General features: G+C 73.9%; 58 protein-coding genes, 2 tRNA genes, 1 other RNA gene and 1 pseudogene (2 of these 62 cut by a window edge). 17 read left to right on the top strand and 45 right to left on the bottom strand.

Annotation, left to right across the window (positions count from 1 at the left end; genetic code table 11):
• Window positions 1–334: the 5' portion of an alpha/beta fold hydrolase gene (locus ACQPYX_RS06370; RefSeq protein ID WP_433802057.1), read on the bottom strand. The gene continues 344 nt to the left of window position 1, outside the view; the window shows 334 of its 678 coding nt (coding positions 1–334); it begins with the start codon at window positions 332–334; its stop codon lies beyond the left edge, outside the window.
• Window positions 335–405: 71 nt separating this feature from the next.
• Between ACQPYX_RS06370 and ACQPYX_RS06365 the strand changes: the two genes are divergently transcribed.
• Window positions 406–1,281, top strand: coding sequence for a LysR family transcriptional regulator (locus ACQPYX_RS06365; RefSeq protein ID WP_433802056.1), 876 nt, complete (start codon window positions 406–408; stop codon window positions 1,279–1,281).
• 20 nt (window positions 1,282–1,301) lie between these two features.
• Here ACQPYX_RS06365 and ACQPYX_RS06360 read toward each other — a convergent pair whose 3' ends face one another.
• Window positions 1,302–2,189, bottom strand: a complete 888-nt coding sequence (locus ACQPYX_RS06360) for an SDR family oxidoreductase (protein WP_433802055.1) — start codon at window positions 2,187–2,189, stop codon at window positions 1,302–1,304.
• A gap of 81 nt (window positions 2,190–2,270) precedes the next feature.
• On the opposite strand from ACQPYX_RS06360, the gene ACQPYX_RS06355 reads away from it, so the two are divergent.
• From ACQPYX_RS06355 to ACQPYX_RS06335, 5 genes are all read left to right on the top strand, one after another.
• On the top strand, window positions 2,271–2,840 hold the full coding sequence (locus tag ACQPYX_RS06355; protein WP_433802054.1) for a TetR/AcrR family transcriptional regulator: 570 nt from the start codon (window positions 2,271–2,273) through the stop codon (window positions 2,838–2,840).
• 326 nt (window positions 2,841–3,166) lie between these two features.
• On the top strand, window positions 3,167–3,382 hold the full coding sequence (locus ACQPYX_RS06350; protein WP_433802053.1) for a hypothetical protein: 216 nt from the start codon (window positions 3,167–3,169) through the stop codon (window positions 3,380–3,382).
• Between the two features lie 54 nt (window positions 3,383–3,436).
• On the top strand, window positions 3,437–3,757 hold the full coding sequence (locus tag ACQPYX_RS06345) for a DUF3817 domain-containing protein (RefSeq protein ID WP_433802052.1): 321 nt from the start codon (window positions 3,437–3,439) through the stop codon (window positions 3,755–3,757).
• Between the two features lie 51 nt (window positions 3,758–3,808).
• Window positions 3,809–6,904 carry an adenylate/guanylate cyclase domain-containing protein gene (locus ACQPYX_RS06340; protein WP_433802051.1) on the top strand — a complete coding sequence of 1,032 codons (3,096 nt, stop codon included), beginning with the start codon at window positions 3,809–3,811 and terminating at the stop codon, window positions 6,902–6,904.
• Entirely contained in the window at window positions 6,898–7,614 is a 717-nt protein-coding gene (locus ACQPYX_RS06335) for a maleylpyruvate isomerase family mycothiol-dependent enzyme (protein WP_433802050.1), read from the top strand. Before ACQPYX_RS06340 ends, ACQPYX_RS06335 begins: the two co-directional genes overlap by 7 nt.
• Window positions 7,615–7,638: 24 nt before the next feature.
• On the opposite strand, the gene ACQPYX_RS06330 is transcribed toward ACQPYX_RS06335, so the two are convergent.
• Both ACQPYX_RS06330 and ACQPYX_RS06325 read right to left on the bottom strand, forming a co-directional pair.
• Window positions 7,639–8,460, bottom strand: coding sequence for a hypothetical protein (locus tag ACQPYX_RS06330; protein ID WP_433802049.1), 822 nt, complete (start codon window positions 8,458–8,460; stop codon window positions 7,639–7,641).
• Window positions 8,461–8,646: 186 nt separating this feature from the next.
• Window positions 8,647–9,294 carry a Crp/Fnr family transcriptional regulator gene (locus tag ACQPYX_RS06325; protein WP_433802048.1) on the bottom strand — a complete coding sequence of 216 codons (648 nt, stop codon included), beginning with the start codon at window positions 9,292–9,294 and terminating at the stop codon, window positions 8,647–8,649.
• 42 nt (window positions 9,295–9,336) lie between these two features.
• On the opposite strand from ACQPYX_RS06325, the gene ACQPYX_RS06320 reads away from it, so the two are divergent.
• Window positions 9,337–10,359: a tryptophan--tRNA ligase gene (locus ACQPYX_RS06320; protein WP_433802047.1), complete on the top strand. Its 1,023-nt coding sequence runs from the start codon at window positions 9,337–9,339 to the stop codon at window positions 10,357–10,359.
• A 107-nt stretch (window positions 10,360–10,466) separates the two neighbouring features.
• Here the strand turns inward: ACQPYX_RS06320 and ACQPYX_RS06315 are convergent, their stop codons facing one another.
• Window positions 10,467–10,745, bottom strand: coding sequence for a hypothetical protein (locus ACQPYX_RS06315; protein ID WP_433802046.1), 279 nt, complete (start codon window positions 10,743–10,745; stop codon window positions 10,467–10,469).
• 230 nt (window positions 10,746–10,975) lie between these two features.
• Entirely contained in the window at window positions 10,976–11,416 is a 441-nt protein-coding gene (locus tag ACQPYX_RS06310) for an HIT family protein (protein ID WP_433802045.1), read from the bottom strand.
• A gap of 42 nt (window positions 11,417–11,458) precedes the next feature.
• Here ACQPYX_RS06310 and ACQPYX_RS06305 point away from each other — a divergent pair, with 42 nt between their 5' ends.
• From ACQPYX_RS06305 to ACQPYX_RS06295, 3 genes are all read left to right on the top strand, one after another.
• A complete protein-coding gene (locus ACQPYX_RS06305; RefSeq protein ID WP_433802044.1) occupies window positions 11,459–12,190 on the top strand; it encodes a glutamine amidotransferase-related protein in 732 nt (243 codons plus the stop codon).
• Window positions 12,187–13,089: a TIGR03854 family LLM class F420-dependent oxidoreductase gene (locus tag ACQPYX_RS06300; RefSeq protein WP_433802043.1), complete on the top strand. Its 903-nt coding sequence runs from the start codon at window positions 12,187–12,189 to the stop codon at window positions 13,087–13,089. The genes ACQPYX_RS06305 and ACQPYX_RS06300 overlap by 4 nt, the downstream gene beginning before the upstream one ends.
• A 65-nt stretch (window positions 13,090–13,154) precedes the next feature.
• Window positions 13,155–15,245 carry a glycosyltransferase family 39 protein gene (locus ACQPYX_RS06295; RefSeq protein ID WP_433802042.1) on the top strand — a complete coding sequence of 697 codons (2,091 nt, stop codon included), beginning with the start codon at window positions 13,155–13,157 and terminating at the stop codon, window positions 15,243–15,245.
• A 74-nt stretch (window positions 15,246–15,319) separates the two neighbouring features.
• Here ACQPYX_RS06295 and ACQPYX_RS06290 read toward each other — a convergent pair whose 3' ends face one another.
• Genes ACQPYX_RS06290 through ACQPYX_RS06280 form a run of 3 tightly spaced genes read right to left on the bottom strand, consistent with a single transcriptional unit; the run spans window position 15,320 to window position 18,362 of the window.
• Window positions 15,320–15,730: a pyridoxamine 5'-phosphate oxidase family protein gene (locus ACQPYX_RS06290; protein WP_433802041.1), complete on the bottom strand. Its 411-nt coding sequence runs from the start codon at window positions 15,728–15,730 to the stop codon at window positions 15,320–15,322.
• Window positions 15,731–15,737: 7 nt separating this feature from the next.
• Window positions 15,738–16,562 (bottom strand): SDR family NAD(P)-dependent oxidoreductase, encoded by an 825-nt coding sequence (locus tag ACQPYX_RS06285; protein ID WP_433802040.1) that lies wholly within the window; start codon window positions 16,560–16,562, stop codon window positions 15,738–15,740.
• A gap of 24 nt (window positions 16,563–16,586) precedes the next feature.
• A complete protein-coding gene (locus ACQPYX_RS06280) occupies window positions 16,587–18,362 on the bottom strand; it encodes a hypothetical protein (RefSeq protein ID WP_433802039.1) in 1,776 nt (591 codons plus the stop codon).
• Between the two features lie 229 nt (window positions 18,363–18,591).
• On the opposite strand from ACQPYX_RS06280, the gene ACQPYX_RS06275 reads away from it, so the two are divergent.
• A complete protein-coding gene (locus tag ACQPYX_RS06275; protein WP_433802038.1) occupies window positions 18,592–19,770 on the top strand; it encodes a type III PLP-dependent enzyme in 1,179 nt (392 codons plus the stop codon).
• A complete protein-coding gene (speD, locus tag ACQPYX_RS06270; RefSeq protein ID WP_433802037.1) occupies window positions 19,771–21,027 on the top strand; it encodes an adenosylmethionine decarboxylase in 1,257 nt (418 codons plus the stop codon).
• 117 nt (window positions 21,028–21,144) lie between these two features.
• Here the strand turns inward: speD and ACQPYX_RS06265 are convergent, their stop codons facing one another.
• From ACQPYX_RS06265 to ACQPYX_RS06255, 3 genes are all read right to left on the bottom strand, one after another.
• Window positions 21,145–21,558, bottom strand: coding sequence for an acyl-CoA thioesterase (locus ACQPYX_RS06265; protein ID WP_433802036.1), 414 nt, complete (start codon window positions 21,556–21,558; stop codon window positions 21,145–21,147).
• A complete protein-coding gene (locus tag ACQPYX_RS06260; protein WP_433802035.1) occupies window positions 21,555–23,282 on the bottom strand; it encodes an AMP-binding protein in 1,728 nt (575 codons plus the stop codon). Before ACQPYX_RS06260 ends, ACQPYX_RS06265 begins: the two co-directional genes overlap by 4 nt.
• 84 nt (window positions 23,283–23,366) lie before the next feature.
• Window positions 23,367–23,588 (bottom strand): DUF3618 domain-containing protein, encoded by a 222-nt coding sequence (locus ACQPYX_RS06255; protein ID WP_179796856.1) that lies wholly within the window; start codon window positions 23,586–23,588, stop codon window positions 23,367–23,369.
• A 146-nt stretch (window positions 23,589–23,734) separates the two neighbouring features.
• Between ACQPYX_RS06255 and bcp the strand changes: the two genes are divergently transcribed.
• Window positions 23,735–24,208 carry a thioredoxin-dependent thiol peroxidase gene (gene bcp, locus ACQPYX_RS06250; protein WP_433802034.1) on the top strand — a complete coding sequence of 158 codons (474 nt, stop codon included), beginning with the start codon at window positions 23,735–23,737 and terminating at the stop codon, window positions 24,206–24,208.
• A gap of 1 nt (window position 24,209) precedes the next feature.
• Here the strand turns inward: bcp and ACQPYX_RS06245 are convergent.
• The 5 genes from ACQPYX_RS06245 to rph all read right to left on the bottom strand — a co-directional run bounded on the left by ACQPYX_RS06245 (window position 24,210) and on the right by rph (window position 27,246).
• A tRNA-Leu gene (locus ACQPYX_RS06245) sits at window positions 24,210–24,283 on the bottom strand.
• A gap of 175 nt (window positions 24,284–24,458) precedes the next feature.
• Entirely contained in the window at window positions 24,459–25,271 is an 813-nt protein-coding gene (locus tag ACQPYX_RS06240; RefSeq protein ID WP_433802033.1) for an alpha/beta fold hydrolase, read from the bottom strand.
• Window positions 25,255–25,866, bottom strand: coding sequence for a class I SAM-dependent methyltransferase (locus ACQPYX_RS06235; protein WP_433802032.1), 612 nt, complete (start codon window positions 25,864–25,866; stop codon window positions 25,255–25,257). Before ACQPYX_RS06235 ends, ACQPYX_RS06240 begins: the two co-directional genes overlap by 17 nt.
• Before the next feature lie 4 nt (window positions 25,867–25,870).
• Window positions 25,871–26,503: an RdgB/HAM1 family non-canonical purine NTP pyrophosphatase gene (rdgB, locus tag ACQPYX_RS06230; RefSeq protein WP_433802031.1), complete on the bottom strand. Its 633-nt coding sequence runs from the start codon at window positions 26,501–26,503 to the stop codon at window positions 25,871–25,873.
• A complete protein-coding gene (gene rph, locus ACQPYX_RS06225) occupies window positions 26,503–27,246 on the bottom strand; it encodes a ribonuclease PH (protein ID WP_230751377.1) in 744 nt (247 codons plus the stop codon). The genes rdgB and rph overlap by 1 nt, the downstream gene beginning before the upstream one ends.
• A 67-nt stretch (window positions 27,247–27,313) precedes the next feature.
• Between rph and ACQPYX_RS06220 the strand changes: the two genes are divergently transcribed.
• Window positions 27,314–28,756 (top strand): DHA2 family efflux MFS transporter permease subunit, encoded by a 1,443-nt coding sequence (locus ACQPYX_RS06220; protein WP_433802030.1) that lies wholly within the window; start codon window positions 27,314–27,316, stop codon window positions 28,754–28,756.
• A gap of 17 nt (window positions 28,757–28,773) precedes the next feature.
• Here the strand turns inward: ACQPYX_RS06220 and ACQPYX_RS06215 are convergent, their stop codons facing one another.
• From ACQPYX_RS06215 to clpS, 7 genes are all read right to left on the bottom strand, one after another.
• Window positions 28,774–29,532 (bottom strand): MBL fold metallo-hydrolase, encoded by a 759-nt coding sequence (locus ACQPYX_RS06215; protein ID WP_433802029.1) that lies wholly within the window; start codon window positions 29,530–29,532, stop codon window positions 28,774–28,776.
• Between the two features lie 9 nt (window positions 29,533–29,541).
• Window positions 29,542–30,174 carry a rhomboid family intramembrane serine protease gene (locus ACQPYX_RS06210; protein WP_433802028.1) on the bottom strand — a complete coding sequence of 211 codons (633 nt, stop codon included), beginning with the start codon at window positions 30,172–30,174 and terminating at the stop codon, window positions 29,542–29,544.
• 31 nt (window positions 30,175–30,205) lie between these two features.
• Window positions 30,206–31,156 (bottom strand): PLP-dependent cysteine synthase family protein, encoded by a 951-nt coding sequence (locus ACQPYX_RS06205; protein ID WP_230751381.1) that lies wholly within the window; start codon window positions 31,154–31,156, stop codon window positions 30,206–30,208.
• A 55-nt stretch (window positions 31,157–31,211) separates the two neighbouring features.
• The gene (locus ACQPYX_RS06200; RefSeq protein WP_433802027.1) at window positions 31,212–31,487 is read right to left on the bottom strand and encodes a MoaD/ThiS family protein; all 276 of its coding nucleotides are present in this window, start codon (window positions 31,485–31,487) and stop codon (window positions 31,212–31,214) included.
• Between the two features lie 71 nt (window positions 31,488–31,558).
• On the bottom strand, window positions 31,559–32,074 hold the full coding sequence (locus tag ACQPYX_RS06195) for a Mov34/MPN/PAD-1 family protein (RefSeq protein WP_433802026.1): 516 nt from the start codon (window positions 32,072–32,074) through the stop codon (window positions 31,559–31,561).
• 12 nt (window positions 32,075–32,086) lie between these two features.
• Complete coding sequence (locus tag ACQPYX_RS06190) at window positions 32,087–32,659, bottom strand: DUF2017 domain-containing protein (protein ID WP_433802025.1); 573 nt, start codon at window positions 32,657–32,659, stop codon at window positions 32,087–32,089.
• Window positions 32,660–32,694: 35 nt separating this feature from the next.
• Complete coding sequence (gene clpS / locus ACQPYX_RS06185) at window positions 32,695–33,003, bottom strand: ATP-dependent Clp protease adapter ClpS (protein ID WP_433802024.1); 309 nt, start codon at window positions 33,001–33,003, stop codon at window positions 32,695–32,697.
• Between the two features lie 49 nt (window positions 33,004–33,052).
• On the opposite strand from clpS, the gene ACQPYX_RS06180 reads away from it, so the two are divergent.
• Window positions 33,053–34,336 (top strand): nicotinate phosphoribosyltransferase, encoded by a 1,284-nt coding sequence (locus ACQPYX_RS06180; RefSeq protein WP_433802023.1) that lies wholly within the window; start codon window positions 33,053–33,055, stop codon window positions 34,334–34,336.
• 5 nt (window positions 34,337–34,341) lie between these two features.
• Here the strand turns inward: ACQPYX_RS06180 and ACQPYX_RS06175 are convergent, their stop codons facing one another.
• The gene (locus ACQPYX_RS06175) at window positions 34,342–35,217 is read right to left on the bottom strand and encodes an LLM class flavin-dependent oxidoreductase (protein ID WP_433802022.1); all 876 of its coding nucleotides are present in this window, start codon (window positions 35,215–35,217) and stop codon (window positions 34,342–34,344) included.
• Window positions 35,218–35,299: 82 nt separating this feature from the next.
• On the opposite strand from ACQPYX_RS06175, the gene ACQPYX_RS06170 reads away from it, so the two are divergent.
• Complete coding sequence (locus tag ACQPYX_RS06170) at window positions 35,300–35,866, top strand: isochorismatase family protein (protein WP_433802021.1); 567 nt, start codon at window positions 35,300–35,302, stop codon at window positions 35,864–35,866.
• A 64-nt stretch (window positions 35,867–35,930) separates the two neighbouring features.
• On the opposite strand, the gene ACQPYX_RS06165 is transcribed toward ACQPYX_RS06170, so the two are convergent.
• From ACQPYX_RS06165 to ACQPYX_RS06150, 4 genes and pseudogenes are all read right to left on the bottom strand, one after another.
• Window positions 35,931–36,482 (bottom strand): hypothetical protein, encoded by a 552-nt coding sequence (locus ACQPYX_RS06165; RefSeq protein WP_433802020.1) that lies wholly within the window; start codon window positions 36,480–36,482, stop codon window positions 35,931–35,933.
• Window positions 36,483–36,528: 46 nt separating this feature from the next.
• A pseudogene (locus ACQPYX_RS06160) lies at window positions 36,529–37,233 on the bottom strand (DUF222 domain-containing protein); the annotation flags it as partial.
• A gap of 29 nt (window positions 37,234–37,262) precedes the next feature.
• The gene (locus ACQPYX_RS06155; protein ID WP_433802019.1) at window positions 37,263–37,913 is read right to left on the bottom strand and encodes a hypothetical protein; all 651 of its coding nucleotides are present in this window, start codon (window positions 37,911–37,913) and stop codon (window positions 37,263–37,265) included.
• Complete coding sequence (locus ACQPYX_RS06150) at window positions 37,900–38,301, bottom strand: hypothetical protein (RefSeq protein ID WP_433802018.1); 402 nt, start codon at window positions 38,299–38,301, stop codon at window positions 37,900–37,902. The genes ACQPYX_RS06155 and ACQPYX_RS06150 overlap by 14 nt, the downstream gene beginning before the upstream one ends.
• A 147-nt stretch (window positions 38,302–38,448) precedes the next feature.
• Between ACQPYX_RS06150 and ACQPYX_RS06145 the strand changes: the two genes are divergently transcribed.
• Window positions 38,449–40,500 carry an ATP-dependent DNA helicase gene (locus ACQPYX_RS06145; protein WP_433802017.1) on the top strand — a complete coding sequence of 684 codons (2,052 nt, stop codon included), beginning with the start codon at window positions 38,449–38,451 and terminating at the stop codon, window positions 40,498–40,500.
• An 88-nt stretch (window positions 40,501–40,588) separates the two neighbouring features.
• Here the strand turns inward: ACQPYX_RS06145 and ACQPYX_RS06140 are convergent, their stop codons facing one another.
• The 16 genes from ACQPYX_RS06140 to ACQPYX_RS06065 form a co-directional block, all read right to left on the bottom strand.
• Entirely contained in the window at window positions 40,589–41,437 is an 849-nt protein-coding gene (locus ACQPYX_RS06140) for an ATP-grasp domain-containing protein (protein WP_433802016.1), read from the bottom strand.
• Window positions 41,438–41,441: 4 nt separating this feature from the next.
• Complete coding sequence (locus ACQPYX_RS06135) at window positions 41,442–42,209, bottom strand: peptidyl-tRNA hydrolase (RefSeq protein WP_433802015.1); 768 nt, start codon at window positions 42,207–42,209, stop codon at window positions 41,442–41,444.
• On the bottom strand, window positions 42,196–43,413 hold the full coding sequence (gene serB, locus ACQPYX_RS06130) for a phosphoserine phosphatase SerB (protein WP_433803685.1): 1,218 nt from the start codon (window positions 43,411–43,413) through the stop codon (window positions 42,196–42,198). The genes ACQPYX_RS06135 and serB overlap by 14 nt, the downstream gene beginning before the upstream one ends.
• A 65-nt stretch (window positions 43,414–43,478) precedes the next feature.
• Window positions 43,479–45,236 (bottom strand): aa3-type cytochrome oxidase subunit I, encoded by a 1,758-nt coding sequence (ctaD, locus tag ACQPYX_RS06125; RefSeq protein ID WP_433802014.1) that lies wholly within the window; start codon window positions 45,234–45,236, stop codon window positions 43,479–43,481.
• A 210-nt stretch (window positions 45,237–45,446) separates the two neighbouring features.
• A tRNA-Ala gene (locus ACQPYX_RS06120) sits at window positions 45,447–45,519 on the bottom strand.
• Window positions 45,520–45,586: 67 nt separating this feature from the next.
• Window positions 45,587–46,327 carry a DsbA family protein gene (locus ACQPYX_RS06115; RefSeq protein ID WP_433802013.1) on the bottom strand — a complete coding sequence of 247 codons (741 nt, stop codon included), beginning with the start codon at window positions 46,325–46,327 and terminating at the stop codon, window positions 45,587–45,589.
• 23 nt (window positions 46,328–46,350) lie between these two features.
• A complete protein-coding gene (locus ACQPYX_RS06110; RefSeq protein WP_433802012.1) occupies window positions 46,351–47,913 on the bottom strand; it encodes a cryptochrome/photolyase family protein in 1,563 nt (520 codons plus the stop codon).
• Entirely contained in the window at window positions 47,910–49,121 is a 1,212-nt protein-coding gene (locus ACQPYX_RS06105; protein ID WP_433802011.1) for an MFS transporter, read from the bottom strand. Before ACQPYX_RS06105 ends, ACQPYX_RS06110 begins: the two co-directional genes overlap by 4 nt.
• 87 nt (window positions 49,122–49,208) lie before the next feature.
• On the bottom strand, window positions 49,209–50,912 hold the full coding sequence (locus ACQPYX_RS06100) for a hypothetical protein (protein ID WP_433802010.1): 1,704 nt from the start codon (window positions 50,910–50,912) through the stop codon (window positions 49,209–49,211).
• Window positions 50,913–51,122: 210 nt separating this feature from the next.
• Window positions 51,123–51,501, bottom strand: a transfer-messenger RNA (tmRNA) gene (ssrA, locus tag ACQPYX_RS06095).
• A gap of 67 nt (window positions 51,502–51,568) precedes the next feature.
• A complete protein-coding gene (locus ACQPYX_RS06090) occupies window positions 51,569–52,492 on the bottom strand; it encodes an amidohydrolase family protein (protein ID WP_433802009.1) in 924 nt (307 codons plus the stop codon).
• Entirely contained in the window at window positions 52,486–52,896 is a 411-nt protein-coding gene (gene smpB / locus ACQPYX_RS06085; RefSeq protein ID WP_433803684.1) for an SsrA-binding protein SmpB, read from the bottom strand. Before smpB ends, ACQPYX_RS06090 begins: the two co-directional genes overlap by 7 nt.
• Before the next feature lie 149 nt (window positions 52,897–53,045).
• Window positions 53,046–53,951 (bottom strand): permease-like cell division protein FtsX, encoded by a 906-nt coding sequence (ftsX, locus tag ACQPYX_RS06080; protein WP_433802008.1) that lies wholly within the window; start codon window positions 53,949–53,951, stop codon window positions 53,046–53,048.
• Window positions 53,948–54,637: a cell division ATP-binding protein FtsE gene (gene ftsE, locus ACQPYX_RS06075; RefSeq protein WP_433802007.1), complete on the bottom strand. Its 690-nt coding sequence runs from the start codon at window positions 54,635–54,637 to the stop codon at window positions 53,948–53,950. Before ftsE ends, ftsX begins: the two co-directional genes overlap by 4 nt.
• A gap of 63 nt (window positions 54,638–54,700) precedes the next feature.
• Complete coding sequence (prfB, locus tag ACQPYX_RS06070) at window positions 54,701–55,816, bottom strand: peptide chain release factor 2 (RefSeq protein ID WP_433802006.1); 1,116 nt, start codon at window positions 55,814–55,816, stop codon at window positions 54,701–54,703.
• Window positions 55,817–55,849: 33 nt separating this feature from the next.
• Window positions 55,850–56,039 carry the 3' portion of a DUF3500 domain-containing protein gene (locus ACQPYX_RS06065; RefSeq protein ID WP_433802005.1) on the bottom strand. The gene runs 941 nt beyond the window's last position, so only the last 190 of its 1,131 coding nucleotides appear in the window; the start codon falls outside the window, past its right edge; its stop codon occupies window positions 55,850–55,852.

The following is a 56,039-nucleotide window of genomic DNA, read 5'->3' as shown; positions in this document are numbered from 1 at the left end:
CGACGCTCGACCAGCACGAGTCGCCGTCCACGGGCGCGAACCCGTCCACCGAGAGCAGCCCGGCGACCTTCCCCGGCAGCGCGTCCGCCACGCCCGCGACCACCATCCCCCCGTAGCTGTGCCCGACGAGGACGACCGGGCCGTCCAGGGCGGCGACCGTCGCGGTCACGTCCACGACGTGGGAGGCCAGGGTGGCGCCCGGTTCCTCCGCGCGGTCGCAGAGGCCGGGGAGGGTCAGGGCGGTCGCGCGGTGCCCGTGGGTGGCCAGGGCGTCGACGACGGGGGCGTACCACCAGGCGCCGTGGCAGGCCCCGGGGATCAGGACGATGTGCATGACGACGAGCGTGGTGCCGGCCCGAGCAGAAGTCCAAGACTTGCTCGTGCCCGTGGCCAGAAGCAACAGTGATGGCCGTGCAGCTCCACCAGCTCGAGTACCTCGTCGCCGTGGCCGACGAGGGCGGCTTCACCCGCGCCGCGGACCGACTGCGGCTCGCGCAGCCGGGCGTCAGCGCCCAGGTCCGGAAGCTGGAGCGGGAACTGGGCCACGAGCTGCTCGACCGCTCCGGGCACCGGGTCCGCCCCACCGCGGTCGGCGTCGAGGTCGTCGCGGCCGCCCGGAGCGCACTGGCCGCCGTCGCCCGGGTCCGGCACGTGGTCGAGGACCTGGACGAGTTGCTGCGCGGCGAGGCCCGGGTCGGGATGGTGACGACCGGCCCGTTCCTCGACGTGCCGGGGGTGCTGGCCGACTTCGCGGCCGCACACCCGCAGGTCGCCTGCTCGCTCGTCGAGGCCGGCTCGGGCCGGCTGGTGTCGTTGCTGCGCGAGGGCCGGCTCGACGTGGCCCTGGTCGGCGCGGCGGGCGGCCTGCCCGAGAACCTCGTGGGCGACACCGTGACCGAGGAGGACCTCGTCGTCGCGGTGCCACCGTCCGACCCGCTGGCGGGCCGACCCGTCGTCGCACCGGCCGACCTCGCCGGCCGGGACGTCGTCGCCCCCTCCGAGGGCAACGCGCTGCGCGAGGCGTTCGACCTCGCGTGCGCGTCGGTCGCGGTCCGGGTGACCTGCTCGGCCAGCGACCCGACCGTGCTCGCCCGGCTCGCCGCCCGCGGACTCGGGGTGGCGGTGCTGCCCGCGTCCCTGTCCGCGCTGCGCACCGAGGAGCTCGTGACGATGCCGTTCGACGCCCCGGACGTCCGCGCCCGCCTCGTGCTCGCCCGGCCCCGCGGGGCGGTGAGCCCCGCGGCGGCCGCAGTGACGCGCGCCCTGCTGGCCGCGCGCTGAGGCGTCGTCTCCGAAGGTTCTCAGGGCTCGAGCAGCTCCAGGTCCTCGAGCAGCGACGGGTGCGTCGGCTCCCAACCGAGTGCCGCGCGGGTGTGGGCGCTGGAGGCGGGCTGGTCCATGGCGAAGACCGGCCCGAGCGGACCGAAGTCGCTCTCCGGCACGGGCGCGACCGGCAGGCCGAGCCGCCGGCCGATCACCGCGGCGATGTCGCGCACGGCGTCGCCCTCGTCCGCCACCGCGTGCCAGGCCGTGCCCGCCGGAGCCTGCTCGAGCGCGAGCCGGAAGAGGACGGCGGCGTCGCGGGCGTGGACGGCGGGCCAGCGCTGGGCGCCGTCGCCCGGGTAGCCGGCGACGCCGGTCCGGCGGGCCTGGTCGGTGAGCAGGCCGGCGAAGCCGCCCTGCCCGTCGGCGTGGGCCGTCCGCGGGATGCGGACCGCCGACGAGCGCACGCCCCGGTCGGCGAGCGCCAGCAGCGCCGTCACCGTCCGGGACCGGCCCGCCACCGGCCCCTCCATCGGGAGCGGGTCGGACTCGACGGAGGCGCGGCCGGGGATCCACGGCGTGCCGGAGACGGTGACGATCGGCCGCCCGCTCCCGACGAGCACCTCGCCGAGGGTCGCGAGGGCCGCTGCCTCCTGGGCCGTCGACCGCTCGAACGCGCCGCCGTCCTCGGTGTTCGCGCCGTGGTCGAAGGCCAGGTTGATCACGCCGTCGGCCTCCGCGGCGGCCTTGCGCAGCACGTCGAGGTCGGCGATCCCGCCACGGACGACCGCGGCCCCGGCGGCGGTGAGCGCCCGCTCGGAGCGCTCGGTGCGGGCGAGCCCGACGACGCCGTGCCCGGCGGCGAGCAGCTCGGCGACGACCGCCGAGCCGATGGTGCCGGTACCGCCGGTGACGAACACCTGCATGGCGAACTCCTCTGTCGATAAGACCGTGTCTCATCACCGTAGCACCGTGACGAGACCCTGTCTCATCGCTACGCTCGCACCGTGGCGCGATGGCAACCGGATGCCCGCCTGCGGCTGGTGCGGGCGGCGATCGACCTGTACGCCGAGCAGGGCTACGAGTCGACGACGGTGGCCCAGGTCGCCGAGCGCGCCGGCCTCACGAAGGCGACCTTCTTCCGCCACTTTCCCGACAAGCGGGAGCCCTTGTTCGCCGGCCAGGAGGAGCACGCCACGCTGCTCACCGACGGGGCCGCACGGGCTCCCGACGACGCCTCGCCGCTGGAGGTGGTGACCGCCGCCCTCGACCACGCGACGGCGGCCTTCACCGCGGAGCAGCGGGACTGGGGCCCACGCCTGCGCGCCGTGGTCGGCGCGCACGACGAGCTCCGGGAACGTGCCGCCTTCAAGCGCACCCACCTCACCCAGGTCCTCGCGGCGGTGCTGCGCGACCGCGGGACCGACGAGGTGACCGCGGCGATCGCCGCCGACCTCGGCGTGCAGGCCTTCCACCGCGGCTTCGACCGCTGGTCGGACGGTGAGGGACCGTCCTACGGCGACCTCGCCCGCGAGGAGCTGAGCGCCCTGCACGCGGCCGCCGCGGCCCTGCGCTGATCGACCGGACCGATCAGATCGGGCGCCACTCCCGCACGACGCACGACCGTTCCTGCCGGCCGCCACGTCGAGACTCCCCGGCCGGGCGGGGTGCCGCTCGTAGAGCCACACCCGCCAGCCGCGCTCGCGGAGGTCGTCGGCGAGCAGCTCGAGCGCCTCCCGGTCGTCCCCCTCGGCGGTCCGCAGCTCGTTGCGCACCGGGGCGTCGAGCGTGCCCCGGAACAGTCGGGCGTGCAGGTGCCAGCGCGGGCTCATGGGTGCACCATACCTGGTGCACAAGCTCTCCAGCGTCATGCACTACCTCAGGTGCACGTCACCGTCGTGTGGTGGACCCGAGGGAAGTGCGTGCGCGTCTCGACGCCGCCCTCCGGGAACGCGAGGCCGCCCGGAAGGCCGCCGAGGCCGCGGAGGCCGAGTTCGTCGAGGCGATGCGCGACGCGCTCGCGGCCGGGGTGACGGTCACCGAGGTCGCCGAACTGACCGGCTACCACCGCAACAGCGTCCGCCGGATCGTCGACAGCGCGGACGAGCAGAACGGCTGACATCGCGGTCGTCCTCACACCGGCACCGACCCCTCGTCGGGAAGGATGATCGTCGTGACCCGCGCGACCACGTCGACCCGACCGACCCTGGCCACGATCTTCCGCACCGTCGCGATCGCCGAGGCGTGCTCGTGGACGGGGCTGCTGATCGGGATGGTGTTCAAGTACCTCGTCGTGTTCGACGACCTCGGAGTGAAGATCTTCGGGCCGATCCACGGCGCGCTGTTCGTCGCCTACGTGGTGATCACGCTGCTCACGGCCCGGACGTTCCGCTGGCGGTGGAGCACGACGATCCTCGGCCTCGCCGCGAGCATCCCGCCGTTGACGACGCTGTGGTTCGAACGCTCCGTGTATCGCCGGGGACTGCTGCAGTAGTCCGACCGAGGGACGATGCGCGGCGGGATCCCGCCGTGTTGAATGTCCAGCGTGACGACCGCGCGCCTCCCGGAACGGCGCCTCGTCCACGTCCTCTTCGTCGACCTCGTGGGGTTCACGAGCCTGGTGGAGGAGCTGGACGCCGAGGACGTCGCGGTGCTGCAGGACCACTACTTCGCCCGGGTGGCGGGTCTGGTGGCCGCCGCGGGCGGGCAGGTCGAGAAGTACATCGGGGACGCGGTGCTGGCCACGTTCGGCCTGCCGGTCCTCGGTCCCGACGACGCCGTCGGCGCGGTCCGCGCCGGGCTGGCGATCATCGACTCCCTGGCCGGCGTCGAGTCCGAGCTCGGCCTGGACCCCGGGACGCTCGCCGCGCGGGTCGGGGTGCACACCGGCGAGGTGGTGGTCACCTGGGGCGCCGACGGGTCCTGGCGCCTCTCCGGGGACGTCGTCAACACCGCCGCACGGCTGCAGGCGGGCGCGGACCCGGGCACCGTCGTCGTCGGGCCGGAGACCGCCCTCGCGGTGGGCACGGTCGTCGCGCTGGTGCCGCTGGGCGAGGTCGCGCTCAAGGGCAAGGCGGAGCGGGTCGCCGCGTACCGGGTTCTCGGCCGGCGGGCCGCGACCGCCCGCGCGCACGAGCGGCTCCGTGGCCGCGGCGCCGACCTCGCCCGCCTGCAGGCCGCCCACCGGGCCGCCCGCGGCGCGGAGCGGCTGACCGTCCTGGCCCCGCCCGGGGTGGGCCGGACGCGGCTCGTCGAGGAGTTCCGCGACCGGACCGACGGCCCGGTCCGGCTCGCGCGCGTCCGGCGCGAGGACCCCGTCTACGCGCCGGTCGCGGCGCTGCTCACCGCGGCAGGCGTGACGCCCGACGACGTCGCCGCCCGCCTCGCGCGCCACGGCCACACCGGGCCGCGGGCCGAGGTCTCGGCCCGCCAGACGGTCGCGCTGCTCGCGGGCGAGCCGCTCTCCGGCAGCCCGCAGGAGCTGTGGACGTCGTGGACCGCGGTGCTCGACGCGGAGGGCGAGCCCGGCGGGCCGACCCCGGTGTGGGTGCTCGACGACGTCCACCTCGCCGGCCCCGACCTGCTCGCCTTCCTCGACCACGCCTGTGCGGCGCCGCACCGCGCGACCCGGCTCGTCGTCACCACCGCCCGTCCCGGCGCCACGGTCCCCACCGGGGACGTGCTCGTCCTGGACCCGCTGCCCGACGAGGAGATCACCGCGCTCGTCGCCGACCGCGCGCCCGACCTGCCCGCAGCCGTCGTCGAGCAGGTCCGCCGGGCCGCGGGCGGGAACCCGCTGTTCGTCGTGGAGCTGCTGCGGGCGTGGGAGCAGGCGGGCGGGGCGAGCGACCCGGTGGTGCCGAGCACCGTCCGCGCGATCTACCTCGGCCAGCTCGACGCGCTGCCGTCGCCGTCCCGGACGCTGCTGGGGCAGGGGTCGGTCGCCGGCCGCACGCTGCCCGCGTCGGCCCTGCCCGACCTCGGCGTGACCGAGCCGGACGTCCCGCTCGCCGAGCTCACCGGCACCGGCCTGCTGACCGGGCCGCACGCGGGCGTCATGGACCCGTCGTCGTACACCTACCGGCACCGGCTGCTCCGGGAGACGGCCTACGCGACGCTGCCCCGCGCGCGTCGTGCGGAGCTGCACGAGCGGTTCGCGGGCTGGTTGGACCGGCGCGGCGGGCGGGCCGAGCTCGTCGGGCGGCACCTCGCCGACGCCTACGCCGAGGCCCCGGCGCTGGGGAGCCGCCTCGACCGCGGCGCGCTGGCCGGGCGCGCCGCGGACGCCCTGACCGCCGCCGGCGAGGCCGCACTCGAGACCGAGCCGCTGCACGCCGCCGACCTGTTCGCCCGTGCGTCCGACCTCGGGGCCGCCGCCGGGGCCCGCCCCGAGGACCAGGCCCGACGACGCCTGCGCCGCGCCGAGGCGCTCCGCCGGGCCGGTCGGCTGCCTGCGGCGATGACCGCGTTCGCGGCCGTGACCGAGGCCGACGCCCCCGGCCGCCACGCCACGCGGGCGGCGGCCGCGCTCGGCTACGAGGACGCCCTGTTCGACAGCCGGCTCCCGCGCGCGGAGTGGGGTGCCCGCGCGTTCGCCCTGCTCGACGAGGCCCTCGCGCTCACCCCCGACGCCGAACCCGGACTGCGGGCCCGGCTGCTCGCGGCCTCGGCCCGCGCCCACGGCTACGGCGGTGACGTCCCGACGGCGGGTGCGCTCGGCGACGAGGCGGTGGCGCTGGCCCGGCGCGCCGAGGACCCGGGTGCACTCGCCTACGCCCTGCTGGCCCGCCGGCCGACCCTCGCCGCGCCGGTCGCACTGCAGGCCCGGCTGGCCTCGGACTCGGAGCTGCTCGCGGCCGCCCGCGCCGGCGGCGACGGCGAGCGGGAGTTCGAGGCGCTGCGGCTGCGGATGGTCGACCTGCTCGAGCTCGGCGCGACGGCGGAGGCGGTCGCGCTCGCCGACGAGGCCTCGGCGCTCGCGGTGCGCCTGCGGAGGCCGCTGCACCTCTGGTACCCGGCCATGTGGCGGGCGACGATGCTGCTGCACCACGGTCCGCTCGAGGCCGCCGCCGAGGCCGTCGAACACTTCCGGGTCGAGGGCGAACGCTGGCACTACGGCGACGCCGGGCAGGTCCACTCCGTCCAGCTGCTCACGCTGCAGACCGCCCTCGGGACGCCCGAGCTGGCACTCCCGACGCTGCGCCGGGTCGCGGAGACCGTGGGCGGCCGCACGTGGGTGCACGTCGCGACGGCCGCGGCCCGCGCCGGCCGGTACGACGAGGCCGCGGCCCTGCTGCGCTGGTGCGCGGCCGACGACTTCGCGGTGCTCGGCGACGACGCGGCCCGCGCCTTCCTCCTCGCGGAGTGCGCGGAGATCGCCGCGGCGGTCGGCGACGCGGGCGCCGCGGCCCGCCTGGGCGAGCTGCTCGCGCCGTGGGGCGGGCTCGTCGTCGTGGTGGGGTCCGGGGCGTTGTGCCTGGGCGCGGTCGACCACTTCCGCGGCCTCGCCGCCCGCGCCGCCGGACGGGATCCCGAGCCGCTGCTGCGCGCCGCCCTGGCCCTCAACGAGACGTCGGGCGCGACCCGCGCCGCGGACGCCACCCGCGCCGAGCTCCGTCAGGAAGGACGCACCGCATGCTGACCGCCGTGCAGGCCCGTGAGGCGGTGGCCCGCTGCTGGGCCGTGCTGGAGGCCCTTCCCGACGATGCCCTGGGTCGCCCGACGCGGTGCACCGGGTGGACGCTGCTCGACCTCGCGCGCCACGGCGCGTGGGGCACGTCGATGGAGGCGGACGCGCTGCGGCGATCCCGGCTCGGCGAGCCCGGCAGCGGCGAGGGGTCGGAACCGGCCGGCGACGGTCCGGAGGTGCTCGCGGCGCTGCGGTCCTCGGTGGCGGCGCTCGTGGGCGAGCTGGACCGGGCGGCGGAGCTCGGCGACACCGTCGAGATCCCGTTCGGCGCGATCCCGGCGCCCTTCGCGCTGCAGGTGTTCACGATGGAGGCGGGCGTGCACGCCGACGACGCGCTCGCCGCGCTCGGGCGGGACGAGCCGCTGGGGGCGGACGTCGTCACGGCGACCTCGGTGGTCCTCGCGGCCGTGCTCCCGGCGCTCGCGGCCGAGGTGCCCGCCCCGGGGACCGTGGTGGGCGTGACCGGGCCGACCGTGGACCTGCGCCTCGGGGTGGTCGACGGGGCGTGGCAGGCCGTGGACGCGACGCCGACGGTGTCGGTGCGGGGCACCTCGGACACCGCGGTGCTCCGGTTCGCGCTGGGCCGCACGGACGCGGACGACCCGGCGCTGACCGTCGACGAGGGCGCGCGGCCGTTCAAGGCGTGGTTCCCGGGTCCGTAGAGGTGCGCTGCGCGCCCGTGAGTACTAATCCGTGTCCTGGCACGGAAAAGTGCTCACGGGGCGAAGCCACCTCCGGGCCCGCCACTCGCTGCGGTGGGCCAGCATGACGGCGCCCGGGCGCATGCGGCCGAACTCGCGCTGGATCGCGGCGATCCGGTCGAGGACGGGGCCGCGGCCGGCCGCGGTCGTCGCGTAGGGCCGCGTCGTGGCGAGGTGCCTGACCCCGGCCCGGACGAGCGCGGCCTCGAGGAACGCGACGGAGGGGCAGGAGGCGCCCGGGACGACGACCTCGACCGTCGCGACCCCGTCGCACCGGGTGGTGAGGTGGGCGGCCACGGCCGCCGAGGCCGGGACGGTCAGCGCGACCGGGCCGTGCGCCAGGCGCTCGTCGAGGGCCGCGAGGAACTCCGCCGGGGACGGGTGCAGCGCCTCGGCGTCGACGAGTTCCATCAGGCGGGCGCGCGTGGTCAGCACTGCCGGCCGCCAGGAGGCCGGGCGACCCAGGCCCCGACGTACCGCGGCGACCACCTCGGCGTCGGGGTGGCAGCTCAGCGCGTAGCCGGCGCCGGAGCCGTGGAAGACGGGCGTGCCGAAGGCGATCGCGGTGGCCGCGAGCGAGCGGTCGGCGGTGTCGGCGAGGGAGAGCCGGTGGGAGGACCAGTCGGTGCGCCAGAACCGGTCGAGCTCTCCGCGCTCGTCGACCGACAGCCGCCGCCCGAACACGGACTCGGCCAGGGCGTGGGCGTCCATCGGCTGCTCCTGCGGGGCGCGGGGGGCGGAGCGCGTCGGACGCGGGGTCGTCATCAGGCCGGTGGCGGAGTAGATCGGGTCCGTGGTGACGGGCATCGCCGGGGCCTCCTGGGGTGGTCGGTCGCGCTGGGGAGAACCCTGCCGGGCGCGCGGTGATCCGTCCGTCCACCCGACGACGATCGTTGTGTCAGGGATCCGACACAGCGCCGGATCGACGATGTGGCGTTCCTGTCACTGGGTGCCAGCAGTGACGCATTGCTGGCACCGGGAGGTGCCGGGTCGTCAGGAACCCGCCCGCTCCAGCCCCGCCGGGTCCAGCACCGCCACCCGCCCGCGGCGCAGCTCCAGCAGCCCCTCGGCGGCGACCGCGCGCAGCACCTTGTTCACCGTCGCGCGGCTCGCACCCGCGAGGGACGCCAGCTCCTCCTGGGTGAGCGGGATCAGCGTCGGCGTCGACTCGCCGCGGTACTGGCGCTCGAGGTCGGTCAGACGGCGTAGCACGCGGGTCTCCACCGGCAGGTGCAGCGCCTCCACGAGCAGGCCGGACAGCCGGCGCACCTGCCCGGCCAACGTCTGCAGCACGAACGCGTCGGCGCCGGCGTTGGTGCGTCGCAGCCGGTGGAAGGTGTCCGCGCCGAACGACCACGCCTCGGTCGCCTCCAGCGCCAGCACCGACGCGGAGCGGCGCGCCCCCGAGTCGATCAGCGCCAGCTCCCCGACCGTCTCCCCCGGCCCGACCACCGCGAACGTCACCGTGTCGCCCATCGGGGTCGCGGCGCGGACGGCGACGCGACCGGAGTCGATCAGCAGGAAGGTGTCGGCCGGGTCGCCCTCGTGGAACACCACCTCGCGCGGGGAGAAGCGCCGGCGACGCCCGCTCGCGAGCACCTGACGACGGTCCTCGGCCGACATGTCCGCGAGCAGCTCCACGCCGCGGAACCCTAGTCCGGCCGAGGGATAGGGTCGGTCATCGTGAGCGCGCGGAAGACCTCCCTGACCGGTATCAAGCCGACCGGCGAGCCCCACCTGGGCAACCTGATCGGCGCGATCGAGCCGGCGATCGAGATGGCCGCGGGCGACTACGAGTCGCTCTACTTCATCGCCGACTACCACGCGCTCACCACCGCCCGGGATCCCGAGCAGCTCGCGCACTGGACGCGCTCGGTCGCCGCCACATGGCTCGCCGCCGGCCTCGACCCGCAGCGGACGGTGTTCTACCGGCAGTCCGACGTGCCGGAGACGTTCGAGCTGACCTGGATCTTCTCCTGCATCACCGGCAAGGGGCTGATGAACCGGGCGCACGCGTACAAGGCCGCGCGGGACGCGAACGTCGCGGCGGGCGACGACCCCGACGCCGGGGTCAACATGGGCCTCTACAACTACCCGATCCTCATGGCCGTCGACATCCTGATCATGGAGGCGCACCTCGTGCCGGTCGGGCGCGACCAGCAGCAGCACGTGGAGATCGCCGCCGACATCGCGGGCAGCTACAACCACCTCTACGGCGACCGCGGCTACCGCTTCCCCGTGCCCGAGGCCGTGATCCCGCCGGAGACGACCGGCCACACGCTGCCGGGACTCGACGGCCGCAAGATGTCGAAGTCCTACGACAACTACATCCCGCTGTTCCTGGCCGCCCCGAAGCTGCGCAAGCTGGTGCGACGGATCCCGACCGACTCCACGCCCGTCGAGGACCCCAAGGACCCCGACTCGTCGGCGGTCTTCCAGATCCTCGCGCAGTTCGCTCCGGACGACGTCGTCGCCGCGACCCGGGCACGGCTCGAGGCCGGCGGGGTGGGGTGGGGCGAGCTGAAGAACCAGCTCGCCGACGTGCTCGAGGAGCGTCTCGCGCCCATGCGCGAGCGCTACGAGGCGCTGATGGAGCCGGGCAGCGAGCTCGACGACGCGCTCGCCAAGGGCGGCGAGATCGCCCGCGAGCGGGCGGTGCGGGTGCTGCGCTCGGTGCGCCACGCGGTAGGCATCGACGTCGGCTGAGCCCGCTCCCGACGCCGGGTCGTCCCGGCCGTCGGTCTCCGCGCGTCAGCGACGGCGCCGTGCTGACACCGGTCGTCAGGACGGCGCCACGCGCACGTCCGACGGACTCAGCGGACCGACGGCACCTCGTTCATGCCGGAGTCGACGTCGCGCGGCCGCCGCGGGGCGGGCACGTCGTCGATCAGGGAGGCCGGCGTATCCGGCACCTGGATCTCGGCGAGCCACATCGCCAGCGGGCCCCGCAGGTCGCGGTCGCGGCCCTGCTCGGCGAGGTCGCCGTCGACCGCGGCCCCGCGGCGCAGCAGCGCCCCCAGTCCGAGGGCGGCCAGGACCGAGACGGCGCACCACACCCCGACGAGAACGGCGACCCAGCTCAGGACCGTCATCTCCCACCTCCGTGCGTCGCGGACCGGACCGTCGCGGAGGGTGACCGACCGGTAGGTCGTCCGTCATCCTCCGCGCACCGTGACTATCGCAGCACAACCGGTGATGAGGGGGCCAAACCACTCGATCGGACGCACAACCTGAGACCGTCGGGCGCGTCGCACCGACCGCTCAGCTCCGTTCAGACCCACATGAGACGCCGATCGGCGCGCCACGACTACCGACGAACAGCTCAGTCCGTCTCATCCTCCGGGAGATCGCGGAGCGTCGCACCGATGCGCTGCGCGACGGCCTCGGCCTCGTCCGTGTCCGGGTAGGGGTGACGGGGACCGAGGAAGAACCGGAGTCCGTCCTTCGGGCGCCGCGGGATGACGTGCAGGTGCAGGTGCGGCACGGACTGACTGACCACGTTGTTGATCAGCACCAGCGAGCCGGGGGCGTCCATCGTCGACTCCACCGCACGCTCGAGGCGTTGCGCGAGCGCGAAGAAGGCCGGCACCCGGGCCGCGGGGAGGTCGGCGAGGGTCGTGACGTGCTGCCGCGGCACGAGCAGCACGTGGCCGGGGAAGACCGGCTTGACGTCGAGGAAGGCGACGGTGTCCTCGTCGCGGTGGACCTCGTGGGCGGGGGCGTCCCCGGCCACGATCGCGCAGAAGGCACACGGTTTCGGCACCCGCCCAGGATGGTCACGGGCACCGGACGCGTTGCACCCGGTATGCCTGCCACCTCCCCGACCCTGCTCGTCATCGGCCACGACGCCTCCCCCGAGACCGTCCTGGTGCAGTCCGGCACCCTCGGGAGCTGGGCCCGCGAGCGTGGTGTCATGGTGCTCCCGGCAGTGGCGGGCACGGAGCTGCCCGACCCGTCCGAGGTCGACGCGGTCGCGGTGCTCGGGTCGGTGCAGGGCGCGTGGGACGACTCGGTCCCGTGGCTGGCGTCCGAGATCGCCTACCTTGAGCGGGTGGTCGCGGCGGACGTGCCGATCCTGGGCATCTGCTTCGGCGGACAGCTCCTCGCGCGCGTGCTCGGCGGCAGCGCGAACCCCGCCGACGGTCGCCACGAGAACGGGTTCCGCACCGTCACGACCTTCTGCGACGCGATCGACGACGGGCCGTGGATGGAGTTCCACTTCGACTCCTTCACCGCCCCGCCGACCGCCGAGGTCCTCGCCCGGTCCGAGCGCTGCGAGCAGGCCTTCCGCCTCGGCCGGCACCTCGGCGTGCAGTTCCACCCGGAGATCACGCCCGAGGAGTTCGAGATCTGGGCCGGTCGCTGGACCGGCACCCCGCTGGAGGACCGCTTCGACGAGCTCGGCATCACGACGGCGGGCCTGCGCGCCGAGGTCGCGGAGCGCGCGGAGTCCTCGCGGGTGCGATCGTGGCGGTTGTTCGACGACTTCGGGGCGCGGGCGGGGCTCCTCCCCGCTGACCAGGGGGTGCACGCATGAGCGTCCGTCTCGGCATCGGTGCGGCCGTCACCGACGACGAACCGGCGGTGGCCACCCGCGACCTCGTGGACGGCTGCGAGCGCCGCGGGATCGACTCGGTGTGGTTCCCCGACCGGATCGCCGCCCCCGCGATCGAGCCCCTGGTCGCGCTGGCCTGGGCGGCGGGCCGGACCGAGCACCTCAAGCTCGGCACCGGCGTCGTCGTGCTGCCGGGACGCAACCCCGCCGTCGTCGCCCACCAGCTCGCCTCGCTGGCCGCCCTCGCCCCGCGGCGCATCCTGCCCGTGTTCGGGCTGCAGCCCGCGACGCCGGCGGAACGGACGATGTACCCGGTCGACGGGCGCCGCGCCGCGGTGTTCGAGGAGGCGTTGACCGTGGTGCGCCGGCTGCTCTCCGAGCCCGTCGTCACCCACCACGGCGCGTTCTTCCATCTCGACGAGGCGGTGGTCGAGCCGCGCCCGGTGAAGCCGCTCGACCTGTGGCTCGGCGGCCTCGTACCGGACGCGCTGCGCCGGGTGGGGCGCCTCGCCGACGGCTGGCTCGCCTCCTTCGTGACGCCCGCCGAGGCCGGCGCCGCCCGCCGCGTGATCGCCGAGGCCGCCGACGCCGCCGGGCGCGCCGTCGAGGACGACCACTACGGCACCAACCTCCTCGTCCTCCCCGAGGGGGCCACGGAGGAGCAGGTGGCCCGGGCGCGCGCTGCCACGGCCCGCCGCCGCCTCGACACCGAGGACCCCGGCAGGCTCGTCGCCGCCGACTGGAGCGAGGCGAAGCACCTGGTCGGCGAGTTCGTCGAGCACGGCATCACCAAGTTCGTGGTGCGTCCGGCCGCGGCGCCGCGGTCGTGGGACGACTTCCTCGACGGGTTCGCCGCGGAGCTGGATCCGCTGCAGACCTGAGCCGCACAGGGCGGGCACAGGGCGGACATACGTCCTGATCACCCCACCGACGCACGCTCGCGGTCATGAGCCTGCTCGCCGCCGACCCGAACGAACGGCACTCTCGCGCACATAGACGGAGCGAGAGTGCCGCTCGCTCGGACGAGGGTCGCGGCGGACGGTGGTATCCGCTGCTCCTCGCGGCCCTGCTGGTCGGCACGGGCGCCCTCTACCTGATCGGGCTGTCGGCGAGCGGGTGGGGCAACGCCTTCTACGCCGCGGCCGCGCAGGCCGGCGGGCAGAGCTGGACGGCGTGGTTCTTCGGCGCCTCGGACGCCCCGGCGTCGATCATGGTGGACAAGCCGCCGGCCTCGCTGTGGGTGCTGGGGCTGTCGGTGCGGCTGTTCGGGCTGTCGTCGTGGTCGGTGCTGGTGCCGCAGGCGATCATGGGCGTCGGCGCGGTGGCGCTCCTGACGGCGGCCGTGCGCCGGTGGTCGGGTCCGGTCGCGGGGCTGCTCGCGGGGCTGGCCTTCGCGCTCACACCGGTCGCGGTGCTGATGTTCCGGTTCGACAACCCCGACGCCCTGCTCTGCCTGCTGCTCGTGGCGGCCGCCTACGCCACCGTGCGGTCGGTGGACGCGGCGACGCTGCGGGCGTCCACCTGGTGGCTGGTGCTCGCGGCCGCCTGCGTCGGCACGGGCTTCCTGACGAAGTCGCTGCAGGCCTTCCTCATCCTGCCCGCCCTGGCCGCGGTGCACCTGGTGGCGGGGCCGGAGACGTGGCGTCGTCGCCTGTTCGCCCTCCTGCCCGCCGGCGCGGCGCTGCTGGTCTCGGCCGGCTGGTGGGTCGCGGTGGTCGAGCTCTGGCCCGCCTCCGCCCGGCCGTACGTGGGCGGGTCGCAGGACGACAGCGTGCTGTCGCTGGCCTTCGGCTACAACGGCGTCGGACGGCTCACCGGGAACGAGACCGGCCAGCTCGGCGGCGGGGGCGGCTTCCCCGGCGGCGGTGGTGGTGGCGGCGCGACCTCGACCGACTCCTGGTCGGCCCTGCTGACCGGGTCGATGGCGAACCAGGTGTCGTGGCTGCTGCCGCTCGCGCTGGTCCTCGGGGTGGCGCTGCTCGTGTGGGTCGGCCGGGCGGGACGCACCGACCGCCGGCGCGCCGCGGTCCTGCTCTGGGGCGGGTCGCTGCTGGTCACCGGGGCCGTCCTCAGCCTGGCGGCCGGGATCATCCACCCCTACTACGCGGTGGCGCTCGCGCCGTGGATCGCGGCGCTGGCGGCGGTCGGCGTCGTCGAGGCGTGGCGGCTGCGGGCGCGGTGGACGCTCGCCGCGGCCCTCGCGGTGACCACGGTGTGGTCCTGGTACCTGCTGCGTCAGACGCCGACGTTCGTGCCGTGGCTGCGCGCGGTGGTGCTCGTGGCGGGCGCTCTCGCGGTCGTCGGGGTGCTCCTCGCCGGTCGCCGCGTGCTGCTCCGCGGGGTCGTCGTCGCCGCGGCGATCGCGGCTCTCGGTGGTCCCGCCGCCTACGCCGGGGTCACGGCCGCGACCGCGCACACCGAGATCATCCCGACGGCGGGTCCCTCCTCCGGTTTCGGCGGCCCGGGCGGCTCCGGTCCGGGCCGGGGCGGTCCGGGCCAGGGCGGTCCGGGCCAGGGCGGTCCGGGCCAGGGCGGTCCGGGCCGGCCGCCCGGCGCCCTCCCCGGCGGCAGCAACGCGTCGTTGCTGTCACCCCGTGACAGCAACGACGCTTCGCTGCCAGGTGGGAGTGGGAGCGGACCCGGGCGCGGTGGACCCGGCGGCGCCATGCAGCTGCTGCGCGCCTCCGAGCCGTCGGCGGAGCTGACCGCGTTCCTGCAGGCCGGCGCGGCGGGCCACACCTGGGTGGCGGCGACGGTCGGGTCGATGCCGGCGGCCGGCTACCAGCTCGCGAGCGGATCGCCCGTGATGCCGCTCGGCGGCTTCAACGGCACCGACCCCTCCCCCACGCTGGCGGCCTTCCAGCAGCTCGTGGCCACCGGGCAGGTGCACTACTTCCTGGGCGAGGGCCTCACGTCGGTCCCCGACACCGGCGGCTCCGACACGACCGTGCAGATCACGGCGTGGGTGAAGGCGCACTACACGCCGACCACCGTGGGCGGCACGGTCGTGTACGACCTGACCCACCCGTCGTCGTGATCAGCAGACCCTCAGCGGGCTCCCCGGCCCCTGTGGCGCCCGCTGAGGGTCCGTTGATCACTCCGGCCGGCGCGTCAGCGCGAGCCCATGACCCGCGTCAGCGTGATCTCGAGGACCACGCGGCGCGGGTTCTCCCGCGGCGTCCGGTAGCGCGCGGCGTAGCGGGCCTCGGCGTCGGCGACCGACGCCGGGTCGTCGCGGACCACCGCGAGGCCCTCCAACGTCGACCATCGGGCGCGGTCGACCTGGCTGACCGCCACGCGCGCGCCGCCGTCGCCCCCGAGCCGGACGTGCGCGGCCTTGCGGCTGGGCCCGGAGGTGATGATGCGGGCGGTCGCGGTGTCGAGGTCGAGCGTGCAGCCGACGGGCACCACGTGCGGGCTGCCGTCGCGGCGCAGCGTGGTGAGGGTGCACAGGTGGTATTCGCGCCAGAACTCGGCGAACTCCTCGCCGCGGGCGTGCAGGTCGGCCGGGGTGACGCTCATGGGGAGATCATCCCCGGCCGCCGAACCAGTCCATCGCCTGGTGCACGACGGGCAGGAGCACGGTGCGCGGCGTCAGCCGCCCCGACAGCGCGCTCAGTTGGTTGACCAGCCCGGGGACGACGCTGCGGTGCCCGGCCGCCATGGCCACGACCCCCGCCTCGGCGACGTCCGCGGCCTCGCCGACGGTGAAGCCGGGCGCCCGGTCGAACGCCTCGGTGCCGGCGGCGTCGGCGAACCCGGTGCGGGTCAGGCCGGGGCTGAGCGTCGTGAGCGTGACGCCGGTGCCCGCCAGTTCGGTGTGCACCGCCTCGGAGAACGACTGCACGAACGCCTTGCTCGCCGCGTAGCTCGCCACGCCCGGCAGCGGCTGGAACGCGGTGATCGACGAGACGTTGAGGATCGCCCCGGACCGGCCGGTCGCCCGCGACCGCCGCGCGAGGGCCTGCACGGCGGCGACGGTGAGATCGTGCAGCGCGAGCACGTTCACGCGGATCAGGCCGTCGAGCTCGTCGGGATCCTGGTCGACGACGCGGCCGGTCGCCCCGAAGCCGGCGGCGTTGACGAGCCCGACGATGCGATCGTCGCGCCGCAGGAGGTCGCGGACGCCGGCGCGGGCGGTGTCGTCGCCGAGGTCGGCGGCGTGGACCTCGCTGGGGAGCCCGCTGCGGTCGCGGAGCTCGGCGGCCAGCTCGGTCAGCGCGTCCTCACGCCGGGCGACCAGCAGCGTGGGATAGCCGCGGGTCGCGAGGGCGCGGGCCGTCTCGGCGCCGATCCCGGAGGAGGCGCCGGTGACGAGGACGTGGGCATCGGGACCGGGAGGCGGCAGCGGCACCCCGGCCCTGTACCCGATCGACGCTCACCACGACCAGAGTCGCGACCACCAGCTCTCGGTCCCCGACGTGTCCGTCGGCTCGGTCCCGGTGACGGCGGCCGACGTCTCGTACTCGAACGACTGCCCGTCCGAGGACTGCGCGGAGTACACCGTCTTCTCCTCGCCGTCGGAGGAGGTGACGCTGCGCTTGGTGACGCTGTTGCCCTCGCCGTCCGAGGTGGTCGTCTCCTTCACCGTGGAGCCGTCGGAGTCCTTGGAGGTGCTCGACCGGACCGACGAGCTCGACGACCGCGAGGTCGGCTTCTGGCTCGAGGACTTCTGGCTCGAGGACCTCTCGCTCGATGGCTTTGACGCCGTGCTGCTCGACGGCTTCGACGCCGTGCTGCTCGACCGCGACGACGAGGGCGCCCGGGTGCTCGTCGCGTCCTCGTCGGTCGACTCGCGGGTGGTGGTGACCTCGACGCTCGAGGAGTCGGCCGAGCGCGTGGTGGTCTGCACCGTGCGGGAGCGGCTGGTCGGGTCGGTCTGCGTCGAGCGGGTGGTGACCGCGCCGCTGCTCGGATCGACGCTGCGGCTGCGGGTGGTGGTCACCCCGGTCGTCGGGTCGGTGGCCGTCGTCTCGGGTTCGTCCGCGGCGGACGGGGCCGCGCTGGTGGTGGCCGTCCCGGGCACCTGCGCGCGGGTGCCCGTCGGGTCCGCACCCGACGTCCCGGTGGTGCCCGTGCGGGCGGCCGGACCCGTCGTCGTCGTGATGGCCTCCGACGAGCCGGGCGGGGCGTCGGTGGCCGCCGACCCCAGGGTCGGGATCGGCCAGCCCTCGGGCAGCGCGCCGGTGGCGGCGCCGCCCGCGGGGGTGCGGGTGGGGGTCAGGGTGGAGCCGGTGCCGGTGGAGGTGGCCTCGCCCGGGAGGTCGGCCGACGTGGTCGCCGACGACGACGGGGCGTCCGAGCTGCTCGGGCCCAGCATCGGGATCGGCCAGCCCGCCGGGGCGACGGCGGGCAGCGCCGCGGTGCGCGGAGCGGTCGCGGTGCCGGCGCCCCTCTCGGCACGCTTCTCCGCACCCTGGCCGCCGTTCCCGGCGGGCTTCTCGGCCGGCTTGTCGGCGGGCTCACGGGCGGGCTCACGGGCGGGCTCGTCGGCCCGGCCGGGTCCGTCGCCGCCCTGCGGCGTCCGGGCGCGGGCCTCGTCGCGTTGCCGGGTCTGCTCCGGCGGACCGCCGAGCACCCGACCGGGGAGGTCGAGCAGCCCGGGCTGGTCGGGCGTCGCCGCGGGAGCGGCCGGAGCTGCGGGAGCGGCCGGGGCCGCCGGAGCCGCCGGAGCCGGGGGCGATGCGGGAGCCGCCGGGGCGGCGGGAGACGCCGGCGCGGGCACGAGCGGCGCCGCCGGAGCGGCCTGGGTGGACCGGGCCGACGACCCGGACGGGGCGGGCGAGGAGGCGCCGCCCGGGACGATGGGCTCGAGCGGCGGATCCCACCCGGCCGGCGTGCTCGTGGCGGGCGGCGGGGCGCTGCCCTGCGACCGCGCGCCCGGCAGCGGGATGGGCGTGAGGGGCGGCGCGAGCGAGTCGTCGGGGTCGGCGGAGCCGGAGCCGTCGGAGGCCCCGGGGACGCCGAGACCCGGAGCCGGGTCTCGGGCGACCTCCGAGCGGGAGCCCGTCCCGCCGCCGTACCCGTCGTCGGCCGAGGTGGTCTCGGGCACGAGCGTGCGCGACGTGCCCGCCGTGCCCGCGGCCTGCTCGCTCGGCCCGGGCGGTGCGACGACCGTGCGGCCGACCCCGAGGGCCGCCGCGGCGACCGCCACCGCGAAGAGTCCCGTGACGGCCGTGCTGCGGGCCGACCACCGCGGCCACCTCTGCTGCCGCCGCCGACCCGTCTCCCATCCTCCCCGGGAGCCCGAAGGCATACGTCTCCTGCTTTCTCCCCGACCCGCCTCTCCCGATCCCGCCAGATCGGAAGATCTCGGACAGTACGCGTCCGATAGGTCTCACGTCAGCCGTTTCGTGCATCGCACGCCCCCGGTTACGGGCACGATGGAGGGTGTGGGTGCACAGCGAACGGTGCAGGCGCACGGACGTGCGTCGAGCCCGGCGCACCCCTCACCCGAACAGGTGAAGGTCAGCCCCCGGTTGGAGCTGGACCTCGCGGTGGTCGCGGATGCGTTCGCAACCTTCCGTGACGCGTTCCCGGGCGTCGAGCCTGCTTACGCCATCAAGGCGAACCCGCATCCCGAGGTGCTCGCACTGCTCGCGGGCCTCGGGGTGAGCGCCGACCTCGCGAGCGTCGGCGAACTCGACGCCTGCCTGCTCGCCGGGATCGAGCCCCGGCGGATGACGTGGGGCAACCCCGTCAAGAAGGCCTCCGACGTCCGGGCGGCCGTCGCGGCCGGCGTCGCGCGGTTCACCACCGACTCCGCCGCCGACGTCGACCTGCTCGCCCGGGAGGCCCCCGGCGCGGCGGTCACGGTGCGGCTGGCCGTCGACGACGACGGCTCCGCCACGCCCTTCGCCGGCAAGTTCGGCGTGCCCCCCGACGAGGCCGCGGCCCTGCTGCGGCGCGCCGACGCCGCCGGCCTGCGCGCCCACGGCCTCGGTTTCCACCCCGGCTCGCAGCAGACCGACCCGTCGTCGTGGCGGCGCGGGATCGCCTCCGCCCGCCGCGCGGCCGGGCTCGCCGGCCTCCCCGTCGGTGAGCTCAACCTGGGCGGGGGCTTCCCGACGACGCACGCCGCGGGTCCCGTGCCCGCGCTGCCGGACATCGCGGCCGCGATCGACGCCGAGCTCGGACACTGGCGGCCGCACCTGGTCGCGGAGCCGGGCCGGGCGCTGGTGGCGGACGCGGGCGTGCTGGTCGCCGAGGTCGTCCTCGTGACCGAGCGCGCCGGCCGCCGGTGGATCTACCTCGACGTCGGCCGCTACCAGGGGCTCGCCGAGACCGAGGGCGAGATGATCGTCTACCGGCTCCGCTGCCCCGGGCACCCCGCGAACGCACCGCGCGGCCCCGTGGTGCTGGCCGGGCCGACCTGCGACGGCGACGACGTGCTGTACCGGCGCGCGGACGTCCGGCTGCCGCTCGATCTCGCGCCCGGCGACGTCGTCGAGTTCCTCGGCGCCGGCGCCTACACCTCCAGTTACGCGTCGGTCGGTTTCAACGGGCTACCCCCGCTGCCGACCGTGATCGTGCCGACCTCCGACCCCCGAGAGGACCCCTGATTGACGACCTCCGCCGTGACCCCGGCCGTCCCCGCACCCTCCTTCGCGGGACGCCACGTGCTCGCCGAGCTGCGCGGGGTGTCCGCCGCGCTGCTCGGTGACGACGCCGCTGTCACCCGAGCCCTGCGGACCGCCCTCGACGCCGGCGGGGCCACCGTCCTCGACGTCGTGGCCCACCGCTTCGAACCCCAGGGCACGACGGTCCTCGCGCTGCTCGCCGAGTCCCATGCCTCGGTCCACGCCTATCCCGAGGCGGGCGCCGCGTTCGTCGACGTCTTCACCTGCGGCGAGCACGCCGATCCGGAACGGATCGTCGAGGTGCTCGGCCGGGAGGTCGGCGCCGTCGAGGTGCGCGCGCAGATCGTCGCGCGCGGGGCCGGGCTGGCACCGGACGTCGTCGGGCAGCGCGAGGTCGACGAGCCGCTCGCGGAGGGCATGCGCCGGCGCTGGCGGATCGACGAGGTCCTCTTCCGCGGTCGGACCGAGTGGCAGGACATGATCGTCGCGCGGACCGCGCAGGGGATCTCGCTGTTCTGCGACGGCGAGCGGCAGTCCACCGAGCAGACGCAGCTCGTCTACCACGAGGCCCTCGCGGTGCCGCCGCTGCTGCTCGCGGACCGGCTCGACCGGGTGCTGGTCGTGGGCTCGTCGGAGGGTGTCGTCTCGCAGCTGGCCGTGGCCGCCGGGGCGTCGCTGGTCGACCACGTCGACATCGACACCGAGTGCGTCCGCCGGTGCGCGGAGCTGCTGCCCTACGGCTACTCGACGACGGAGCTCACCGCGGCCGAGGCGCACGAGGGTCCGGTCCGGGTGCACTACGGCGACGGGTGGGAGTTCCTCGCCGCGGCCGCCGAGCGCGGCGACCGGTACGACGTGGTCATCGTCGATCTGCCCGACGAGCCGGTCGAGGTCGACGACCCCGCCCAGCACGCCCGGCTCTACGGGACGCCGTTCCTGGAGCGGTGCGCGGCCGTCCTGGCCCCGGGCGGTGTGGTCAACACGCAGGCCGGCTGTCCGACGGTGTGGCGCAACGACACGTTGAAGCGCATGTCGGCCCGGTTCTCGTCGGTGTTCCCGACGGTGCTGCCCTACTGCTCGGACGAGCACGAGTGGGCGTACCTCACCGGGCGTCTCGACGTGGTGGAGGACCCGGTGGCGCTCGCCGCGTCGCGAATGTCGCGGTTCCCGACGCTGACGTCGATCGACGCCGAGGCGCTCCTGCGCGGGTCGATCCTGCCGTTCGCGGTCCGGCACTGAGGCTCCGACCTCGTCGTGATCGACGAGCACCTGCGGTGCCCGGACCGGCCCCGGGACCACCGCAGGTGCTCGCTCGCGCCACCGACCCACCGCACCCACCATGGGGAACGGCAGCCGTCAGCCCCGCGCGCCCGCGAGCCCCTCGGCCAGACGCGGCGGCACCGGCACCTTGGTGAAGGCCGTCGAGTCGACGCACACGTGCACCAGCCGCACGGTCACGGCGTCCTCCCAGCCGTCGTCGCCCCGTCGCCGGACGACCACCCGGGACGCCAGCGACGTCGTCCCGACCTTCTCGTTCGTGACGACGAGCGAGACCTCGTCGCCCCAGCGCACGGACGTGGCGTAGTCCAGCGACGCGTGCACGACCTGGATGTCCACGCCGTCGGCGATCATCTCCGGGTACGCGTAGCCGACCGAGGCCAGGAAACCGGTCATCGCCTCGTCGCACCAGGTCAGGTAGTGGCCGAAGAAGACCACGTTCTGCTGGTCGATCTCGGCGTACCGGGGGACGACCGGGAACGCGAAGCTCACGACCGCAGCCCGAGCGACTCGTCCGAGAACTCGCCGTCGGGGGTGCCCTCGCCGGTCGGGCGCAGCTCGTTCTCCCGCCCGCGCAGCTCGACCCGCCGGATCTTGCCGGAGATCGTCTTGGGCAGCTCCGCGAACTCCAGGCGCCGCACGCGCTTGTAGGCGGGCAGGTGCTCGCGGCAGTACTCGAGGATCGAGCGGGCCGTCGACTCGTCGGGCGAGAACCCGCGCGCGAGCACCACGTAGGCCTTCGGGACAGCGAGCCGGAGCGGGTCCGGCGAGGGGACGACGGCCGCCTCGGCGACCGCGTCGTGCTCGATGAGCACGCTCTCAAGCTCGAACGGGGAGATGCGGTAGTCGGAGGCCTTGAACACGTCGTCGGAGCGGCCGACGTAGGTGATGTAGCCGTCCGCGTCGCGGGCCCCGACGTCACCGGTGTGGTAGTAGCCGCCGCGCATGACCTCGGCGTTGCGCTCGTCGTCGTCTGCGTACCCGACCATCAGCCCGACCGGGCGCTTCGAGAGGTCGACGCAGATCTCGCCCTCCTCGCCGACCGCGCCGGACACCGGGTCGACCAGGGCGATCTCGAAGCCCGGCAGCGGGCGGCCCATGGAACCGTCCTTGACCGGCTGTCCGGGCGTGTTCGCGATCTGCAGCGACGACTCGGTCTGACCGAACCCGTCGCGGATCGTCAGCCCCCAGGCCTCGCGCACCTGCTCGATGACCTCGGCGTTCAGCGGCTCGCCGGCGCCGACGAGCTCGCGCATCGGCACCGTCCACGCCTTCAGGTCGGCCTGGATGAGCATCCGCCACACCGTCGGGGGCGCGCAGAACGTGGTGACCCCGTGGTCGACCAGCACGCGCAGCATCGCGTCCGCGTCGAAGCGCGAGTAGTTGTAGATGAAGATCGTCGCCTCGGCGCACCACGGCGCGAAGACGTTCGACCAGGCGTGCTTGGCCCAGCCCGGGGAGGCCACGTTGCAGTGCACGTCGCCGGGCTGCAGGCCGATCCAGTACATCGTCGAGAGGTGCCCGACGGGGTAGGAGACGTGCGTGTGCTGCACCAGCTTGGGCTTCGAGGTGGTGCCCGAGGTGAAGTACAGGAGCAGGGTGTCGTCGGCGCGCGTCGGACCGTCCGGCTCGAACTCCGCCGACTCCGAGGACGCCGACGCGAAGTCCTGCCAACCCTCCGGAACGGACGCGCCGACGGCGATCCGCGTGTAGTCGCCGGGCACGTCGGCGAACTTGTCGACGTCGGCGTCGCGGACCACGACGTGCGCGGCGGCGCCCCGGTCGATGCGGTCGCGCAGGTCCGCCGCGCCCAGCATCGGCGTCGAGGGGATGAGCACGGCGCCGAGCTTCATCGCGGCGAGAATCGTGTCCCACAGCTCGACCTGGTTGGCCAGCATGAGGATCATCCGGTCGCCGCGGCGGACGCCGAGGGAGCGCAGCCAGTTCGCGGTGCGGTTGGACCGGGCGGTCATGTCAGCGAAGGAGTACTTCGCCTCGGAGCCGTCCTGCTCGACGATCCAGAGCGCGGCCCGGTCCTTCGACGAGGGGTCGCGGCCGATCGCGTCGAAGTGCTCCAGCGCCCAGTTGAACTCGTCGAGCTGCGGCCACGCGAAGTCGCGGCGGGCGGAGTCGTAGTCGGTCTGTCGCTCGACGAGCAGGTCACGCGCGGCACGGAAGGCCTGCGCGGCGGGAGTCAGTGGCGACGACGACGGCACGACGAGGACCTCCGGGAACGACGACGGGCGGGTGCTGCGAGGTTCCTATCACCTCGCGGCACCCGCCCACAGCCGTACGAGTGGCTACTTGAACAGCTTGCGCAGCACCAGCAGCCCGATCAACGTGCCCGCCGCGATGACGGCGTACTTGATCTTCGGGTCCGCCCACTTCTCGGCGGCCATCTCCTTGCCCTGGTCGGCGAGACGCTGCGGGTTGGCCCGCTCGGAGAGCTCGTCCAGCGCCCCGGCGAGCGCCTCGCGAGCCTGCTCGATCTCTCGCTCGATGGTGTCCGGGTCGCGTGCCACGGAGCCTCCCTCGTCCTTCTCGGTACGTGCTCTTCGGCACCTCGGGTGCCGCCATCGTGGCGGCATCGTGTCGCCCTCGCGCGCCGACCCCGGGGACGACGCGCCGCACGGTGGCCGACGACATGTGAGCGGTATCGTGCCCGCCCGTGGCTGCCGATAACCGCCTGACCCCGGGTGACGTCGCCCCGGACTTCTCGCTGCCCTCCGACACGGGCGAGACGGTCTCCCTGGCCGACTACCGCGGCCGCCGCGTCGTCGTCTACTTCTACCCGGCCGCGAACACGCCCGGCTGCACCAAGGAGGCGTGCGACTTCACCGACAACCTGGCGACCCTCGACGACGCCGGGATCGACGTCGTGGGCATCTCCCCGGACAAGCCGGAGAAGCTCGCGAAGTTCCGCGCCGACCAGGGGCTGACGTTCCCGCTGCTGGCGGACGTCGAAAAGACGGTCATGCCCGCCTGGGGCGCCTGGGGCGAGAAGACGATGTACGGCCGCACCTCGGTGGGCGTCATCCGCTCGACCTTCGTGGTCGACGCGGAGGGCAAGGTCGAGATCGCCCAGTACGGGGTGAAGGCGACCGGCCACGTGGGTCGGCTGCTGCGCGATCTGAAGCTGTGAGTGCCGGCGATGGGATTCGAACCCACACTGTGCGACCCCTAAAATCGCCCTCTCTGCCACTTGGAGTACGCCGGCCTGCCGTTCGGACTAACACTCCCCGACGGCGGATGCGGTCACTGTAGGCGCTCGCGCTCCTGTCGCGGGCTACCACCTCGGCCGCCCCACCTCGTCGTTGTGATTCACGACGACAAGGCACCCCGGGTCGGTGAGGAAACCGCGACAAGGTGCCCCACGGGTCGTCGGGAAGCCCTCAGAGATACGACCGGATCGCCTCCGCCATCTCCGGCGCCGCCTCGATCGGCGTGAAGTGCCCGACGTCGTCGAGCACCCGGACGTCCGCCCGCGGCAGCAGGTCCGGCACGGCCGAGGCGAACCTGGACGGGAAGATCGGGTCCTGCGCGCCCCAGATCACCGTGGCCGGCACGTCGAGCGGCGGCGGGAACTCCGTGACACCGCGCAGCCCCAGCGCCGTGTACAGCGACGACGACCCCGACCGGTACCAGTTCACCGACGCCGTGAACGCGCCCGGCCGCGAGTAGTCCTCGACGAGCTGCTCGTCGACGACCGCCTCCGGCCGCGCACCCCAGTGCGACCAGAAGTGCTCCAGATAGGTGCGGACGGCGGCCGGGTTCGAGTCGATCAGCCGACGGGCCAGTTCGAGCTGGTGGAAGTCCTGGTACCAGAACTCCGGCCGGTACTCGTCGGACAGCACCGCCTCCACCGTCACCGACGGCGCCAGCGTGTTACCCAGGACGAGAGCCCGGACGCGGTCGGGGAACTCCCGCGCGTACGCGACCGCCGTCGTGATGCCGACGTCGTAGCCCACGACGACGGCCGGGGCCAGGTCCAGCTCCCCGAGCGCCGCCACCAGGTGCGCGCGATCGAAGTCCGACGGCGGCCGCAGCTCGTCGCCCGGGGTGAAGGACCGCCCGAACCCCGGGAGGTGCGGGACGACGACCTCGGCCACGTCCACCAGCAGCGGCGTCAGCAGCCGGTAGTCCGACACCCCGCCCGGCCATCCGTGCAGGCAGAGCACCGGGGCACCGCTACCGCTCCGTTCCACCGCCAGCATCGAGAACGACCTCCAGCACGCGGAACCCCGCGTTCGACGACAGTCTCGACACCCTGTACCCCTGATCGCCCAGCCAGCGCGCCAGCGAGTCGGAGCCGAGGTTCTTCGCGACGACGAGGCGGCTGGGTCCGTCGACCCGCGGCAGCCACTGCAGGAGCAGGTCGTGCAGCGCGGTCTTCCCGCCCCGGATCGGCGGGTTGGACCACATCCCGGCGAAGCGGACGTCGTCGGGGACCTCGTCGGGACGGCAGGCCCGGATGTTCCCGAGGCCCGCGGCCCGAGCGTTCTGCTCGACGAGCCCGAGCGCGCGGGTGTTCACGTCCACCGCCCACACGGTCGACCGACGCCGGATCGTCGCGAGCCACAGCGCGATGGGCCCCCACCCGCAGCCGAGGTCGAGCAGGTCGCCGCCGCGCTCCGGCTCCGGGGCGTGCTCGAGCAGCACCCGCGTGCCCTTGTCGAGGCGCCCGCGCGCGAACACCCCGGAGTCGGTCGTGACCGACAACGACAGGCCCCGCACGTCCAACCGCGCCGGTTCGGGCGCCGACGGGGTGGCCGGCTCCTCGGCGAAGTACTGCTGGTTCACGACGTCACGAGGTCGAGCCCCGCTGCGCTGCGTCTCCCACGAGCTTCCGCAGCTCGGGCGCCAGCGCCCGGAACGCCCGCGCGCGGTGGGACACCGCGTTCTTCTCCTCGGGCGACATCTCCGCGGAGGTGCGAGACCCGCCCTCGGGGACGAAGGCCGGGTCGTAGCCGAAGCCGTTGACGCCGCGCGAGGTGCGGATGAGCCGCCCGGGCCAGCGTTCGGTCACGACGACCTCGCGGCCGTCCGGGTGCACCGCCGCCGCCGCGCAGACGAAGGCGGCGCCGCGGCGCTCCTCGGGGACGTCGGCCATCTGGTCGAGCACGAGCGCGAGGTTCTTCGCGTCCTTCTCCCGGCGGTCGCCGGTCGAGCCCGACCAGCGCGCCGAGAGCACACCCGGCATGCCGTTCAGGGCGTCGACGGCGAGCCCGGAGTCGTCGGCGACGGCGAGCATGCCCGTCGCCGCGCACGCGTCGCGGGCCTTGGCCAGCGAGTTCTCCGCGAACGTCGCGCCGGTCTCGGGTGCCTCCGGGAACTCGGGGACCTCGTTCAGCCCGATCACCTCGAGGCCGAAGCCGGACACGATCTCGCGGAGCTCGACGAGCTTGGCGTCGTTGCGGGTGGCGAGCAGGACCTGCATCAGGGCAGCTCCCCCGGGTAGGGCTCGGCGAGCGCGGCGGCCTGGGCCTCGGTGAGCTTCGCGATGCCGGCGAGCGCCGAGTCGAGCATCGCGTCGAGGGTGGCGCGGGTGTAGGTCGCGCCCTCGCCGGTGCCCTGGACCTCGACGAGCGTGCCGGCGTCGGTGGCGACGACGTTCATGTCGACCTCCGCGCGCGAGTCCTCCTCGTAGGGCAGGTCGAGCCGCACCCGTCCGTCGACCACGCCGACCGAGACCGCGGCGATGGAGCACGACAGCGGGTTCGGGTCGGCCAGCTTCTTCTTCGCGCCGAGCCAGGTCACGGCGTCGGCGAGCGCCACGTAGGCGCCCGTGATCGCCGCGGTGCGGGTGCCGCCGTCGGCCTGGAGCACGTCGCAGTCGAGCTGGATGGTGTTCTCGCCGAGCGCCTTCAGGTCGATCGCCGCCCGCAGCGAGCGCCCGACGAGCCGGCTGATCTCGTGCGTGCGCCCGCCGACCCGGCCCTTGACCGACTCGCGGTCGGAGCGGGTGTGGGTCGCCGAGGGCAGCATCGCGTACTCGGCGGTGAGCCAACCGAGCCCGGAGTCGCGCCGCCAGCGCGGGACGCCCTCGGTGACGCTCGCCGCGCAGAGCACGCGGGTGTTGCCGAAGGACACCAGCACCGACCCGGCCGGGTGCTGCTGGAACCCCCGGCGGATCTCGATGGGGCGGAGTTCGTCGTCGGACCTGCCGTCACTGCGTGCCACGGTCGCCCACCCTAGGAGGCGCCGTTCCGGGGCGACGTCGTCGGACCCCCCGGTTAGCGTGCAGGACGTGCCCCGGGATCGCCTCGTCCTGCTCGTCGCGTGCCTCGCGCAGTTCATGGTCGTGCTCGACGTGTCGATCGTGAATGTCGCGCTGCCCGCGATGCGCGAGGCGCTGGGCTTCTCCGCGGTGGGCCTGCAGTGGGTGGTCAGCGCCTACACGCTGGCGTTCGCCGGGTTCCTGCTGCTCGGCGGCCGCGCGGCGGACCTCTTCGGGCGGCGGCGGATGTTCCTCGCCGGGCTCGTGCTGTTCGGGACCGCGTCGCTGGTCGGCGGGCTGGCCGACTCGCAGGGGCTCGTCCTCGCCGCCCGGGCTGCGCAGGGCCTCGGCGGTGCGGTGCTCTCCCCCGCCACCCTGACGATCCTCACGACGACGTTCACCGAGGGCGCCGCCCGCTCGAAGGCGCTCGGGGCGTGGGCCGCCATCGGTGGGGTCGGCGGCGCGGTGGGTGGCATCGCGGGCGGCGTGCTCGTGCACTTCCTCAGCTGGCGCTGGATCTTCCTGGTCAACGTGCCGGTGGTCGTCCTGACGGCGGTGCTGGCGCGGATCGCGGTGTCCGAGACCCGCGCGGACGACCGGCCACGCCTCGACGTCGGGGGCGCCGTGCTCGTCACGGGCGGTCTGGTCGCGTTCGTGCACGGGGTGGTCACCAGCGAGACCGCCGGGTGGTCGGCGCCCCTGACCTGGGGCAGCTTCGTCGTCGCCGGGGTCCTGCTCGCGGGCTTCATGTTCCTCGAGACCCGGATCGCCTCCCCGCTCGTCCCGCTGGGCATCTTCCGGATCCGGTCGGTCAGCGTCGCCAACGGCACGATGGCGCTGATCGCCTCGGCCATGTTCGCGATGTGGTATTTCGTCTCGATCCACATGCAGGGCGTCCTCGGCTTCGACGCCCTCACCGCCGGGCTCGCGTTCCTCCCGCAGTCCGGCTCCATCGTGCTCGGGTCCCAGCTCTCGTCCCGGTTGCTCGGCCGCGTCGGCACCCGCCCCCTGCTCGCGGGCGGGGCCTTCCTGACGGCGGCCGGCTTCGCGTGGTTCGCGCTGCTCACACCGGGGTCGACGTGGGTGGGTGGCGTCCTCGGGCCGGGGGTCGCGGTGGGGCTCGGCATGGGCATCGCGCTGACCCCGCTCGCGGGTGCGGCCACGTCCGGGGTCGACCGCTCCCAGGCCGGGCTGGCGTCGGGCCTGCTCAACACGTCGCGTCAGGTGGGGGGTGCGATCGGGCTCGCCGTGCTGTCCACGCTGGCCACCTCCCGCGCCGACGGCCTCCTCGCGGTGGGCGCCTCCCCGGCCGCGGCGTCGACGGCGGGCACCACGCGCGCCTTCGCGGTGGCGGCGGTGGTCGTCGCGGTCGCCGGGCTCGTCGCGCTGCTGCTCCCCCGGGCACCTCGCACCACGGACGACTCCCCCGCCGGGCTCGTCGACGAGCCGGTCGACGGGGCCCCGGCGCGCTGAGTCCCGGGTGCCGCCCCTCAGATCGTGTAGTGCCCGTCGGGCCGCACGAGCTCGGCCGGGCCGGAGAACTCCGTGCGCGCCTCGGCGAGCAGCTCCGCCCCGTCGTACCAGGCCGGCACGTGGGTGATCAGCAGCCGCTTCACGCCGGCCTCGCGGGCGACCGCCCCGGCCTGCTTCCCGGAGAGGTGCACGCCCGGCGGACGGTCGGGCGAGTCGGTCCAGGTCGCCTCGCAGAGCAGGACGTCGGCGTCGCGGGCGAGCTCGACGAGCGTGTCGCACGGGCCGGTGTCGCCGCTGTAGACCAGCACCCGCCCGTCGTGCTCGAGCCGCACGCCGTAGGCCTCGCAGGGATGGTCGACCGGGGCGCTCGACAGCGCGATGTCCCCGACGCCGGCGGGGCCGTCGGCGAACACGTGGTAGTCGAAGACGTCGGTGAGATCAGTGGCCACCCGTTCGTCCGAGGACGGGGCGTAGGCCACGGCGAGCCGCACCTCGGACTCGCTCGGCCCGTGCAGCGGGAGCACCTTGCCGGGGCCGTCGGGGTGGTAGCGGCGGTGGACGATCAGTCCCGACACGTCCGCGCAGTGGTCGGGGTGCAGGTGCGAGAGGACCACCGCGTCGAGGTCGAACGGGTCCATGTGGCGCTGCATCGTGCCGAAGGTGCCGTTGCCCAGGTCGAGCGCGAGGGTCGTGGAGCGGGTGCGCACGAGGTACCCGGACGCGGGTGAGGTGGGTCCGGCCCCGCTGCCGGAACACCCCAGGACGATCAGTTCCACGCGGGCACCCTACGGCCCGATCGGAGAGGGCGACACTCCTGCGGACGGACGGCCCCGACGATCCGCCGAGGCGACGAGACGCGCGGCCAGGATCCCGGCGAGGGCGCCGAAGAGGTGGGCCTGCCAGGAGACGCCGGGCGTGCCGGGCAGCACGCCCCACAGCACCCCGCCGTAGACGAGGAAGAGCACGACGGCCAGGACGATCTGCCGGCCGGAGCGGGCGAAGAAGCCGCGGAACAGCAGGAACGCCAGCCATCCGAAGATCACGCCGGAGGCCCCGACGGTGACCCCGAACCCGGTCAGCCAGGTGAGGAACCCACCGAGCAACCAGACCAACGCGGTGACGGCGATGAACTGACCGAGCCCGCCCGCCAGCACGAGGAAGCCGAGGACCAGGAACGGCAGGGAGTTCGCGATCAGGTGCGCCCAGCCGGCGTGCAGCAGCGGCGCCCAGAGGATCCCGGAGAGGCCGTCGACCTGACGTGGCGCGATGCCGTCGTAGTCCAGGGAGCCGCGGAAGACGAACTGGTCGACCGCCTCGATGACCCACAGCAGGGCGAGGAAGAGGAGCATCCCGATCGCGGCCCGGGCCGGGCGCGCCGGGATGATGCGGGGCTTCGCGGGGACCGTCGGCGTGCTCACCACTCCGACAGTAGCGACGGAACCTGAGAAATCAGGCCCAGAGCTGGCCCTCGAGCCCCTCCGCGGCCTCCTCCAGCGTGCCGGAGTAGGCGCCGGTCGACAGGTACTTCCACCCGCCGTCGCACACGATCATGACGATGTCGGCCTCGTCGTCGCTGCCCGCGGCCTTCTCGGCCTGGGCGAGCGCGGCGTGCAGGATCCCGCCGGTCGAGATGCCGGCGAAGATGCCCTCCTGCTCGACGAGCTGGCGGGTGCGCCGCAGCGCGTCCTGGGCGCCGACCGAGTACCGACCGGTGAGGATGTCCGGGTCGTAGAGCTCGGGGACGAAGCCCTCGTCCATGTTCCGCAGCCCGTACACGAGCTCTCCGTAGCGGGGCTCGGCTGCGATGATCTGGCAGTCGGGCTTGTGCTCGCGCAGGTAGCGGCCGGTACCGACCAGCGTGCCGGTGGTGCCCAGACCGGCCACGAAGTGCGTGATCGTCGGGACGTCGCGGAGGATCTCCGGGCCCGTGCCCTCGTAGTGCGAGAGCGGGTTCGCCGGGTTCCCGTACTGGTAGAGCATGACCCAGTCCGGGTTCTGCGCCGCGATCTCCTTCGCGGTGGCCACGGCCTGGTTCGAGCCGCCCGCCGCGGGCGAGAAGATGATCCGCGCGCCGTACATCTCGAGCAGCTGGCGCCGCTCGGCCGAGGTGTTCTCCGGCATGACGCAGACCAGCGAGTAGCCCTTGAGCTTGGCGGCCATCGCGAGCGAGATCCCGGTGTTGCCCGAGGTCGGTTCGAGGATCGTGCACCCGGGCGTCAGCAGCCCGTCCTCCTCGGCCTTGGTGATCATCCGCAGGGCCGGGCGGTCCTTGATCGAGCCGGTCGGGTTGCGGTCCTCGAGCTTGGCCCAGAGCCGGACGTGGGGTGCCGGCGAGAACGACGGCAGCCCCACGACGGGGGTGTCGCCCAGGGCGTGGATCAGCGAGTCGTACCGCGCCATCGGGTGCTCCAGAGAAGAGACGACCCCCGGGCCGTGCGGGCCCGGGGAACGGGACTCAGCGTCCGCCGGCCACGGCGGGCAGGATCGTCACGGTGCCGTTGTCCGGGACCTGCGCGTCCAGACCGCCCGCGAAGCGGACGTCCTCGTCGTTGACGTAGACGTTGACGAAGCGGTGCAGCGCGCCGTCGGTCACCAGACGGTCCTTGATGCCGGGGTGGTTGGCATCGAGGTCGGCGATGACCTCCTGCAGCGTCGATCCCTCGGCCTTGACCTGCTTCTCCCCACCGGTGTGGGTGCGCAGGATCGTCGGGATCGAGACGGTGGCGGACACGGCTTTCCTCCAGGAGACGGGTTCGATTGCAGGGAACAGCGTCGCACGACGCCGAGATGTTCCGGGGTCGCTCAGGAACGGTCCGGCACGTCACCCGCGCCGGTGTGGGAGAACATGTAGTTCTCCACGACCTGGACGTCGTCCTCGGCGACCTCGCCGGCCTCGTCGAGCAGGTAGGACCGCAGCTCGTAGGGCGAGTCCGGTCCGGTGATGGCGACGATCACGAAGTGCACGCCGGGCTGCAGGCCCATGTACTCGATGTCCTTGACCGAGGGGTACGCCTCGGGCAGGCCGGAGTCGGTCAGCGGGCGGCGCGGGACGCGGGTGTGCGAGTGGAAGACCACGACGGTCTCCTCGTCGCGCTGCGTCGCCTCCTTGTACACCCGGAACTGCTCGCCGGAGTCGAACCGGTAGTCGCTGCCCTGCGCGTCGGCGTCGTCGGCGTTCGTCATCGGCACGTAGCGCTCGGGCCGGTCGCTCTCCTCCGGGCCCAGCAGCTGACCGCACGCCTCGCGCGGGTGGTCACGGCGGGCGTGCGCGACCATCTCCTCGACGAGGTCCCGACGGATCACGAGCACGGCGACCACCTTACGGGGCCCTCAGGGCAGCAGCACCGTGAGCAAGGAGTCCTGCAACCAGGTCAGCCAGTGGTAGACGGGCAGGTGGTCGGTGCGCGGGTCGTCCGGCGGGAGCTGGTCGGGCATGTCCTCGGTCACCTCGAGCGCCGTACCGAGCGCGAGCCGGACGTCGTTCACCGCCGACAGCCACGCCTCGGCCTGCGGCACGGTCAGCTCCACGCGGCCGCCACCCCCGGGGCAGGAGGCGAGCACGGTGGCGATGGCGTCGCGCTTGGCGGCGATCAGCTCGGGCTCGTGCACCGAGCGCATGGCCGCGGACAGCGCCGCTCCGTCGGCCCCCGCCCCGCCCTCGGCGTCCGGGCGGTGGAACTCCGGCAGCAGCCGGGAGAGCACCGGGTCGTCCGGGGCGGTCGAGGGACCGGTGCGGATGCCGGTGAGCGCCGCGAGCTCGTCCTGCGGCACGTCGTCGGCGCGGCCGGAGAGCATGTCGTCGACCTGCCCGACGAGGCCGCGCAGCACCGAGGCCTCGGCCGGGTCGAGGACCGCGACGTAGCGGGCGCGCTCGCCCCGCCCGTGCCGTTTCCAGGCGCGCACGACCTACCCACGCCCCGTCGCTGCGTCCGCCCCCGTCACGACGACCGCTGCATCGTCGCCCACAGGCCCGCCGCGTGGAGCTTCGCGACGTCGCCCTCGACCTTCTCCCGACTGCCCGAGGACACCGTCGCCCGCCCCTTCTGGTGCACGTCCATCATCAGCGCGGTGGCCTTCTGCTTGTCGTAGCCGAAGATCTTCTGGAACACGTAGGTGACGTAGGACATCAGGTTGACCGGGTCGTTCCACACGATCGTCTGCCACGGGGTGTCGGCGCCGACCAGCTCGTCGGGCAGTTCCTCCACCGTGGTCGCCGGCTCCACCGGCGCCGAGACGACGACGCGCATGTCCCCATCGTCTCAGTTGCCCGGGAGCCGCTGCATCTAGGCTGAGTGGATGACGGGCGGCACCGCGCTCATGACCGACCAGTACGAGCTGACGATGCTCGACGCGGCCCTGGCCGACGGCACCGCCGATCGCCGGGCCACGTTCGAGGTGTTCGCCCGTTCGCTGCCGCACGGCCGGCGCTACGGCGTGGTGGCGGGCACCGCGCGGGTCCTCGACTCGCTCGCACGCTTCTCCTACGGCGACGACGAGCTCGCGGCGCTGCGCGCGACGGGTGCGCTCTCCGAGCGGGTGCTCGACCACCTGGCGGACTTCCGCTTCCGCGGGGACGTGGTCGGCTACCCCGAGGGCGAGCTGTACTTCCCCGGCTCCCCCGTCCTGACGGTCTCCGGCTCCTTCGCCGAGTGCGTGCTCCTCGAGACGCTCGTGCTCTCGATCCTCAACCACGACTGCGCGATCGCCTCGGCCGCGGCCCGCATGACGACGGCGGCGGCCGGTCGCCGGCTCATCGAGATGGGCTCCCGGCGCACGCACGAGGAGGCCGCGGTCGCGAGCGCCCGGGCCGCCTACCTCGCCGGCTTCGACGCGACCTCCAACCTCGAGGCCGCCGCCCGCTACGGGGTCCCGACGACGGGCACCTCGGCCCACGCCTTCACCCTCCTACACGACACGGAGGAGGAGGCGTTCCGCGCGCAGGTGGCTGCCCTCGGGGTCGGGACCACGCTGCTCGTCGACACCTACGACATCACCGAGGGCATCGACACGGCCGTCCGCGTCGCCGGCCCGGAGCTCGGCGCCGTCCGCATCGACTCCGGCGACCTCGGCGTGATGGCCCAGCGCGCGCGACAGCAGCTGGACTCGCTCGGTGCCACGCGCACGCGCGTCGTGCTCTCCGGCGACCTCGACGAACACGCGATCGCCGGGCTGCGGGCCGAACCGGTCGACGCGTACGGGGTCGGCACGTCGGTCGTCACCGGCTCCGGTGCGCCCACCGCCGGGATGGTCTACAAGCTCGTCGAGGTCGACGGGCGGCCCGTGGCCAAGCGGTCGTCGTCGAAGGAGTCCCGCGGCGGCGCGAAGTCCGCGGTCCGCCGCCACCGCCCGACCGGGACGGCGGTGGAGGAGGTCGTGCACCGCGTCGACCACCCGGTCGACGTCGGCGAGCACGACCGGGTGGTGCCGATCGACCTGGTCAAGGCCGGCGACCCGGTGGCGGGGCTGCCGTCGCTGACCGACGCCCGGGAGCACCTGCGGCGCAACCTCGTCGCGATCCCGTGGGAGGGCCTCAAGCTCTCGCGGGGCGAGCCGGCGATCCCGACGACGTTCGTGCCCTGACCCGGTCAGTCCAGCTGCGGACGGACCTCCGTCGCGAACCGGCCGAGCAGCTCCCGGCCCTGCGTGACGTCGTCCCGGATGACCGGGACGATCAGCTCGTCCAGGCCCGCCTCGCGCCAGCGTCCGATGGTGTCGACGACCTGCGCCACCGACCCGGCGACGGCCACCGGCGCGCGGACGTCCTCCGGCGTCGCGTCGAGGGCGAAGATCGCCTGGGTCGACCTCCGGATCTCCCGCGGGTCGCGGCCGATCCGCTCGCAGTGCTCGTCGAGCACGGCGGACTTGCGGGCGAACACCTCCGGCGTGGACCACGTGTTCCACTCGTCGGCCCACCGGGCGACGACGCCGAGCATCCGCTGCTCGCCCGACGCCCCGACGAGCAGCGGGATCCGGTCCGCCGCCGGCACCTGCGGGGCGTCCGTCACGGCGTAGTGGTGGCCCGTCACGGTCGTCCGCGGCGCACGGAGGACACCGTCGAGCACGGCCAGGCCCTCCTCGAAGCGGTCGATCCGCTCCCGGACCGGGCCCAGTGGGATGCCGTAGGCGGCGTGCTCGTTGAGCTGCCAACCCGCTCCGACGCCGAGGACGAGGCGCCCACCGGACAGGTCCGAGGTCGTCGCCGCGATGTTGGCGAGGACCGCCGGGTGCCGGTAGGTGATGCCGGCGACGAGGCTCCCGAGCCGGACGCGCGGCACGGCGGTCGCGAGACCCGCGAGCACCGAGAAGCAGTCCCGAAGCGCGACGTCCGACCGTTCCTCGGTGCCGGTGTTGCCCATGAAGTGGTCGGCGATCCAGATGCCGTCGTAGCCGGCCGCCTCCACCTCGTGCGCGACGGCGACGACGTCGCCCGCCGACCAGACGGTGGACAGCCAGGCGCTCACCGCGAGACTCGACACGGGGCGAGCAGATCACGGGCCCGCGCGAGGGGCAAACGAGGAGCCCGCCCCTCGATAGGGTGACGGGATGACCCGCGCGCTGATCGTGGTGGACGTCCAGCTCGACTTCTGCGAGGGCGGCTCGATGGGGGTCGCCGGTGGCGCGGCGACGGCCGCGGCGATCACCCGCCACCTCGCCGCCGAGCACGGCCGGTACGACCACGTCGTCGCCAGCCGCGACTACCACGAGGACCCGGGCGCGCACTTCTCCGAGGAGCCCGACTTCGTCGACAGCTGGCCGGTGCACTGCCGCGTCGGCGAGGCCGGGGCGGCGTTCCACCCGGAGCTCGACGTGTCGCGGATCGAGGAGGTCTTCTCGAAGGGACGGCACACGGCCGCGTACTCAGCCTTCGAGGGTGCGTCCGAGTCCGGGGAGCGCCTGGTCGACTGGCTGCGCAACCGGGGGGTCGACCTGGTCGAGGTCGTCGGGATCGCCACCGACCACTGCGTCCGCGCGACCGCGGTCGACGCCGCCGCCGAGGGCTTCTCGACGACGGTGCTGCTCGACCTGACCGCCGGCGTCACCCCGGAGACGACCGAGACCGCGTGCAGCACGATGCGTGAGGCGGGCGTCGTGCTCGCCCGCGCGTCCTGACGTCCCGCGGCGAGGGCCTGCCGCGGCGGACCGAGAGGCCGCGGCGATCCGGCCGTTCGAACGGTCATGGTCCGGCTCGGCTGGTGTAGGTGTGTCCGGTGGGGGTGGTGGTCCGGACGGTGTGGGGGTGGGGTCCGAATCCGTCGTGGAGCAGTTCGGTGATCCAGCCGGGCAGTTCTTTGAGGTGGTTGCCGCGTACGCAGTTCCCGCGCCCGTTGCCGAGGCTGGTGGGGCCGCCGGCCTTCTTGCCTGTGATGTGGTCGGTGTGTCGGATCGGGGCTCCGCAGAAGGGGTCGCGGCACATGCCGTGGTCGCGGAACGCGATCAGTTTGGCGAGGAACCCGTCGAAGTAGCGGCGGGTGGGGTCGCCGCCGACGAGGGTGCCGTGGGTGGGGTGGGCGAACAGGCGCCGCCACCAGCGGTGCCCGCCGGTGTAGCGGAGCAGGTCGGTGACGATCCCGGCCGGGAGCGGGCCGTGGCCGACGAGTTCGCCGGTGCTGGTGCTGTCGGGGTCGGTGATCGCGTCGAGCGGCAGGACGATGCCGACTTCGACGTTGACGTCCTCGGCGTAGACCTGTCCGGTGAGGCGTTCGACGAGGGTGTCGGCGACACTCACAGATGATCTGGTCGCGGGTGCGGTCGTCGGTGTCCCCGGTCGCGATCAACGAGTCCGCGTACTTCCGGAGCGCGGCGATACAGGCGACACCCTGCTCGACCGGGAGTAGACCGGACAGGACGCTCATGGTGTCCGGGGCCGGCCGCAGCGTCACCCGACGGTCCTTGCGGGCTTTCCGGGCGCGGTCGGTGAAGCCTTGGGGGTCGGCTTCGTAGGCGAGTTTCTTCACCGCCGCCTCGGCCTGCTTACGGCTCATGTCCTCCAGGCCGGTCTCGGCGAGCTGCTTGTCCACCACCGCCCGCAGCTCCGGGTCGAGGTGACTGGTGGTGGAGACGATGTGTTCGGCGAGCTGCTCGCTGATGCGCCCGGCCACCAGCAGCGCCCGGGTACAGGGCAGATCCGAGGCCAACGCTCGGGCGACCCCGAGGCGGCGGTCTCCGACGTAGGGGGAGACGTGCGCGGCCAACGCGATCTGGTCGGCGATCCCGCGGCCGAGCTTCTCCGGGTCCAACCGACCCTGCGCGACGAGTTCAATCTGTTCTTCGACCTGGGCGCGGCCGAACGACACGATCGCGGTGTGCTGCGCCGCCGCCACCGCCGCGCGGGCGCGTTCGAGCAGGGCGATCCGGTCGATGCACGCCGCACCACCATCGGACTCCGAGTCCGTGGGCAAGTCGGCGAGTTCGGCGAGGCGCGTGAGCAGGCCGGTCAGCTCCGCGCTGACCGGGTCCACCGCCTCGTTCGAACTCATGTTCGCAAGCTAGCAGCGCCCCCCGACAATCACGGCCGATCCGGCCGGCTCAGCACCTCCAGCACGTAGACCGACACACGGTGGTCCCAGGTGGTCGCGCGGGCCTCGAGGATCACCCCGTGCTCGAGGTCCGCGGTGAACTCGACCTCCAGGACCTCCTCCCCCGCGATGCCCTCGTAGGCCTCGGGCTGCCGGAGCGACACCACGCCCTTGAGCCGCGGACGGACGAGGGCGTCCTCGACGATCACGAGTTCGTCGAGCAGGCCGACCAGTCGATGCGGCAGGACGAGTTCCTCCGCCCAGTGCCCCGCGTAGTACGGCCAGTCCGCGTTCGGCGCGCGGACGTCGTCGACGTCCATCACGCCGGCCTCGTGGCCGGGGTAGCTGACGAGAAGGCTGCCGCCGGTACGCCGGTACTCCCCGCCGCCCGAGGTCGCGACGCGCCACCGGTCGCGGCCCTCCAGCACGAGCTCGCATTCCTCCCGGGAGGCCCCGCTCCGAGGCGGGCCGTCGTCCCGGAAGGGGGAGAAGCGACGGGGCAGGTGCGAGGGAGGCGGACCCTGCACCGTGACGCGGGCAGCCGAGGCGCGATAGGCGCCGCGCGGGATGGCGGTCGCGCTCCAAACGAGGCGGCCCAGGACCTGCGCCTGACGGTCGTCGTCGGTGTCAGGGTCGTCCACAGAGAATCTCCTGGTCGGTCTCCTCGTACGCGGACGCCGAGAAGGTGCCCTGCGGGAAGGTCACGGTCCCATGCACCTCGGTGCGGTACCGGTGGAGGGAGCCGGGCTCGCACGGCGCGGCCACGGTCTCCCGGTGGTCCTGGGCGAACGCGGACGGGCCCTTGGTCGTGGTCGGCGGTCGTTCCGCGATCAGCTCCCACCCCCAGAACCGCGACCGGTACGTGGCGCCCGAGACCGTGTTCGCCACGACGGGCAGCGTGCGGCAGAAGCTCTCGATGCGCGTGTGGATCTCCTCGTAGGTCCGGCTGAAGTGCGGCCGGTTGACGCGGACACCGCAGTCCTCCGACGCGGGGAGCCGCGGAGCGGCCGAGGCCGGCCAGGCCGACACGATGCATGGCGGGCTCCCGGGTCGGTGATCTGCCTTCACCTCCACCGACTCGCCCGGCTCCACGATTCACGCGGGTGGAGCAATCGTGGCGGTGCCCGGAACCGCGGAGCCGCCTCCGTAGTCTGAGCCCGCGAAGGGGGTGCGGGCATGGCACAGCTGACGGACTCGGACACCGCCCCGGTGGCCGACCTGCTCGCCGCCGCCGTCGAGGCGCTGGGCGGCACCGAGCGCGAGGGGCAGCAGGAGATGGCGGCCGCCGTCGAGCGGGCCCTGCGCACCGGGGAACACCTCGCGGTCCAGGCCGGCACGGGCACCGGCAAGTCGCTGGCCTACCTCGTCCCGTCGATCCGGCACGCACTGGAGGCCGACCAGGCGGTCGTCGTCTCCACCGCCACGATCGCGCTGCAGGCCCAGCTCGTCGACCGCGACCTGCCCCGCCTGACGAAGGCCCTCGAGCCCGTCCTCGGCCGGAAGCCGACGTTCGCGATCCTCAAGGGTCGCGGCAACTACCTGTGCCGCCACAAGATCGAGTCCGGGGCGCAGGCCGAGGACCCGGGCGACGAGCAGCTCTTCGACCCCTTCCAGGTCTCCGCGCTCGGCCGTCAGGTCACCCGGCTGCACGAGTGGGCGGAGCAGACGACCACCGGCGACCGCGACGAGCTCGTCCCCGGCGTGCCCGACCGGGCCTGGCGCCAGGTCAGCGTCACCGCCCGCGAGTGCCTCGGCGCCTCCCGCTGCCCGGTCGCCGAGGACTGCTTCTCCGAGCTCGCCCGGCACAAGGCCGGCGCCGCCGACGTCGTCGTCACCAACCACGCCCTGCTCGCGATCGACGCGATCGAGGGCCGTGCGGTGCTGCCCGAGCACGACGTGGTGGTCGTCGACGAGGCCCACAACCTCGTCGACCGCGTGACCTCCGTCGCCACCGGCGAGCTCACCGGCGCCACCGCCACCGCGGCCGCCCGCCGCTGCGCCAAGCTCGTCGACCAGGCCCTCGCCGACCAGCTGGTCGACGCCGGCGAGGGGCTCGACGCGGTCCTGCTGGACACCCCCTTGGGCCGTTGGGAGCACCTGCCGGAGCCGGTGGGCCGGATGCTCTCGGCCATCCGCAACGCGGCGTGGGCGTGCAAGCAGGCGCTCGGCCCGGAGCGGGAGAAGGGTGCCAAGGAGAACGAGACCGACGCCGCCAACCGCCGGTTCGCCGCCGCGATGGTCGAGGAGGTCCACAACGTCGCGGGGCGGCTGCTCACCGCGTTCGACCGCGAGGACCCGGCGACCCGTCCCGACGTCGTCTGGCTCTCCGAGCGCGAGCTCGGCTCCAGCACCGTCCGCGCCCTGCACGTCGCGCCGCTGTCGGTCGCCGGCCTGCTCGCCCACCGGCTCTTCGGGCAGTCGACGGTCGTGCTGACCAGCGCCACCCTGGTCCTCGGCGGCTCGTTCGACGCCCTGGCCCGGCAGTGGGGACTGCCCGTCGCGCAGAAGAGCGAGCTCCCCGACGACGGGTCGGGCCACGGCAACGACCCCGCCACCAACCTCGTCTGGCACGGCCTCGACGTCGGGTCGCCCTTCGCCCACGCGAAGGCCGGCATCCTCTACGTCGCCCGCCACCTCCCGCCGCCCGGTCGCGACGGCCTCTCCCCCGCGATGCTCGACGAGATCGACGGGCTCGTCCGCGCCGCGGGCGGGCGCGCGCTCGGGCTGTTCTCCTCGATGCGCGCCGCCAAGCAGGCCACCGAGGACCTGCGCGGGCGCTGGGACGGCACCGTGCTGTGCCAGGGCGAGGACTCGACGAACACCCTCGTCCAGAAGTTCGCCGCCGAGACCGGCAGCGTGCTGTTCGGCACCATCTCGCTGTGGCAGGGGGTCGACGTCCCCGGCGAGTCGCTGCAGCTCGTGATGATCGACCGGATTCCGTTCCCCCGTCCCGACGACCCGCTGGTCGCGGCCCGGCAGCGCGCGGTGGACGCCCGCGGCGGCAACGGCTTCCTCACCGTGTCGGCCACGCACGCGGCGCTGCTGCTCGCCCAGGGCGCGGGGCGTCTCCTGCGCGGCACGGGCGACCGCGGCGTCGTCGCGATCCTCGACTCCCGGGTCGCGACGAAGCAGTACGGCGGGTTCCTGCGCGGGTCGCTGCCGCCGTTCTGGACGACGAACGACCCGGCCGTCGTCCGCGGGGCCCTGGAGCGCCTGCGCGGCGACTGAGCCACTCTCGCGCCGCCGCGAGTGGGACACCACGCAGGCCCGCGACCCCCGGCACCTGCCCCACGTGCCACTCGCGGGCCGGGGCGACCTACAGCGTCGCGAGCAGGGCGTCCGCCAGCCGCCCGGCGGCCTCCGGGGCCCGGCGCAGGAACAGCTCCGGCTCGATGAGCTCGAGCTCCATCACCACCGGTTCCCCGTCGATGCGCACCAGGTCCACGCGCGCCGCGGGGACCGACGCCGGAGCGTGCGCCAGCGCGTTCTCGGCGACGGCGAGCTCCCGCGGGGTCGGCTCGTGGTCCTCCAGCCGTCCGCCGTGCCGCTCGTGCACGAGGAAACCGTCGGCCGCCGGGAACTTCCGCACCGCGTGCGACCACCGGTCCCCGAGCCGGATCAGCGACACCTCGCCCTCGGTCCCGATCGACTCGACCGCGGGCTGCACCAGGACGTCGACCGTCGCCGCGAGCCCGGCGAGGGTCTCGGCCAGCTCCGGCCCGGTCCCGAGGAACGTCTCCCGGCCACCCGCCGACACCGCCGGCTTCACCACCACCCGCGACGGCCCCAGCGGCTCCGGCGTCGACCCTGCGGGCACGAGCCGGGTCGGCACCACCGGCACCCCGGCCTCGGAGAGTTCGACCAGGTAGCGCTTGTGCGAGTTCCACTCGAGCACCGCGAGCGGGTTCTGCAGGGCCGTCCGCGCCGCAACCCCGCGCGCCCACGCCAGGAACTCGTCGCGCCGCGCGGAGTAGTCCCACGTCGTCCGGACCGCCACCAGGTCGGCGCCCGACCAACCCGCCACGTCGTCCGGGGCGTCCCACGGCTCGACCCGTGCCCGGGCGCCGCGCTCGACCAGCGCGTCGACCAGGGGCTGGTTCTCCGCGTCGATGCGCTCGGAGCGCACCCGCGTACTGGCGACGATCACGGTCGGTCCGGTCGGCATGCGGTCAGCCTCCCGCAGCCACCTGCCCGATGCAGGTGACCGTGCCCGGCGCCACCTCGGTGAACCCGGCGTCGCGCACCGGCGCGACGCCGTGGCGCGCCCACGCGGCCTCCGGGTCGTCCAGGGCCGCGCACCAGACGTCCCAGTCCGCGGTGGAGGCCGCCCGGACGGCGGGTGCGGTCACCGTGGCCGGATCACCGCCGGTCCACGCCACGACCGTCGCGAGGATCATGCTCGCGTGCCCGACCTGGGCCCCCGCCTTGCCGGTCGACTGCTCGACGCGTGGGTTCAGCCAGATCACCGGGCGGCCCGCCCCGACCGGAGCCGGGGCGTCGTCGGGAAGGTCCGTCCCGCCGATCTGCAGCCGCCGCACCTCGTGCGGGACGTCGTCCACCGGCCCCGGGACGAGTGCCCGGACCAGGTCCGACACCGTCACGCCCGGCACGTCCTGCACGGCCCGCCAGTGCGAGGTGCGCGCCCGTCGGGCGAGCTTGCGGATGCGTCCTGCCCCGCACCAGGCCGCGACCGCGTCGAACCACTCCCCGCCCGGGGCGGAGCGCTCGTCCAGGCACAGCGCGAGCGCCGCCGCCGCGGCCGCCTCGAGCAGCGCGGTCGGGGTCGGGGGCTCCTGCTTCTCCAGGCGCAGGATCACCGGCATCGCCCGCACCGGGCCGTCCGGGTCCTCGTCGAGCTCGGGGGCCGGGCGGTCCGTCGCCCACGGACACACCCGGTCGGCCAGCGGCGCGAGGGCGGTCAGGTCAGAGCGGGACACGACGCAGGAGACCCTCCGCGGCGTCGGCGACCTCGATCTCGTCGCGCGTCACGCCGAGCACGAACAGGACGGCGTCGAGGAACGGGTAGGACAGGGCGGTGTCCGCCGCCGCCGCCACCACGGGCTTGGCGTTGAAGGCGATGCCGAGCCCCGCCGCGGCGAGCATGTCGAGGTCGTTGGCGCCGTCCCCGACCGCCACCGTCTGCTCGACCGGCACGTCGAACCGGGCCGCGAACTCCAGCAGCGACCGCGCCTTCCCGGCCCGGTCCACCACCTCGCCGACGACCCGGCCGGTCAGCCGGCCGTCCACGACCTCGAGCTCGTTGGCCGCCGCGTAGTCCAGCCCCAGGTCCTTCACGAGGTACTCGATGACGTGCGTGAACCCGCCGGAGACCACCCCGCACCGGTAGCCGAGCCGCTTGAGCGTGCGCACCGTGGTGCGGGCGCCCGGCGTCAGCTGGATCTGCGCGGCGACGTCGTCGAGGCAGGAGGCGGGCAGGCCCGCGAGGGTCGCGACCCGCCGGTGCAGCGACTCCGCGAAGTCGATCTCCCCGCGCATCGCGGCCTCGGTGACGGCCCGGACCTCCTCCTCCCGCCCGGCGTGGGCGGCGAGCATCTCGATGACCTCGCCCTGGACCAGGGTGGAGTCGACGTCGAAGACGATGAGCCGCTTCGCCCGCTGGGCGATGCCCACCCGCTGTACCGCCACGTCCACACCGGCCCGCTGCGAGGCGCCGACCAGCGCCTGCCGCAGGGCGGTGTCGGTGGGCGGCGACACCCCGGGCACGGAGATGCGGAGCTCGAGGCCGGTCACCGGATAGTCGGCGACGCGCCGCACCCGGTCGATGTTCACCCGCAGCGAGGCGAGGGTGCGGGCCACCTCGGCGAAGTCGGCGGCCGCGATCGGCCGGCCCAGCACCGACACCACGTGCGTGGAGTACGGGTGGACCGACGAGGCGTCCCCGCCGGTCTCCACCGTCACCGCGAGCCCGAGCGCCGGGATCGCGAGATCGAGACTGCGCGCCAGCCGGTTCGGGTCCCCCGCCACCCCGACGAGCACCGACAGCGTCAGGTGCCCGTGGATGGTGGCTTGCTGGACGTCGAGCATCTCCGCGCCGTGCTCGGCGAGGACCGTGAAGAGGGTGGCCGACACGCCCGGGAAGTCCGGCCCGGTGACCGTGACCAGGAGCGTCGTACGCGCCACCGCCGGGGCGGACGCGTGGTCCGCCCCGGCGGTGTCGTGCCCGTGACCGTCCCCCGACGGACGGCTCACTTGTTCCGGGGGTCGCTGCCGGGGAGGTTCTCCTGACCGACCTTGCCCGTGGCCGCCTCACCGATGCTGGCGTGGCCACCACCGATGTGCGCCTCGAGCCGGATCCGCTCCGTGAGGTGCGGGTAGTGCAGCTCGAACGCCGGGCGCTCCGACCGGATGCGGGGCAGCTCGGTGAAGTTGTGCCGCGGCGGCGGGCACGAGGTGGCCCACTCCAGCGAGTTGCCGTGGCCCCACGGGTCGTCGACGTCGACCGGGCGCCCGTAGCGGTAGCTCGCGAAGACGTTCCAGATGAACGGCAGCGTCGAGGCACCGAGGATGAACGCGCCGATCGTCGAGATCGTGTTCAGCGTGGTGAACCCGTCCGAGGGCAGGTAGTCCGCGTACCGACGCGGCATGCCCTCGTTGCCCAGCCAGTGCTGCACGAGGAACGTCGTGTGGAAGCCGATGAACGTGGCCCAGAAGTGGAACTTGCCGAGCCGCTCGTTCATCATCCGGCCGGTCATCTTCGGGAACCAGAAGTAGATGCCGGCGTAGGTGGCGAACACGATCGTGCCGAACAGCACGTAGTGGAAGTGCGCCACCACGAAGTACGAGTCCGAGACGTGGAAGTCCAGCGGCGGCGAGGCGAGCAGGACGCCCGTGAGACCACCGAAGAGGAACGTCACGAGGAAGCCGATCGAGAACAGCATCGGCGTCTCGAAGGTCAGCTGCCCCTTCCACATGGTGCCGATCCAGTTGAAGAACTTGATGCCGGTCGGCACGGCGATGAGGAACGTGGTGAAGGAGAAGAACGGCAGCAGCACGGCGCCGGTGGCGTACATGTGGTGCGCCCACACCGCGACCGAGAGGGCCGCGATCGACAGCGTCGCGTAGATCAGCGTCTTGTAGCCGAAGATCGGCTTGCGGCTGAAGACCGGGAAGATCTCCGAGACGATGCCGAAGAAGGGCAGCGCGACGATGTAGACCTCGGGGTGGCCGAAGAACCAGAAGAGGTGCTGCCACAGGATGACCCCGCCGTTGGCCGGGTCGAACAGGTGCGCGCCGAGGTGCCGGTCCGCGAGCAGGCCGAACAGGGCCGCCGTCAGGATCGGGAAGGCCAGCAGCACCAGCACGACCGTCACCAGGATGTTCCAGGTGAAGATCGGCATCCGGAACATGGTCATGCCCGGGGCACGCATGCAGACGATGGTCGTCACGAAGTTGACGCCACCGAGGATGGTGCCGAGACCGGAGACCGCCAGGCCGACGATCCAGAGGTCGGCGCCGTAGCCCGGGGTGTACAGCGAGTCCGACAGCGGCGAGTACGCGAACCAGCCGAAGCTGGCGGCGCCACCCGGGGTGAAGAACCCGGAGACGACCATCGTGCCGCCGAAGAGGAACAGCCAGTACGAGAACGAGTTCAGCCGCGGGAACGCCACGTCCGGCGCGCCGATCTGCAGCGGCACGATGTAGTTCGCGAAGCCGAAGAGGATCGGCGTCGCGTACAGCAGCAGCATGATCGTGCCGTGCATGGTGAACAGCTGGTTGTACTGCTCGACCGACAGGATCTGCAGACCCGGCTGCGCGAGCTCGGCCCGCATCAGCAGGGCCATCAGCCCGCCGATGAGGAAGAACGCGAAGGACGTGATCATGTAGAGGATCCCGATGTCCTTGGGATCCGTCGTCTTGAGCATCCGGCCGATGAACGAACCGCGCTTGGTCTCCCGCGCCGGGTACGGCGTGGTCGCGATCGGCTTGGGTGCGACGGCCGTCACGTCTGCCTCCTGCCCACGGCAACTGCCTCCTGATCGACGACGCCTCGGTGGCGTCGTGTTCGACCCGGCGATCGTAACCGCCGTCGAGCCCGGTGGCTCACCGGGAGACAGTATCTCCGACACCCTGTCGTACGACACCGGGGCGACGGTGGCCGGAGACACGACGAAGGCCCGCCGACCGGGTGGTCGACGGGCCTTCGTGTCCGTGGGTGGAGCTGAGGGGACTCGAACCCCTGACCCTCACACTGCCAGTGTGATGCGCTACCAGCTGCGCCACAGCCCCAACACGACGGAACGCTACACGGCGGGTGAACGCCCGCCGTCAGGGGGGTGGGCCGATCACGCCGCGGTCAGCCGATGGCCGCGGTGAACTGCGAGGAGTTGATGTCGACCCGCTGACCGTTGATGGCGATGGTCGGCGTCCCGAAGCCGGTGCTGCCCCCGGAGGTCTGCTGCAGGGCGGGGTCGGTCGAGGCCTGCTGGTAGTTGGCCGCCACGGCCGCGCTGTAGGTGCCGTTGCGGACGCACGACTCGTAGTCCCCGCCGGCCCCGGAGTTCTTCCCGAGGGTCACGAGGTCGTCCACGGTGTAGCCCGCACCGCCCTCGGAGGGCTGCCGGTCGTAGAGCGTCTTGTGCAGCGTCGGGAAGGCGCCGTTCTGCGCGGCGCAGATCAGCGCGTTGCCGCCCAGCGTCGAGTAGCCGGGCGGGTTCGAGCTCTGCTCGAGCAGGTTGACCATGTGGTAGCGCACGGTGAGTCGCCCGCTGTTCAGCGCATCGGTGATCTGCTGGCCGTACACCGACTCGAACTGCTTGCACGCCGGGCAGAGCGCGTCCTCGTAGACGTCGATCGTCGTGCCCCCGGTCCCGGCGACGATCACCCCGTTCTGCACGGTGGTCCGGTAGGTCGCGTTCACCGGCGTCACCGGCTGGTTCACCGGCAACGAGGCGTTCTTGTTCGCCTGTGCGGAGACGACCGCCACGGCGATCACCCCGACCAGCACGAGGAGGGTGACGACGGCGATGATCGTGGGGGTCCGGGACCGACCGACCGTCGGGGCACTGCCGCGACCCCGTGCGCGCTGCTTGGCCATGGCTCAACCGTAGCCAGCGCCGATCAGAACGCCGTACGGCCCTTCTCCTGCTCCAGCAGCGCGTCGAGATCCTTGAGCCGGTCCATCGTCGCCACGGCCCGTGCGGTGCGCTGGTTGGCGCGCAGCAGGTCCTGGTGCCGGTGCACGAACTGCCAGTAGCCCGCCGTGAAGGGGCAGGCCTTCTCCCCCACCCGCACCTTGGGGTCGAAGGCGCAGCCGCCGCAGTGGTCGGTCATCCGGTTGAGGTACGCCCCGCCGGAGGCGTAGGGCTTCGTGGCGAGCCGCCCGCCGTCGGCGTGCTGGCTCATCCCGACGACGTTGGGCGGCATGACCCAGGCGAACCCGTCGACGAACGAGGTGGTGAACCACTCGGCCAGGTCGCTCGGCCGGTAGCCCCGCTGCAGCGCGAAGTTGCCGAGGATCATCAGGCGCGGGATGTGGTGGGTCCACCCGCGATCGCGGACCTCGTCGAGGGTGTGCCCGAGACAGGCGGCGGTGACGGCGTCGCCGTCGAGCCCGGTCCACCAGTCCGGCAGCTCCGCGTGGGCCTGCAGCTCGTTGCTGCGGTGGTAGTCCTCGCCGAAGTGCCAGAACAGGTGCCAGATGTACTCGCGCCACCCGAGGATCTGCCGGACGAAGCCCTCCACGGAGTTCAGCCGGGCGTCGCCGGACGCGTAGGCCTCCTCGGCGGCGTGCACGGCGTCGAGCGGGTGCAGCACCCCGAGGTTGAGCGGGACCGAGAGCAGCGAGTGCGCCATGGTCCAGTCGCCGGCCATGACGGCGTCCTCGTAGGGGCCGAAGGGGTCGAGCCGGTGGTCGACGAAGCGCTTCAGGGCGTACCGGGCCTCGGTCGGGGTGACCGCGAACAGCCGCGGCCCGTCCGCGCCGACGGTCGGCAGGTCCAGCGCGTCGAGGTCGTGGCGGACGCGCTCGTCGATCTCGTCCTCGGTCGGCCACCAGGGCTCCTTGACCCCGAGCGTGGTGCCCTTCGGCGGTTCCTCACGGTTCTCGTGGTCGAGGTTCCACTTCCCGCCGACCGGCGCGTCCGCGCCCTCCATGAGCACGTCGAAACGCCGCCGCTGGTTGCGGTAGAAGTTCTCCATCGTGAACGAGCGGTCCTCACCCGCCCACGCAGCGAACTCCGCCCTGGGCCGCGCGAACGTGGTGGTCGGCAGCACCGCCGCGACCAGACCCTCCGCCTGCAGCGCGGCCACGAACTGCGCGGCCGCGTAGGACGTCGGCTCGTGCACGACGACGGGTCGGTCGACCTTCTCCAGCGCCTCCCGGTAGGTGCGGGTGCGGTGGTAGGTGGACCGGTCGCCGAGGTGGTCGTCGAGGTGGCGCATCCCGGAGAGCAGCAGGTGCAGCTTCTGGCGGTGGTAGCGGCGGCGGCGCAGCACCGCCTCGGACTCCACGAGCACGACGTCGCGCTGCGCGTGCTGCGGCAGCCCGTACACCGCCGGGCCGAGCTGGTCGCCGAAGCACCACAGCGGCGCGTCCTCGGCGACGCCGTCGAGGGCCGCGTCGATCGCCTCGCCGTAGATCCCGACGACCCCGTCCGGCACGCTGCGCGGCCCGATGCTCATGCCGGGCGGGTGCCCTGCTCCTCCGGTCGCGAACCGAGCAGCAGCCACACGACCAGGGCGAGGGCGGCGACCGCCCCCGAGAGCCCGAACGCCACACCGAACCCGAAGCCCTCGGCCAGGGCACCGGCGGCGATCGGCCCGATGATCGTGCCGACGTCGGTGGCCATCTGGAAGCCCGAGAGCGCGGGCCCGCCGGAGCGCCCCGAGCCGACGAGGTCGGCGACCGCCGCCCCCTGCGCCGGCTGCAGCAGCCCCGCCCCCGCCCCGGCGACGAACGAGGCGACGAGCAGGACCCACAGGTTCGGCAGCACCCCGAGGCAGGCGGTGCCGGCCGCCACCGTCGCGAGGCCGGCGATCACCACCGGCCGCCGCCCGCGACGGTCGGAGAGCCCGCTGGTGGCCAGGAGCATCGCCCCGTCCCCGACGGCGAACACGGTCAGTGCGATCCCCGCCCACAACGGTTCCCGGCCGAGCGCGACGGCCACGAACAGCGGGACCAGCGCGACCCGCACGCCCTGCACCGCCCACCCGGTGGCGAGGCCGGACGCCAGCGCCGCGCGGTAGGTCGGGGACCGCAGCGCGCCGAGGAGCGTCAGCGGCGCGACCGACGGGTCGTCACGCCGACGCCCCAGCCCCGTCGAGCGGGCGAGCAGGCCGCCGACGACGGCGGTGGCCACCACCAGCGCGGCCGCGTAGACGAGGAACGGGGCCCGGATGTCGACCGCGACGAGCCCGCCGCCGAGCGCGGGCCCGCTGATCCCGCCGAGCAGGAAGGACCCGGTGAACAGGCCGCTGACCTGGCCACGTCGCCCCTCGGGAGCGAGCCGGAAGATCAGCGAGAACGCCGAGACGGTGAACATCGTCGACCCGATGCCCCCGAGCCCGCGGTAGACGAGCAGCTGCGGATAACTGGTGGCGAGGGCGCACGCGCCGGTCGAGGCGGCGACGACGAGCAGCCCGGCCAGGTACATCGCGCGTTCGCCGACCCGCGCGACGAGCCGGCCCGAGACCGGCGCGAACAGCAGCCGCAGGACGGGCAGCGCGCTGACGACCGCGGCCGCGGCGGTGACCCCGACCCCGAAGCTCTGCGCGAACACCGGGAGCGCGGGCGCGACGATCCCGTAGCCCGCCGCCACGAGGAAGCCGCCCGCCAGCAGCGCCCAGACCTCCCAGGGCAGCGCGGCTCGCCGCTCGGCCGCGACCGACATCGACGTCCTCTCCGGCGGTGTCCCGCCCCTCACCCGACGGACGTCGACGCTACGGCGAGCGTCCGACGAGGGGTCCGGCCGGGAGCGTCAGAGGCCGAAGGCCAGCAGCGCGCCGGCCTGCGCCGGCACCGGGGTGAGCGTCGTGGTCGTCGTCGGGGCGACCGGCGGCGTGCCGCCGGGGGCCGGGACCACGGGTGCCGGGGAACCACCCGTCGACGTCCCGGGCGCCGTGGTGGTGGTGCCCGAGGACGGCGTCCCGGGGACCGTGGTGGTCGGCGGCACCGTCGAGGTGGGCGGCACGGTCGAGCCGGGCGGTGGCGCGGTCGTGGTCGGCGGGACCGTGGTGGTGGGCCTCGTCGTGGGCGGCACCGTGCTCGTCGGGTCCGGCGGGCCGGTCGGCGCCGTGGGGTCGGTGGACGGCACGGGCTCGCCGGGCGTGGTCGACGCGGGCGCCGTCGTCGTCTCCTCCGGGGCCGGGGCACGCTCCGGCGCGCGCTCCGAGGTCTCGGCGGTGCGGGTCCACGGCCCCGAGTCGTCGTCGGAGGCCGCGGACGAGCCCGACCCGTCGTCGTCGGAGGCGGGGAGCGCGGGCACGAAGGCCGGGAAGCCGGGGACGCCCGCGGGCACGACGAGACTCGGGCCGACCTCGGCCTGCGGGATCTGGCGCACCACCTGCGACTCCCCCGCCCAGATGACGAGACCCGACGCGAGGGCCAGGGTCGCGGTGGCGGCGGCGAGCACACCGGCGCGCCGGGCAGGACGGCCGGGACCGGGCAGGACGGCGAACGGCGTCACCCCCGGGCGGCCCTCGGCGCGCACGGCCGGGCCCACCGCGACGGCGGCGCCGACGGTCGGCCCGGTGTCGCCGGGCGTCGCCGGGCTCTCCGACCAGGACGCGACCACCGGCACGAGCCGCGCCGCGGCGGTCTCGTCGGTGACGGGCGTGTCGTCCCGGCCGAGCCGGACGAGCCGCTCGGAGAGGGCCGCCGCCGACGGCGGCAGCTCCGAGTCGGCGTCGCGCAGGAGGGCGAGCAGGCGCTCGGTCTCGTCGTCACCGTCGGGGGCGAGGCCGGTGACGTCGGCGAGGGTGCGGGCGAGGGCACGGACGTCCGCGGCACGCCGGGCGGGGGCGTCGGACGCCGGGGAGGTCTCCGAGACCACCGGCAACGGCCCGGAGAGGGACGCCGTGAGCCCGACGAGCCAGGCCTCGGCGCCCGCCCGGTTCACGAGGATGCTGGCCGGCCCGATCGCGCCGTGCTCCACGTGGTGGGCGTGCGCGTGGGCGAGGGCCGAGGCGAGCTGGGCGCCCATGCGCGCGAGGTCGGCGGCCGGCACCGGGCCCTCGCGCAGCACCAGCGGCAGCGGCTCGCCGGACACGCTCTCCAGCACGAGGGTGCTCTCGGTGTCCGGGGCGAGGCCGTCGACGTCGTAGACCTCGAGCAGGTGCGGGTGGTGCAGCCGGGCGAGGTGACGGACCTGCTCGATGCGCTCGGAGAGGGCCTCGCCGGTGGCCGGCGGGAGGGTGACGAGCCGGACCTCGCGGCCCAGGACCTCGTCGACCCCGCGGACGGCCGCGTCGGCGGCGCCCCCGACGAGCACCTCGGTCGGGGGGTCGGTCGCGTCGAGCGCCGCGGTGCCGCCGTCAGCGTCGTCAGCGCTGTCGGCGCTGCTGTCGTCGGCGGCGGGTCCGGCACCGTCGGTGTCGACGGAGACACGGTCCGTGTCGGCGTGGAGGCTGCTGTCACCGTCTCGGGTCGAACCGGTCGTCTCGACCGTGTCGTCGGCGGTCACGACGCTCCCCCTGCCTCACGGCGTGCAGCACTGGTGCCAACCAGCTACCTCGGCCGGGTGACCGTATCTCCCCGGGCGGGTGGTGGTCGACACCGTTCACCGACTCCGGGGCGCGACGTGGATCTCGGTGTCGGATCGGACGTGGCGGGACACCACGCCCACCGCATGACGACGGCCGGAGAGCGATCCGCTCTCCGGCCGTCGTCGTGGGGGTGGAGGTGCCGGGAATCGAACCCGGGTCCTCCGAACACCTGTCAGGACTTCTCCGTGCGCAGTCTGCTCCGTCTCTGCTCGGGTCCACCGGATGCGCAGACACACCGGTGTGACGACCCCAGTCGCTGTTCGATGTCCCCCCGGGCCCCGCGACCGGGCCCGGAGGTGGAGTCCCCTAGCTGATGCCGGCGACCGGGTCGGGAACGAACCCGGGCCGACAGAGTCCAACCTCGCTACTTAGGCAGCGAGCTGGAACTCGCGCTGAGTACTGTTCTCGGCGCTTATTTCTTTGCGACGGGTGGTTATCGAGATCATCGTCGCCTTCCTCGGCACGCTTCCCCTGATCAACCGCTCGGAGTCGAAACCAGTCACCCCCTTCTCCCGCCGACCGTGACAGTGCTGCCCGGCGGGACTGCCCATCATAACGTCCGCCCGGCCCGCGATCATCCGTGGCGCAGCAACGCGGCCGGTGCGTCGTACAGCACGCTCCGCAGGAAGGGCTCCCCGAGGCGCTCCTCGGCGGCGGCCCACCCGCGGATCGCCTCGAGCTGGCGCCAGTAGCCGTACGGGATGTTCGGGAAGTCGGTGCCGAGCACCACGCGGCCGGCCCCCGAGAGGTCGGCGAGCCGGGCCGCCCAGTCGCGCGGCAGCGGCGCGAAGGCCTCGGTGAACGGCGTGCCGACCATCGTGGTGTCCAGCCGGACCGCGGGATGGCGCTCCACCAGCGCGAGCGCGGCGTCGTAGTCGGGCAGGCCCGCGTGGGCGAGCACCAGCGGCAGGCGCGGGTGCCGGTCCATCACCTCGCCGATGATCTCGATGCCGGTGTGCCGCCCGGGGATCGGGCCGTCGCCGCAGTGCGCGACGACCGGGATCCCGGCCTCGGCGAGCAGGCCCCAGGCCGGGTCGAGCAGCTCGTCGCGCGGGTCGTACCCGCCGACCTGCACGTGCGCCTTCACCAGCCGCGCGCCGCGCTCCACCGCGTCGGAGAGGTAGGTCGTCACCGACTCCTCGGGGAACAGGGTGGCCGTCGGCACCGCCTCGGGCACCTCGGCCGCCCAGTCCAGCGCCCACCCGCACAGCCACGCCGCCATGTCGGGCTTGTGCGGGTAGGCCAGCGGCGCGAACGCCTCGACGCCGAACGAGCGCAGCCGGGCGAGCCGCTCGTCCTCGGGCAACCGGTAGTGGATGGGCCAGTCGTAGCCGTAGTGGCGCACGGCGTCGTCGAAGTAGGCCCAGACCTTCTGCAGCATCCGGTCGGGCAGGAAGTGGACGTGCACGTCCACCAGCCCCGACCGGCCGTCGGGACCGAGCTGCAGGGACCGGACCCAGGGCGCGACGTCCTCGTCCGAGGACAGCCGGTCTACCACCCCTTGATCCGGCGGCCGACGATCCGCTCGGCCTCACGCTTGGCGTCGCGCTCGGCCATGGCCTGGCGCTTGTCGTGCGCCGCCTTGCCCTTGACCAGCGCGAGCTCGACCTTGCACAGCCCGCCGGAGAAGTAGACCGACAGCGGCACGAGGGTCATCCCGCCCTCGCGGGTCTTGCCGATGAGGCGCTCGATCTCGGCGCGGTGCAGCAGCAGCTTGCGGTGCCGACGCGGCTCGTGGTTGGTCCAGGAGCCGTAGTCGTACTCCTGGATGTGCAGCCCGCGCAGCCACACCTCGCCGTCGGTGACGGTGGCGAACGCGTCGGCGAGCGAGACCCGTCCGGCCCGCAGGCTCTTGACCTCGGTGCCCTGCAGGGCGATGCCGGCCTCGTACACGTCGATGATCGAGTAGTCGTGCCGGGCCTTGCGGTTGGTGGCGACGACCTTGCGTCGCTCCTCGGGCCGGTTGGAGCTGGCCTTGGCCTTCGCCTTCTCCTTCGAGCGGCCCGAGTCCGTGGGGACGGCCGTCTTGGCCACGAGGTGCCTCCGCTTCCCTAGCTCCGGACGTACAGCCGCAGGGTGACATACCCGGTGGCCGCCGCGATGACCGCGCCGATCACGATCAGCAGGGGTGCAACGAACAGGAGCACGTCGCTCATCCCGACCGCGGGGATCGCGTTCGAGATCAGCCGCCCGGAGAGCAGCCGGTCGATGAAGAAGAGCTTGCCGAGCACGAGCCCGCCGGTCGCGAGGACCGCCCCGACCACGCCGGTGATCACCGCCTCGATGAGGAACGGCACCTGCGTGTACCAGCGGGTGGCGCCGACCAGCCGCATGATCCCCACCTCGGTGCGCCGCGTGAACGCCGAGACCTGGATGGTGTTGGAGATCAGCAGCAGGGCCGCGAGCGCCTGGACCGACGCGAGGCCGAAGGCGGCGTTGCGCACGCTGCCGAGGAAGGTGAACAGGTCCTCCACCAGACGGCGCTGGTCCACCACGTTCCGGACGCCGGGCCGGTTCGAGAACTCCTGCACGATCGCGTCCCCGCGGGTCGGGTCGCGCAGCGTCACCCGCAGCGTCGCCGGCAGCGACTGCGGCCGGACCAGCTGCAGGATCGACTGGCCGGCGTAGATCCGCAGGAAGCGCTGGAAGGCCTGGTCGCGGGACTCGTAGGTGACGCCCGCCACCAGCGGGTCGGCCTGCAGCTGGTCGCGCAGCCCGCGGCAGGTCGGGCTGCTGCAGTCCGGGTCGCCGGCGCTGGTCGGCTCGTCGAGCGCGACCTGGACCGCGAGCTGGGAGTAGTAGAGGTCCTGGGTGCGGTCGATGGTGCGGACCGCGAGCAGACCGGCGCCGAGCATGCCCAGCGAGATGGCCGTGGTGAGCATCATCGCGACGCTCATCGTCACGTTGCGCCGCAGCCCGGCGACCGCCTCCCGCCAGACGAAGCCCAGACCGTTCACCGGCGCGCCCCGTAGACCCCGCGGGCGTCGTCCCGGGCGAGCCGGCCGAGGTGCAGCTCGACCACCCGGCGCCGCATCGCGTCCACGATCTGCCGGTCGTGGGTCGCCATCACCACCGTCGTGCCGGCGCGGTTGATCCGGTCGAGCAGCAGCATGATGTCGTCGCTGGTCTCCGGGTCGAGGTTGCCGGTGGGCTCGTCGGCGAGCAGCACGAGCGGACGGTTGGCCAGGGCGCGGGCGATCGCGACGCGCTGGGCCTCACCCCCGGAGAGCTCCGCGGGCATCCGGTCGGCCTTGCCGGTGAGGTTGACCAGCTCGAGCATCTCCGGCACGACGGTGCGGATCGTGTGCTCGGACTTGCCGGTCACCTCGAGGGCGAACGCCACGTTGTCGGCGACGCTGCGGGTGGGCAGCAGCCGGAAGTCCTGGAACACGCAGCCCATCCGCTGGCGCAGCTTCGGCACCTTGCGGTTCGGCAGCCGCGCCACGTTCCAGTTGGCCACGTAGACGCTGCCCCGGGTGGGGGTCTCCTCGCGCAGCAGCAGGCGCAGCAGCGTCGACTTCCCGGAGCCCGACGGCCCGATCAGGAAGACGAACTCCCCCGCCTCGACGTCCATCGACACGTCGTCGAGCGCCGGCCGCGCGGACGTCGGGTAGATCTTCGAGACGTTCTCGAGCCGGAGCACGGCTGGCGATGCTACTGGGGCGGTGTCGATCTTCCCCGCCGGGCGAACGCCCCCGGCGGACGGCTACGCAGCGGCTTCGGTCTGCTTCCGCCAGCGGATCCCGGCGTCCAGGAAGTCGTCGATGAACCCGTCGAGCACCTGCGAGGTCTGCGAGGTCTCCTGGTTCGTCCGCAGGTCCTTGACCATCTGGTACGGGTGCAGCACGTAGGAGCGCATCTGGTTGCCCCACGACGAGCCGGAGTCCTTGAGCGAGTCGAGCAGCGCGCGCTCCTCGGCGCGGCGCCGCTCGAGCAGCTTGGCCGCGAGCACCGTCATGGCGGTGGCCTTGTTCTGCAGCTGCGAGCGCTCGTTCTGGCAGCTCACGACGATGCCGGTGGGCATGTGGGTCAGGCGGACGGCGGAGTCCGTGGTGTTGACGCCCTGCCCGCCCGGGCCCGACGAGCGGTAGACGTCGACCCGCAGGTCCTTCTCGTCGATCTCGACGTGGTCGGTGGACTCGACGACGGGGGCGACCTCGACCCCCGCGAAGCTCGTCTGGCGCCGGCCCTGGTTGTCGAACGGGGAGATGCGCACGAGGCGGTGCGTGCCCTGCTCGACCGAGAGCGTCCCGTAGGCGTAGGGGGCGCTGACCTTGAAGGTGGCGGACTTGATGCCCGCCTCCTCGGAGTAGGAGGTGTCGTAGACCTCGGTGGGGTAGCCGTGCCGCTCGGCCCAGCGCAGGTACATCCGCATGAGCATCTCGGCGAAGTCCGCGGCGTCCACGCCGCCCGCCTCGGCCCGGACGGTGACCAGCGCGTCGCGCTCGTCGTACTCGCCGTTGAGCAGCGTCCGCACCTCGAAGGCGCTGATGTCGGTCTGCAGCGAGGCGCGCTCGGCGTCGGCCTCGGTGACGAGGTCCGCCGCGTCGGAGCCCGACTCCTCGTCGGCCATCTCGTAGAGCGTCGAGAGGTCGTCCAGGCGCGAGCGCAGCGACTCGGCCTTGCGCAGGTCGGCCTGCTTGTGGGTGAACTCGCTGGTCAGCTTCTGCGCGGTCTCGACGTCGTCCCAGAGGTCCGGGGCGGCGACCTGCGTCTCGAGCTCGGCGACCTGGCGCCGCAGACCGTCCAGGTCCATCGCCGCCTCCACCGAGTCGAGGCTGGCGGCGAGGTCCTTGAGCTGGGTCGCGGTCGAGTCGTCCACGGCCCCAGGGTAATCCCGGGGCCGTGGGCGCCCTCAGTGGTGCTCGCGCAGGTGGTCGGCCAGCACGTCCCGGCCGAACTCGTGGCCGGGCACCCGCCACACGCTGTGCGCGTGGTTGACGTCGCGCTGGGTGTTGTCCCACTCGGCGAGCAGTCCCGGCCCCTCGAGCCGGTAGTAGTGCGGCTCGCCGCGCTCGGGTCCACCCGCCCAGGCGAAGTGCACC

The organism is Actinomycetospora sp. CA-084318 (assembly GCF_050955885.1).
Lineage (GTDB): Bacteria > Actinomycetota > Actinomycetes > Mycobacteriales > Pseudonocardiaceae > Actinomycetospora.
Note: the sequence above shows the minus strand (reverse complement) of the source record. Positions and strands in the feature narration are given on the sequence as shown.

What these genes read in the sequence shown, in the direction of transcription:
- ACQPYX_RS06110 (WP_433802012.1), bottom strand. Translation starts at nt 47,913, where the DNA reads ATGAGCATCGGGCCGCGCAGCGTGCCGGACGGGGTCGTCGGGATCTAC.
- ACQPYX_RS06180 (WP_433802023.1), top strand. Translation starts at nt 33,053, where the DNA reads ATGACGGGCGGCACCGCGCTCATGACCGACCAGTACGAGCTGACGATG.
- ACQPYX_RS06315 (WP_433802046.1), bottom strand. Translation starts at nt 10,745, where the DNA reads ATGACGGTCCTGAGCTGGGTCGCCGTTCTCGTCGGGGTGTGGTGCGCC.
- ACQPYX_RS06365 (WP_433802056.1), top strand. Translation starts at nt 406, where the DNA reads ATGGCCGTGCAGCTCCACCAGCTCGAGTACCTCGTCGCCGTGGCCGAC.
- ACQPYX_RS06305 (WP_433802044.1), top strand. Translation starts at nt 11,459, where the DNA reads ATGCCTGCCACCTCCCCGACCCTGCTCGTCATCGGCCACGACGCCTCC.
- ACQPYX_RS06295 (WP_433802042.1), top strand. Translation starts at nt 13,155, where the DNA reads ATGAGCCTGCTCGCCGCCGACCCGAACGAACGGCACTCTCGCGCACAT.
- ACQPYX_RS06360 (WP_433802055.1), bottom strand. Translation starts at nt 2,189, where the DNA reads ATGCAGGTGTTCGTCACCGGCGGTACCGGCACCATCGGCTCGGCGGTC.
- ACQPYX_RS06205 (WP_230751381.1), bottom strand. Translation starts at nt 31,156, where the DNA reads ATGGCGCGGTACGACTCGCTGATCCACGCCCTGGGCGACACCCCCGTC.
- ACQPYX_RS06300 (WP_433802043.1), top strand. Translation starts at nt 12,187, where the DNA reads ATGAGCGTCCGTCTCGGCATCGGTGCGGCCGTCACCGACGACGAACCG.
- ACQPYX_RS06275 (WP_433802038.1), top strand. Translation starts at nt 18,592, where the DNA reads ATGGAGGGTGTGGGTGCACAGCGAACGGTGCAGGCGCACGGACGTGCG.
- ACQPYX_RS06145 (WP_433802017.1), top strand. Translation starts at nt 38,449, where the DNA reads ATGGCACAGCTGACGGACTCGGACACCGCCCCGGTGGCCGACCTGCTC.
- ACQPYX_RS06290 (WP_433802041.1), bottom strand. Translation starts at nt 15,730, where the DNA reads ATGAGCGTCACCCCGGCCGACCTGCACGCCCGCGGCGAGGAGTTCGCC.
- ACQPYX_RS06140 (WP_433802016.1), bottom strand. Translation starts at nt 41,437, where the DNA reads ATGCCGACCGGACCGACCGTGATCGTCGCCAGTACGCGGGTGCGCTCC.
- ACQPYX_RS06170 (WP_433802021.1), top strand. Translation starts at nt 35,300, where the DNA reads ATGACCCGCGCGCTGATCGTGGTGGACGTCCAGCTCGACTTCTGCGAG.
- ACQPYX_RS06330 (WP_433802049.1), bottom strand. Translation starts at nt 8,460, where the DNA reads ATGCCCGTCACCACGGACCCGATCTACTCCGCCACCGGCCTGATGACG.
- ACQPYX_RS06115 (WP_433802013.1), bottom strand. Translation starts at nt 46,327, where the DNA reads ATGGCCAAGCAGCGCGCACGGGGTCGCGGCAGTGCCCCGACGGTCGGT.
- ACQPYX_RS06105 (WP_433802011.1), bottom strand. Translation starts at nt 49,121, where the DNA reads ATGTCGGTCGCGGCCGAGCGGCGAGCCGCGCTGCCCTGGGAGGTCTGG.
- rdgB (WP_433802031.1), bottom strand. Translation starts at nt 26,503, where the DNA reads ATGCAGGTCCTGCTCGCCACCCGCAACGACGCCAAGCTCGTCGAGCTC.
- clpS (WP_433802024.1), bottom strand. Translation starts at nt 33,003, where the DNA reads ATGCGCGTCGTCGTCTCGGCGCCGGTGGAGCCGGCGACCACGGTGGAG.
- ACQPYX_RS06335 (WP_433802050.1), top strand. Translation starts at nt 6,898, where the DNA reads ATGCTGACCGCCGTGCAGGCCCGTGAGGCGGTGGCCCGCTGCTGGGCC.